We start from the raw sequence: 53974 nt of genomic DNA, 5'->3' as shown, positions 1-53974 counted from the left end.
CGCGCCAGACGGTCAGAATCAGCGCCAGGCCGAGGATGACGAGTGCGGTCGAGGATGCGACCGCGACGATGGCGGCAGGTGTGATCACCGGAAGGCCTCCATGATCTTGCGTTCGAAACCGTTGGCGATATCACGCTTGGTCGTCTCGGGATCGGAACAATCGAGCGCGTGCACAAAGAGCGTGCGGCGATCGGGCGAGACGTCGACCGAAAGCGTGCCGGGTGTCAGCGTGATGAGGTTTGCGAGCAAAGTGATCTCGAAATCGCTTGTCACCGTCAGCGGGAAGGCGAAGATGCCGGGCTTCAGCTTCATATCGGGCGAGAGGACGGTGACCGTGACCTTCCAGGCCGACAGCGACAATTCCTTCAGGAACAGAGCGGCGAGCGAGAGCACCGGGAGGACGCGGGGGATATGTCCCTTGCCGCCGAAGGATTCACGGATGATGACCAGCGCCAAGGCCCCAAGCAGCAAGCCGAGGACGAGATTGTGCAGCGAGCCGCTGCCGGTAACGGCGATCCAGGCAATGGCAAGCAACAGGTTGAAGAGGAAGAAGATCACGGCGCGCGCCCTTCCGGGAAGACCGAATGAAGATAGGCCTGGGGATCGGCCAGGCCGGCAGCGGCCGATTGCGACAGCGCCAGCAACTGTTCCGGCAGGATGCCAAAACCGACGACCAGCGCTGTCAGTGCCGCGAGCGGCAGACCCGTGTGCCACCTGGCACGGGGAGACCTCAGGGTTGTCGACGACAATGCTATCGGCGTCGGGGCTATCGGCGCCGGGCGCCAATAGGCGAGCAGGAAGAGACGGCCGAAGGCAATCGTCGTCAGAAAACCGCCAACGAGGATCGAGGCCGCCAGCCACCAGGCACCGAGATCGAGCGAGGCCTTGACGAGAATGACTTTCGGCCAGAAGCCGGAAAAGGGCGGCAGGCCGCAGGCGGCAAGGAAGAGCGCGAGGGAGAGCGCGGTGAAGCCGCCGCTTTGCCTGTAGAGCCCGCCGAGGGCCGACAGTGAAAAGCCGCCGCCGCGCCGGGCAATCTCGCCGGCGGCAAGATAAAGCGCCGTCATCAGCACCATGGAATGGAGCGCATAGAAGACCGCGCCGCTGATGCCGCCAAGACCGCCGAGGGCGACGCCCGCCAGCATATTGCCGATGCCCGATATGACGACATAGCCGAACAGCCTGCGGATATCGTTTTCGGCGAGCGCGCCGAGAGCGCCGACGAGAATGGTCGCGGCGGCGGCGAGCGCGATCACCAGGCTCAATTCCTGGCGCTCCATCGGCAACAGCATGACCATCACCCGGATCAGCGCGTAGATGCCGACCTTGGTGAGCAGGCCTGCAAACAGCGCCGAGACCACGATGCGCGGCGTATGGTAGGCGGCGGGCAGCCAGAAGTTGACCGGGAAGGCTGCCGCCTTCATGCCGAAGGCGAGCAGGAAGAGGCTTGCCAGCGTCATCAGCGGCGCCGTGCCGCGTAAATCCCCAGCTTTTGCGGCGATATCGGCCATATTGAGCGTGCCGAAGGCGGCATAGAGGATGCCGACGCCGACCAGGAACAGGGTCGTGGCAATCAGATTGAGCACCGCATATCTCAGCGCACCGTCGATCTGCTCACGTTCGGAACCAAGAATGATCAGCCCGAAGGAGGAGATCAGCAGCACCTCGAACCAGACATAGAGATTGAAAATATCGCCGGTGAGAAAGGCGCCGGTGACGCCGGCCATCAGCAGCATGAGCAGCGGGAAGAAGCCGTATCGCCGGCCGCTTTCGCCGATATCGGCCAGCGCATAGATGCCGCCGGCGAGCGCGGCAAGGGCCGCGGTGAAGGCCATCAGCGCACCGAAGAGATCGACGGTGAAGGCGATGCCGAAGGGCGGCAGCCAACGGCCCATGACCATGGTCAGCGGCCCGTCGGCCGCGACCTTGGCGAGCAGGGCCGCATCGATCAGCGCCAGCGCCGCTAGGCCCGGAATGGCCAGCCAGGCCTGCAGACGGGGATAGCCGCGCAGCATCAGCAGGACGGCACCGAACGTGATGCAATGGGCGACCGGCAGGATGGCAAGCCAATGACCGATCGGCACCGGAGCAGTGATCAGGGCGGCGGAGACATCGACGGTGGCGGTGGGGGCGGCCATCAGATGGCGCCTCCGCTAGCGCGAGAGAGGGCTTGGGTCAGCATCCGCACCAACATCCTCAATACTCCAATGGCGGCAGCGGCCGGTCGTCGGGCTCGGCGGCGCGCATGTCGCTGGTGTTGTCGGTGCCGAGGTCCTGATAGGCGCGGTAGGTCAGCACCAGCAGGAAGGCGAGGAAGGAGAAGGAGATGACGATCGCGGTCAGGATGAGGGCCTGCGGCAGCGGGTTGGCCGTGCCTGCGGGCAAGCTGTCGAGACCCACCGGGATGATCGGCGGCACCTCGCGCGTCAGCCGGCCGCCGGTAAAGAGCAGCAGATTGACGGCGTTGCCGAGGATGGCGATGCCGAGCATGATCCGGATGGAGAATTTCGACAGCATCAGATAGATGGCGGCGGCGAAGAACAGGCCAACGAGGATCGCCAGAAGCGGCTCCATCATTCCACCTCCTTTTCTTCCAATGCCAACGCGATCGAGGTGATGGCGCCGAGCACGACAAGATAGACGCCGATATCGAAGAGCATGACGCTCGACAGCGGAACCTCGGCGCCGAAAAGCGTCGGATAGATCCAGAGGCCGGTCATGAAGGGAACGGCAAACAAGATGGAGAGGAGACCGGCCGCGGTGGACAGGAGCAGGCCGAAGCCGGCTATCGACAGCGGATGGAAAAACAGTGCCCGGCGAACGGCGCCAACGCCGCGGGCAATGCCGTAGATCGCCAGTCCCGAGGCGGCGATCAGCCCGCCGATGAAGCCGCCGCCCGGCTCGTTATGGCCGCGCAGCAGCACGAAGACGGAAAAAAGCAGCATCAGCGCGGTGAGAAACGGGGCGACGGTGCGGAAAATGAGGGTGTTCACGCGATCAGCCCTCCGCCGTGGGATCATTGGCGGCAAGCTTGCGCTCGCTGCCGGCGCGAATGCGGATCAGCGCCAGGATGGCAAGGCCGGTGACCGCAACGACGGCGATTTCGCCGAGCGTGTCGGTGCCGCGGAAATCGACGATGATGACGTTGACGACATTGGCGCCGTGGGCGATCGATTTGGAATAGGCGTTGAAGAAGGCCGTCAGCGCGTCGTTGAACGGCGCCTGCGTCGCCCGCATCAGCAGAAGCGTGAAGCCAAGGCCGCAGACAAGCGCCAGCGCACCGTCGAACAGCCGGCCGCCGAGCGGCCGATGATCAGCGGGAGAAAGGCGAAGCCTGGTCATGACCAGGGCAAGGATCACCACCGAAAGGGTTTCGACCATGAACTGGGTGAAGGACAGATCCGGCGCGCCGAACAGCAGGAAGATGATGGCGACGGCGAAACCCTGGATGCCGAGCGAGACGATCGCCGTCAGCCGATCGCGGGCGACGAGCACGGCGGCAAGGCCGAAGGCGGCGATCAGGAAAACCGCCCATTCATAGAGTCTCACATCGGTCGGCCAAGCGGGAAAGCGCGGCAGTTCGCCATAGACGACTAGGGGAATGAGGAGGATGGCGGCGACGCAGAGGAAGGTGCAGGTGACATAGATTTCGAGCCGTCCCGGCTGCAGGACACGTATGACGCGGCTAGAGAAGCGTACAAGGCCCGAAATGGCGACATCAAAGCCATGGTCCGGGCCATGGCCGATCGAACGCAGGAAGACGGCCATCAGGAAACGGGCGCGATCGAGCTGCCAGTAGACGCCGATGCCCAGCAGCACGGTCAGGGCGGATAGCGCCAAGGGCAGGCCGAGATGCGGCGTCAGCGAAATGTCGATGTCGGCAGGTGTCTGGCGGATGGCCGACGCGATCGGCGAGGACAGGACGGTATGCGTGAAGGTTGAAAAGATCGCAGCGAGCAGGCCGAGGACAGCAAGAACGGCCGGACCGAGCCAGAGCAGAACCGGTGCTTCGTGCGGCGGTTTCGGTGTCTCCACCGGCCGGCCGAGAAAGGGTTTCAGCGCCACCGCGAAAGCGACTGCGAACATCAGCGCATTGCCGAAGACAGCGATAGACGTAAAGGTTACCGCGCGGACATTGCCGCCGATCAGCGCCGTGTAGATCTCTTCCTTGGCGAGGAAGCCGAAGAAGGGCGGCAGGCCGGCCATGGAGAAGGCCGCCGCAAGCGCGATGATCCATGTCAGCGGCATCGCCCGCATCAGGCCGCTGAGCCTGGTGATATCGCGCGTGCCGGCCTCATGATCGATGATGCCGGCGACCATGAAGAGCGCGCCTTTGAAGAGGGAATGCGCCACCAGATAAAGTGCTGCCGCCTCGACTGCATGGTCCGAGCCGAAGCCGATCAGCATGACAAGCAGGCCGAGCGAGGAGACGGTGGTATAGGCGAGCTTGAGCTTCAGGTCGGTCTGGCGGATGGCGAGCGCGGTGCCGACCACCAACGTCAGCCCGCCAAAGAAGGGCAGAAGGATTTCCCAGGCAGGCGTTGCCCCCATGACGGGGTTGAGCCGCATCAGCAGATAGACGCCTGCCTTCACCATCGTCGCCGAATGCAGGTAGGCCGAAACCGGCGTCGGCGCTTCCATGGCGTTCGGCAGCCAGAAATGAAAGGGAAACTGCGCCGACTTGGTGAAGGCGCCGCCCAGGACCAGGATGAGGGCAGCCAGATAGAACGGGCTTTCGCGCACGATATCGCCGGCGCCGATGAGCCGCGACATCTCGGTGACCCCAGAGATGTTCCAGAGCAGCAGCAGGCCGGCCAACAGGCAGAGCCCTCCCCCGCCGGTCACAACAAGCGCCTGCAGGGCGGCGCGGCGAGCCGCCGCACGCTCGTGATCGAAACCGATCAGCAGGAAGGACGTGATCGATGTCAGTTCCCAGAAGACGAAGAGCATCAGGAAACTATCGGAAACGACGACCCCGAGCATCGCGCCCATGAACAGGAAGATGAAGGAGAAAAAGCGGCCCTGATCCTTGTGTCCTTTGAGATAGCCGCCGGCATAAAGCACGATCAGGGTGCCGATGCCGGTGATCAGCAGCGCGAAAGCCAGCGACAGGCCGTCGAGGAACCAGGAGAAGGAGAGATGATAGCTCGGCACCCAGGAATAGCCGCCGGTGACGACCTCGCCTCGCGCGATCTGAGGAATGAACCGCAGGAAATGCAGGAAGGCGAGCAAGGGAGCGATCGCCAGGAGCCAAGCACCACTGGCGCCGAAGATGCGGATGACAAAAGGAGCGACAAGAGCGCCGGCGAGTGGCAGACACAGGGCCAGAAATGTCAAAGCCGTGACATCGGCCATGTCTCCTCCTCTACCGAGATATTTCCTTGGATCGGGATCAATCCAACGATGAAATCATGCAGCAATTCAAAGTGCTACAGCATCTTTTGCGCATCTGACAAGACGCGCGGCGCTGTAAAGGCAACGGACGAAAAGCCGGCGAAAACCGGCCTGTCTTCTGACTTAGGCGAAACGAGGGAGTGTCTCAAGCGATTTCGGCCCGTCCTGCGAAGCACGCGATGTTCGAAGCCGATCAGGCCGTCGATCTGGAAAGGCGCGTCAGCAGCCGGGCGATGCAACCGTGCAGGATGAACACCAGAAGCGTCAACGGCCAGAGCAGGCAAGCAAGGAGCCCGGCGAGACGATGAAGCGTCAAGCCGTCATGGTTGGCCCAGCCTTCCAACAGGGTGACCGCCATGGCTGCCACGGCCACAAGGCCGTAGAGCAGGACGATTGCTGCCTCAAACACCAGTGATTCTCCAATGCACGCAACATTAACCCTAACAGAAAACCCCTAACGGATGTAAAAGCAAGCCTCTTCCCCCAATTGGGTATGCGGCCAATCTCATGGCGCGCCGCGGGAGACTTGATGAAGTGAATGCGGCGCACCACATTTTCTCGCGAAACGGAACCCGCCCCTCGGCGAAAGGAGCACCTCATGTCCGAAACTGCGACCACCGCCAAGATCCACAAGACCGACGCCGAATGGAAAGAGCAGCTCACCCCCGAGCAATACCGCATCACGCGCCAGCACGGCACCGAACGCGCCTTCACCGGCCCCTACTGGGATTCGTTCGAGACAGGGCTTTACCGCTGCGTCGGCTGCAACGCGCCACTTTTCCGCTCCGACACGAAATTCGATGCCGGCTGCGGCTGGCCGAGCTATTTCGAAGCGGTGTCGCCCGAAGCGGTGATCGAGCATCGCGACACGACCCACGGAATGGTGCGCACCGAAATCCGCTGCGGCAGCTGCGACGCCCATCTCGGCCACGTCTTTCCGGACGGCCCACCGCCGACCGGCCTGCGCTACTGCATCAACGGCCACTCCATGGTGTTCGAGCCTGGGAAATAGGCCTGAACCTGCGATCGGCATCTGCCGATCCCGCGGCCATGAGGAGACTAAGCGCGACAGAAATTTCCGTGCCATCATGGACGACATGGTAGCGGCGGCGGCCAAGTGGTCGGCCGCCGCCCTCGTTTCGATCAGCTTCTGATGGCGATGCGCCTGACCTGTGACTGCGCCTTTTCGGTCTTGGGCAAGGTGACGGTCAGGACGCCGTTCTTGAAGGTGGCGTCGACCTGATCTTCCTTGACCTCGGTCCCGAGGGGGATGCGTCGCTCGAAGCGGCCATAGTAGCGCTCCGAGAACTGCTTCTCCTTGTCTTCCGTCTCCGAACGCTTTTCACCCTTCAGCGTCAGAACGCCATCATCGAGAATGACCTCGATGTCCTTTTCCTCAAGGCCGGGGACTTCGGCCGTCACCTTGATATCCTTATCGGTGTCGGAGATCTCGACACTCGGCCAGCCGGCACCGAAACCGCTGGCGCCCCGCAGTGACGGCAGGCCAGAGCCGAAGCTGCGGAAAGCATCGTCGAACAGCCTGTTGACCTCGCGATGGAGCGACAGGACGGGATCATGGTCGTCCTCGCGGAGGAGACTCGGAACTTGGTGGCCGTTGCTGCGGCCCCATGGAATCAAATCACGAACACTCATGGCTTACTCCTTTCTGGTGGTTCTTGGGCATTCCTGACGGTTCAGGCTGCCTGCGTCTCGGCCTTGATCTGCTTGGTCTCGGCCTTCGGCATTGCATTCCCAGTTCCGATCTCGATCTGGCGCGGCTTCATCTCTTCAGGAATTTCACGCTTGAGATCGATAGTCAGCAGACCGTTGACGAGGCCGGCATCCACGACCTTGACGTGGTCGGCCAATTCGAACCGACGCTGGAAGCTTCGACCAGCAATGCCGCGATGCAGGTATTGAACATCTTCGCCGTTCGCCTTCTGCCCTGAGACGACGAGCATGTTCTGCTCTTGGATGATCGCCAGTTCGTCCTGCGAGAAGCCCGCCACTGCCATGGCGATGCGGTATTCGTCCTCGCCGGTTTTGACGATATCGTAAGGCGGCCAGTTGTCGATTGTCTCGGCGCGGCTTGCAGCCTCGAGTGCGTTCAACATCCGCTCGAAGCCGACGCTCGACCGGATCAGGGGGGAGAAATCGAGGTTTGTCCTCATAGCCATATCCTCCTTACAAGCAACATGGATACAAGAGACGCCAAGAGCGACAGGCGTCTCCTGGACCTGTCGATCCCTGCTCGGCGATCGACAATACTGATATAATTCAGCAGTTTACCGTTTCAAGAGGAGAGAATTTCTCAGCGAAAAATTGCTTTCTTCGAAGGCACCACCATATCTGAGCTGAGCTTGAGAGAGGAGAAATGGTTATGACAATGACTTCAAAGGACGTCATCGCCGTCCTCGGGCCCGCCGATGAAACGCTCGTGGCCGAGGTCATCGCGACAGGCGCCACCCAGGCTGAACTCGCCGAGGCATTTGCGTGGGCCAGCAACGACGAAGCCTTGATGGGTGAAGGCCGGCCTCTGCCAACAGGCAGGGTTGCTGCGCTTGTTGATCTGCTGAGTTCGGATGAAGAGGAACCGGAATAGGAAAGGCGGATGACCCGCCTCCCCACTGATCCGTCATGCTGTCGTGAACACCTGAACATTGCCGTGGCGATCCATCACATCGACCCCGACCGGCGAATGGCGACGCCAGCCGAGCCATTACCGATCAACAGGCCGCTGCATTCCGTTCGCTATAGCCACCAGCGGCTAATCGGACCGAACGAATGGCGAGTTGCGATTGCACTAAATCGAATCCGACAGTCCCAGCAGATCGTTGCGTGCCCGCCAGCCATTGTTGCCCATAGGGTCTTACCAACCGCTCGGCATCGCGCGAAACCCGCAATCAATCGTGATCGGCGGGGCATGGCCAAGTGGTGGGTGCCGAAAGGCCTGCCGGCAGCTTGGTCGAGGCATCGCCGCAGGCAAGGTCGATCTGCGCCTGTTCGAGCCCGGCGGCGCCCGAGAGGTCGAGGCCTTCGATGCGGGTCAGGAACATGAAGGCGCGCTCGAAGGTCGCCGGGCCTTCGAAGGTGGCCTTGGAGAGATCCGCGCGGGAGAGGTTGGCGAAAGAGAATTTCACCCCCGTCAGCACCGCCTTGTCGAAATCGGCGCGGCCGAGTTCAGCCTTTTCGAAGCTCGCGCCGGAGAGCTGGGCGCCGGCGAAATTGGCGCGCTGCAGCTCGGCGCCAGCAAAGGACGCGCCCTCGGCGGCGACATTGGCGAAGCTGGATCGGTAGGCCTCGATCTTGGCGAAATTGGCGCCCTCGGCGTGTGCGCCCTCGAGAGAGGCGCGCACCAGCGTCGCTTTCTCCAGATTGGCGGATTTGACGTTGGCGCCGGCGAGATCGGTCAGCGAAAAATCGGTGCCGACGAGATTGGCGCCTTCGAGATCACTGCCCTGCAACATCAGGTTTTTCTTGGTGCATTCCTGCCAGTCGAGCTTCGGCTCGGCCAGACTGCTGCAATCGGCGGCCCGTGCGGCAATTGGCGAAAATGCCAGAAGCACGAGGGCAAGGAGACCGAGCGACGATCCGTGCATTGCCATTGAACAGTTCACCCCCATCACGCTTACATGACGCTTTCAGGCCGCCTTTCGCGAAGCAGCCTTCCATTTTCTTACACAGCTCAGACTACAATAAAAAGATGGCCCGCGCCGTTCACAATGGATTGCGGTCCGGCTTTTCCTGGCAGGTGGATCAATCCGCCTTGCCGGGCAGGCGAAGTTCCATGCAGGTGAGGTCCAGCCAGCGGCCGAACTTGGTGCCGACTTCGGAAAATCTGCCGACGATGCGGAAGCCGAGCTTTTCGTGCAGCCTGATCGAGGCAACGTTCTCAGCCTCGATACCGGCAATCATCACATGGATATTGCCGGCCGCAGCACGCGCGATCAGTTCCCGCATCAGGCGCCGGCCGATGCCCGCACCGCGGCAATCCTTGTCGACATAGACGGAATGCTCGACCGTGTGGCGGTAGCCGTCGAAAGGCCGCCAGTCGCCATAGGAGGCATAGCCTGCGACCTTGCCCGATAGTTCGGCGACGATGATGGGAAAGCCGCGCGCCTTGCGCGCCCTCATCCATTCCTGCCGATTTTCGAGATCGACCAGGGTGTCGTTCCAGATTGCCGTGGTGTGCTCGACCGCATGATTGTAGATATCGCGGATGGCGGAAAGATCGGCTTCGGTGGCGTCGCGGAGGAGGACAGCGTCTGTCATGATGCTCGGGTTCATATTGTTTGCGAAGGTGGGCATACGCCGCGCCTGCACACATGTAAACGGCGGATGCGAAAGACCGACGACCTCCGGCACATCAGTCGTTCAGAGGCCCGGCGCCGACAGGCTGAAACAGGTGAAGACGGCCGAATAATGCACCGCCGCGGCGGTGACGACGAAGCCGTGCCAGATGGCGTTCTGGAAGCGCAGCTTCTCCCAGACATGGAAGATGACGCCGAGCGAATAGATGACGCCGCCGATGACGATCAGCAGCATGGACGCGGCGGGAATGCGCGAGGCAACCGGCTCGGCCACCAGCACGCCGCTCCAGCCCATAGCGAGATAAAGCAGGATGGCAAGACGGTCGAAACGCCCGGGAAAGGCGCATTTCAGGAGAATGCCGACAGCGGCAAACAGCCAGATCGCGACCAGCATGAACAAGAGCAGCGGGTCGTCGGCGCCGCGTTCGAGAAACGGCGTATAGGTGGCGGCGATCAGCAGGAAGATCGCCGAATGATCGAAGCGGCGCAGATACCACTTCGTGCGCGAGACCGGCCAGGCGTTGTAGGAAAAGGAAATGGCAAGTGTCAGCACCAGCCCGACGCCATAGATCCAGGCGGCGGCGAGCGCGCCGTAGGAGCTCCAGACTGTGGCGTAGAAGATCAGCACGGTAGCCCCGATCAGCGCCAGCACGAGACCGACGCCATGAACGATACCGTCGGCGATCAGTTCGTATCTATCATAAGCCCAGCGAATGCCGTTGAACTCGCCCATGCACGCCAATCCATTTCATACCCGATTGCAATCGTCGCATCGAACGGACGGGCGCGCAACTGCGGCAAAGCGCACAGGCGGTAAATCTTCGTGACAGGCAGCAGGGCGCAAAGTCAAACCTTCTGACGGTCAACCAGCACCGAGCATTTGGCATGGCGCACGACCCGATCAGCGGTGGCGCCGATGAAGTAGTTGGAAAAGTCGGGAACGTGCGAGGCGACGATAATCAGGTCGGCGCCGTGGCTTTCGGCGGCCGAGATGATCGCTTTGGCAGGCGGGCCGTTGCGGATCTCGACAGTTGCTGCAACACCGGCTGCGGCGAGCAGCGCTTCCAGCTGCCCGCGGCTGTCCTTCATGACGTCCTCGACCATATTGGCCGGCAGTTCGATCGCGACATAACTCGGCACATCCTCGACGACATTGAGCGCGATGATCTCGCCGCCTGCGTCGAGCAGAGACGCGGCCTTGCGAAGGATTTTTTCTCCCTTGTCGATGCCGCCGAGCGCGATCGCTACGATGATCTTCCTGTACATGGCTTCCCTCCATGACTGAGATATAAGTTTTCCTCTAATGGAGATATGGGCGCATTGATCGCAATCAAGTGGGCGCAAGTCATCGTCAACATCTGCTCAACGCTTCATCCTCAAAAACAGGTCTTCTGTGAACAATTGGAATGCGCCATATAGGGATCAAGTACGGCAGCCGACGGGAGATCAGAGGCGAATGAACCGGCGAAACTTCCTCGGGCTTGCCACGGGCGGCATGTTTGCCGCCACCGCCGGTACGCCTTCTATCCTACGGGCCAATTCAGAGGCAGGAGAACAAGCCATGACGACCGAAACTTGCTATGCGCTGACACGGCCCGCCTATATCGACCAGTCGCATCTGGTCGTGACCGACCTCGGTCTAGTTTCCGGCTTCTACCAATCGATGCTCGGCCTGAAGGTGATCGAGAAGACGGCGAGCGGCGAAGTGCTGGGTGTCGGCGACCTGCCTTTGCTGACGCTGACGACCGCAAAGAATGCGACCATCGCGCCGCGCAATGCCGCCGGCCTTTTCCACACCGCCTTCCTGATGCCGGACCGGACGGAGCTCGCACGCTGGCTGCGCCATGCGGCACAGAATAACGTCGCGCTGGACGGCGCCTCGGACCATCTCGTCAGCGAGGCGATCTATCTTTCCGATCCCGAAGGCAACGGCATCGAGATCTATGCCGACCGGCCGCACGAACAATGGAAATTCCATGAGGACGGCATGGTGGAGATGGCGACGCTACGCCTCGACCTGCAGGCGCTCTACAACAGCGCGCCTGATGAGCGCTGGGACGGCATGGCTGCGGGGACGGCGATCGGCCACCTGCATCTGCAGGTCGGCGACATCCCGCAGGCCGACGCCTTCTACCGCGACGTCCTCGGCCTCAAGCTGATGGCGCGCTATCCGGGCGCGAGTTTCTTTGCGAGCGGCGGCTACCACCACCATCTCGGCGCCAATATCTGGAACAGCCGCGGCGCCATGGCACGCGCCGGCAACATGACCGGGCTGTCCGACTACAAGATTCGTTTCAACGACAAGGGCACGCTGGATGCGGCCGTCTCCAAACTGGATAATCTCGAGATCAAAAGCGAGAAGCGCGACGGCGGCATCTTCCTGAAAGATCCGTGGGGCATTGGCCTAACGCTGTCGGCTTGATCCAAAGAGTCTATCGGACCTTCTCGGCGCCCGATGGTGTCGTCACCTGCGTCGGCCCACCACCATTTCCGCTCGGCGATGGTGAACGGTCCACTGCTTCCGGAGGCCTTGCCGGGGCGGAGACGGGATCGTCGTTGAAGGTGCCGGGGCCGGATGGTTGCGCATTGATCGGGTCCGGCTTGGTCGAGGCTGTCGCCGTTGGATCATTGCTGCTGGGGTCGGGCCAGATCGCGACACTGACGCCAGCGATGATGAAGACCGCCAAGCCCGCCCCAAGTATCCCCCAGACCCACCATCGCCGTTGGTCGGAGGCGTCAAGCGCCGCCTTGTCCGCATAAGGCGGCTCGGTGCCGTAGGTCTCGGTCGTATTGATCTGATCTCGATCTGCAGTCATAGCTGTAACTCCTTCCGAGGCCGAACTCCCGTGACCGAAAACTTGTTCCAGCGCTAAGGCCCAATATGCACATGTCCGGTACGGACACAGGCGCTGGAGTGCCGGGGGAACCGGAACCGCATCGGCGCGTTTCCGTCACGAAGCAATGGGCTTCGGGGGGACCTCACCGCAATGGGCATCGCAAATGGCATCCGCAAACAAGCAAAGAAGATCGCCATCGGCGAACGCCACACCAGCGCTTGGGCACAGTCGCTAAAGGAGGCTGCGGAAGAACTGCCGCCGCCGCCGCTGCACCGGCTGGAAAAAGACGGGCTCGATGTCAGCATGGCCTGGGCGATCATCGGCATCTTCGGCATTCTCTTCCTTGCCGCCGTCTATCTGATGTCGCTGATCCTCATTCCAATCACGCTTGCCGTCGTCGTCGGCATGATCCTTGGCATGGCGGCGGAAAAGCTCAGCAAGATGGGCGTGCCGCGGCTTGCCAACGCCTTCATCCTTTCAAGCAGCGTGGCGCTGGTGATCTTCCTGTTGATCAACTCACTCGCCGACCCGCTGATGACGCTTGCCAATGAAGGCCCCGCCTTCGCCGAGCGAACCATCAACCGCATCATGCCTTATCTGGAGCGCATCACATGGCTGCATATCACGCCGGCGACATTCGAAAGCGGGTCGATGTCGATCGGTGCGCTGCTCGAAAACACTGGCAACGTGCTGCACGTGGTGACAAGTAGCCTGACGCCGGCGCTGGTGCAGGGACTGATCTTCTTTGCGGCGCTGCTGTTTTTCCTCGCTGGTCGGGTCAACCTGCGCAAGACGATCATCATGACCTTCCGCACCCGCACGCAGCGCCTGGCGGCCATCCGCGTCATCAATGCCGTCGAGCAGGTACTCGGATTTTATTTCGCAACGGCCTCGCTGATCTATGTCGGGCTCGGCGTCGTCATGACCGTCATCGCCTATGCCGGCGGGCTGTCGGCCCCGGTGCTCTGGGGCTTCTTTGCCTTCCTGTCGAGCTTCATCCCCTATCTCGGCATCACTCTAATGACGCTTGCTGTCGCCATCGCCGGCATCCTGACTCATGATGGCATCCTCATCGGCCTAATGCCGGCCGCAGCCTTCTTCACAGTGCATCTCCTCATGGAGAACCTGATCTTCCCCGCAGTGATGGGACGGCGGCTGGAAATCAATCCCTTCGTCGTCTTCATCGCCATCCTGTTCTGGACATGGATGTGGGGCGCCGTCGGCGCCATGCTGGCGCTGCCGCTCTCGCTGATCGTCATGACTGTCATCGACGAACTGCTGATCGAGGAAAAGCCGCAGCCGCAATTGCCGAAATGATCAACCGGGGGAACGTCCGTGGCATCTGATCTCGATCTTACCGAATCCGATCACGACCAGATGGTGAGCGGCCGTTCTCTCTGGGGGAAGAGCGGCATACGGCCGGAATGGCGGCCGATCGAGCAGAGCTTTTCCACCGACGTCGCGGTAGTCGGCGGCGGCATCACCGGTGCCCTGGTTGCCGAACATTTGACGGCGCGCGGTTTTTCCGTTGCGGTCATCGACCGGGAGGAGCCCGGCTTTGGCAGCACCGCGGCGAGTACGGCGATGCTGCAATGGGAAATCGACAGCACGCTCAGCGAACTCGAGGATTATTACGGCTTCGAGCGCGCGGCCGGCATTTACCGCCGCAGTGGTGCTGCGGTCGCCGGCCTTTCCAAGCTCATCGCCGCAAACGGCATCGCCTGCGGCTTCCGGCCGCGCAACACACTCTATCTCGCCGCCAACTGCGAAGGCGCGCGCAACCTCAGGGAGGAGCGCCAGCTTCGCCGCCGGGCCGGCCTGCCCGGCGTCTATCTCGAACATCCCGATCTCTTCACACAGTTCGAGCTCGACCGGGATGGCGCGATCTATTCGCCGGGTTCGGCGGAGGCCGATCCGCTGCTTCTGACCTGGGCCTTGATCGAGATGGCGGTGCGGCGCGGCGCGCTGCTGGTCAACGCTTCCGTGACCACGCTTCACAGCGAAGGCGATCATGTCACGGCAGTGACCGATGGAGGCCACGTCATCGAGGCGCGGCATGTCGTGCTGGCGACCGGCTATTCGATGCCGGGTCTCGAGATGCCGAAGCTGCACCGCTCGAGTTCTAGCTGGGCGTTCGCCACCGTGCCGCAAGACCCGGCAAATTTCTGGCGCGACAGGGCGCTGATCTGGGAGGACAGCCATCCCTATCTCTACATGCGAACGACGGCGGACAATCGCATCGTCGCCGGCGGCGAGGATGACGAGACCATCGATGCCGAGGTACGGGATCGGAAGCTGCCGGCCAAGATCAAGGCAATCCAAGAGAAGATGAAGCGGCTGTGGCCGAAGGCGGATACGCGGGTGGAACACGCCTGGTGCGGCACTTTCGGCGAGACGGCCGACGGTCTGCCGCTGATCGGCCCGGTGCCGGAGATACCGCATGTGTTCGCAGCCTATGGCTACGGCGGCAACGGCATCACCTTTTCCTATCTCGCCGCGCAGATGATCGGCGCCATGCTCGCCGGCATGCATCGCGACTGGTTCGAGGATTTCGCGCTCGACCGCGACGGACCGGGTTCCAGAACGCTGCATGAGCGCTTTCGACCGCCGGAGATAGCGCTGCGTTAAACGAAAAAGCGCTTCTGGCCGTTACTGCGTCGTCTTGTCGTCACCAGTGTCCTCGACATCCTCGAGGCGAACGAATTGCGTACCCTTCGTCTTGAGATCGACCAGTGCCTTGGCCACCCCCTCGCCGGCCGCATGGGTCGGCTGGTTGATGTGGGAGATGACGACGTCGCCGTCCCTGGCCGAGGCGATACGCTTTTCGGTGATCACAGCCCCGAGCAGCGAGCCGCCGTCGCCATTCACGGAGTAACCGGCGATGCGATAGCCCATGGCGCGAATCTCGCCGATGGCGGAAAGATCATATTTGGCGGTCGAGCCCCGAAACCAGTGCGGCGCCGGGATGCCGGCCGCGACCATGGCGGCGGCACCGCCTTCGACTTCCTGCCGCACCGCCTGCGGTGAGCCGGCGGACGCGATCCCATAGATCAGCGTCGGCCTGTCGACGGCGGGAATATGGTTCTGACCGTGGTTTTCGAGTTCGAAGAGATCGGGGTTTTGCAGGAACACGGCAAGCGCTGCGGGATTGCGCTTCAGCCAGCGGGCGGTGACGAAGATCGTTGCCGGGATGCGTTCCCGCACCAACGTGGAAAGGATGCGCTCGTCCGCCTGGCCCATGCAGGCATCGAAGGTCAGCGCAATGCGGGCATGGCCGGCGATATTGGAACGGGTGATATGCAGATGCGGCTCGACGAGTTTTAGCGCCGGCGCCTTCGGGGCCGGACTGACTGCAGCCGGGACCGGACTGACTGCAGCCGGGACCGGACTGACCACGGCCGAAGCAGGCTGCGCTGACGGAGTTTCGTCGGCGAATACAGCCGAGATGCTGACGAGAAGGAACGCCGAAGCGAGCAGGATGCGGTTCATATAGTGGATTTCTATGATTCGAGCTGCCAAATTTTCGCGGTGGCTCTCCCCCGGCGCCATGCGGCCGGATGTCACCGCAGCCGCTTGGGCGGACAGGCCGTATCAATCATAGAGATAATACTTGTTCCACTTCTCGCGCGGCACCTTCTCGCCGATCTCGTAATTGAGCTCGCGCACGTTGATATGCTGCGGACCGGTGATGCAATTGTAGGAGAGATGGTACCAGTCGCCCTTGCTGCGGAAGACGGCACCCGGCGCCTCTAGCGAATTGTCGCCAGGGATCGGGTCCTTGAAGGTGTAAGCGATCACCTTGTCGGGCTTGAAGCCGGTGCTGTCTTGGTTGATGCGGCTCATCGCCTCGGTGTCGCAGCTCTGTTCCAGGCGGGTCGCGGGATCGAGTTTTTCCAGCTGCTTCTTGATAGCGGGATCGACGGCAAAGGCGGGGGCAGCAAGACTTGCGAGGGATAGAAACAGGACCAGACGTTTCGGCATTACGGAAAAAATCCCTTACTGTTCTGCAATTTTTGCCCTACCCCCGACAGCTTGCGGGGGGCTTGGCACCTGCAAATTCACTGAGATAGCGGACTTTCTTAAATATTGTGGTGACATCAAGGCAATGCGGGCAGAGCGTCCTCCTTGTCTGTGGAAGGGCAGCTGTACTCTTGCCACACCCTTTGCCGCTTGATCCGGCGGCGGCGCGCCTCTATCTCTTGCCAACCCGTCATTCCGACCCCGGAGCCACGCCTTGTCCGTTTTCAAGAGCCTGCCGACCCCGCCTGCCGCACCGAAGAAGCCGATCTCCGATACGCGCCACGGCATTACCCGCACGGACGACTATGCCTGGCTGCGTGCCGACAACTGGCAGGCGATGTTCAAGGATCCGTCGATCCTCGACCCTGAGATCCGCCGCCATCTCGAAGCCGAAAACGCCTATATGAACGCGGCGATGGAGGACACCAAGCCGCTTCAGAAGGTGCTATTTGCCGAAATGCGCGGCCGCATCAAGGAAGACGACAGCTCCGTGCCGATGAAGGACGGCGCCTTTGCCTACGGCACTTTCTATGTCACCGGCGGCGAACAGCCGCGCTATTTCCGCATCGCCCGCGACGGCAATGTCGCCGACGAAACGATCCGCACGGTGCTGCTCGACGGCGACAAGGAGGCATCAGGCAAGGCCTATTTCCGCCTCGCCGGCCTCGACCATACGAGCGACCACAGCCGCGGCATCTGGGGCTATGACGACAAGGGTTCGGAATTCTTTACGCTGCAGGTGCGCGACCTCCAGACCGGGCAAGACCTTGCCGACCGGATCGAAAATACCGGCGGCGGCGGCGTCTGGGCGCCCGACGGCAAGAGCTTCTTCTATTCGGCGCTGGACGAGAACCACCGGCCGTCGAAGGTGTTCCACCATATTCTCGGCCAGCCGCAGTCGGAAGACCGGCTAGTCTATGAGGAGCCGGATGCCGGCTTCTTCATGGGCGTCGGCGGCTCGCTGCTCGACGATTTCATCTATATCGACATTCACGACCACGAGACCAGCGAATACCGGCTGCTGTCGACCAAGGACCTGACAGCCGAGCCGAAGCTGGTGGCGGCGCGCGAAGAGGGCATCGAATATTCGTTGACCGAGGGCGGCGACGTCTTCTACATCCTGACGAATGACGACGGCGCCAAGGATTTCAAGATCATGGAAGCGCCGGTCGACAATCCGGTGAAAGAGAACTGGCGCGAGGTCGTGCCGCATAAGCCCGGTACACTCATCATCAGCCACATGGCCTATGCCCGCCATCTTCTGTGGCTGGAGCGAAAGGACGGCCTGCCGCAGATCATGATCCGCGATCGGGCGACCGGCGAGGAACACGCGATCGCCTTTGCCGAGGAAGCCTATTCGCTGGGGCTGCAGGGTGCGGCGGAATATGACACGGATACCATCCGCTTCTCCTATTCCTCGATGACGACGCCGTCGCAGCTCTACGACTACAACATGGTGACGCGAGAGCGCACGCTGTTGAAGACGCAGGAAGTGCCGTCCGGCCACAATCCCGACGACTACATCACCCGCCGCGTCTTTGCGCCGGCGTGGGATGGCGAGAAGGTGCCGGTCACCCTACTCTACCGCAAGGATGCCCCCCTCGACGGCAGCGCGCCCTGCCTGCTCTACGGCTACGGCGCCTACGGCATCACCATTCCGGCCGGCTTCAACACCAACTGCCTGTCGCTCGCCGATCGCGGCTTCGTCTATGCGATTGCCCATATCCGCGGCGGCAAGGACAAGGGATTTTCCTGGTATGAAGACGGCAAGATGGACAAGAAGACCAACACCTTCAAGGACTTCGTCGCGGCGGCCGATTATCTGAATCAACAGAGGTTCACGTCTTACGCGAAGATCATCGCCGAGGGCGGATCGGCCGGCGGCATGCTGATGGGTGCGGTTGCCAACATGGCGCCGGAGAAGTTCGCCGGCCTCATCGCCGCCGTACCCTTCGTCGACGTGCTCAACACAATGCTCGACGACACTTTGCCGCTCACTCCGCCGGAATGGCCGGAATGGGGCAACCCGATCGACAGCAAGGAAGAATACGAGCAGATCGCCTCCTACTCCCCCTATGACAATGTCGACACGAAAGCTTACCCGCCAATCCTGGCGCTCGGTGGCCTGACGGACCCGCGCGTCACCTATTGGGAGCCGGCAAAGTGGGTGGCGAAGCTGCGCGACAAGACGACGGGCAACGCGCCGATCCTGCTCAAGACCAACATGGACGCCGGCCACGGCGGCGCCTCGGGCCGCTTCCAGCGGCTGGAAGAGATCGCGTTTGAATATGCGTTTGCGATCAAGGTTGCTGGGAAGATGTGAAGGGCTGGGTTGGGGGTGCCACACGGTACCAAGGGAGAAAAAATGGCCGTCTATATCGCCCTCCTCCGCGCCGTGAACGTCGGCGGTACCGGCGCGCTGCCGATGGCCGAACTGAAGGCGATCTGCGAAGACCTGGGCTTTTCCGACGTCAAGACCTACATCCAGAGCGGCAACGTGCTTTTCCGCGCGGATGAAGCGGAAAAGGCGGTGGAGGAGCGGCTCGACGAGGCAATCGGCAAGAAGCTCGGAAAGCGGCCAGGCGTGATGGTGCGCAGCCGCAAGGAACTCGACGGCGTAGTCGACGACGCACCCTTTCCCGATGCCAAGCCGAACTTCCTGCTCGTGTACTTCCTGCCCGAAAAGCCGCCCGGCGATGCGCTGGAAAAGATGGTGGCGCCCGACGGCGAGGAGGCCAAGCTCGCCGGCAGGGAAATCTATGTACACTATCCCAATGGTTCCGGCCGCTCGAAGCTGAAGCTGCCGGCGCTGAAACCCGGAACGTCGCGCAATCTCAACACCGTACGCAAGCTCGCGGAGATGGCGGCGGCGTTGGAGGACGGGGACTGAGGATGTCAGCGCAATTCCAGCAAAGCCGTTTCGCACTTTTGCTGGAGTTGCTTTAGGCCCTCGGCATTTCCACTACCGGCAGGAAGAGCATTTTCACGAAGGTGCGGAGCATCAGCACCTGCTCGGCCAGCGTGTTCGGCTCCTTCAGCGTCTTCGACAAAACGATGCCGCCTTCCAGGACGGAGGACACCATGTCGGCGAGCTGGTCGACGTCGACGGGTTCGCGCGGCGGATAGACTTCCATGATCTCGCGGAGCATGCGGCCGAAGCGCCGCCGCCAGGCAAGCACCGCATTCCGGTTGGTCTCTTGGATCTCCCGGTCGAACAGCCGCTCGTAATAGCAGACGGTCGCCACCAGGCAGCCGGGATGTCCGTTCGGCAGGTCGGAGAGCAATTCGGAAAGCAGCTTCAGGCCGAGCAGGAAGGATTGCAGCGGATCGCCGGTCAGATCGCGCGCGCGGCCGAAGATCTCATCATAGATGCGCTCGTCATTATCGATGTAGCGGTTGAGCAGCGCCTTGGCGAGCTCGTTCTTGTCCCTGAAGTGATAGAAGAAGCCGCTCTTGGTGATGCCGGTCTCGGCGATCAGCTCCTCGATGGAAGTGCCGCCGAAACCCTTCTGCAAGACTGCCGCTTCCGCCACATCGAGGATGCGCGTCCGCGTTTCCTCGCCCTTTCGCATGTCCCCTCCTGTACCGGCGGTACAGTTTTCAGTGTTGCATGATCAGATCTGCCTCCGCCCCCGGCAAGATCGGTTGAAGCAAGCGATTGAAATCAATCGGCAAAACCCAAAACCGCCTGGAGTATACCGCAAGTCGCCTAGTTTGGCAGCCAATTAAACGCCAGAACATCATTCATCGACGGCAGCCAATCGGGTGTCGCGAGGAGAGGCTTCAACAATGGCAAAGTACAGAAACGGGTTGCCGCAGCTCAAAGGCGGCACCTTCATTACCGATGGCGGCATGGAAACGACGATGATCTTCCAGGAAGGGATCGAACTTCCGCATTTCGCTGCCTTCATATTGCTGGCTTCCGAAGACGGGCGGCAGCGGATGCGGAATTACTATCGCCGTTATCTCGATGTCGCCCGGCGGCACGGCACGGGCTTCGTGCTCGATACTGCCACATGGCGGGCCAATCCGGACTGGGGGCAGAAGCTCGGCTATAGCACCGATGCGCTGAAAGCAGTCAACGAGGAAGCCGTCGACCTGCTCGTCGGCTTGCGCAGCGCCTATGAGCGGCCGGAGCAGCCGATCGTCATCAGCGGCGCCATCGGCCCGCGCGGCGACGGCTACAAGGCGGGCGTCATGGATGCCGCCGAGGCGGAAGACTACCACGCCTTCCAGATCGGGGCTTTCGCCGGCACCGAGGCGGATATGGTGAGTGCCTTCACTCTGACCAATATCGACGAGGCGATCGGCGTGGCGCGGGCGGCACAGGCGCTCGGCATGCCCTCGGCCATTTCCTTCACGCTGGAGACGGATGGCCGGCTGGTGACGGGCCGCAGCCTTCAGGAGGCCATCGAGACGACCGATGCGATGACCGGCGGGGCGCCGGCCTATTACATGATCAACTGCGCCCACCCGACACATTTCGAAACGGCGCTCGATCCTGGAAGCGCCTGGGTGAAACGCATTTCCGGCATCCGCGCCAATGCCTCGACCATGAGCCATGAGCAGCTCGACAATAGCGAAACGCTGGATGCGGGCGATCCCGAAGATCTGGGCCGCCACTATCGCAAGCTCATCGACCGCATGCCAGCGCTCAGCGTGCTCGGCGGCTGCTGCGGCACCGACCACCGCCATGTCGCGGCGATCTGCGAGGCATGCCTGCCGCAGGCGGCGTGACGACCTGAGAGGGAGGAGAGAATGACGATTGGGGGGACGATGATGCGAGAGCGCCGCTGGCACGATCTGTGGCTTGTGATCACGGGACGGCAGAGGCGCGCCGAGCCGGAGGCGGCCGTGGAGGTGGCTCTACGGGATAATGATCTCGCCTTCGGGGGCTTGCCCGGCCCGATAACCTACGGGCTCGAGGCGGACCGGCGCGAGGGCCGGCCCTTGCGACGCAGGCGGCTGCGGGAGCCGGTCGGCTTCTGACGAAGGGAAAGGCGGCGTCAGCCTTCGGCGACGGCGCCTTTCCTCTGTTTGGCCTTGTAGCCGGTGATCTCCTCGCCGGCGGTCGGCGAGAAGCGCAGGTTCCAGAAGGTGGCAGTGATCGAGATGATGGTGACGACGATGAAAGCGGCGGAGAAATCGCCGAGGGCCGGCGTCTCAGTGCCCGACAAGGCCATGGAGCCGTGCAGCGCCAAGGCGCCGATGCAGATGCCGAGCGACAGCATGAGCTGCTGGAAGGTGGTGTAGAAGCTGGTGGCCGAGCTCATCCGCTCCTTGCTGATCTCGTCATAGGCGATGGTGTTATAGGCGGTGAACTGGAACGAGAGGAAGAAGGCGCTGAGCACCAGGACTACGAAGATGAGTGGCATCGGCCAATCCGGCCGGAAGGCGGCACAGAGGCCATAGCCGATCGTACCGAGGATGCCGTTGAGGATGAGGCTCCTGCGGAAGCCCAGCCGGCGGAAGACAAACTTCGCCATCGGCTTCATGGCGAGAGCGCCAAGCGCGGTCGCGATGATGATCTGGCCGGCCGCCGCCGCAGACAGGCCGAAGCCGATCTGGAAGAGCAGCGGAAGCAGGAAGGGCTGCGCCCCTTGCGTGATGCGGGTCAGCGAACCGGCAATAACAGACGTGCCGAAGCTCGGCACCTTCATCAGCGAGAAATCCATGATCGGCGACGGATGCTTGCGAGCATGTCTGAGATAGCCGATGCCGAAAAGCAGGCCGATGGCGATCAGGAAGATCGAAAACGCGCCCTCGCCTTCATGGCTCGACATTTCGAAGCCGAAGAGCAGCGAGCCGAGCGAGATGCCCGAGAGAATGAAGCCGATCGTATCGAATGGACCACTTGCCTTGCCCTTCACCTCTTCGATGTAGATCGACACGAAGATCATGCCGATGATGCCGATCGGCACGTTGATATAAAAGATCCAGCGCCAGTCGAGATAGGTGACGATGAAGCCGCCGAGCGGCGGGCCGACGATCGGGCCGATCAGCGCCGGCACGAGCAGCCAGGACATGGCGCTGACCATATCCTTGCGGTCGACGCTGCGCATCAGCACCAGGCGCCCGACCGGCATCATCATCGCGCCGCCGATACCCTGCAGCAGCCGCGCCAGCACCAGGAAGGACAGCGTCGGCGCCAGGGCGCAGAGGATGGAGCCGACGACGAAAACGGCGATGGCCGAGCGGAAAACGGTGCGGGAGCCGAAACTGTCGGCCATCCGGCCGCTTGCCGGAATGAAGATCGCAAGGCTCAGGAGATAGGAGGTCAGGGCGATCGACATGGCCGGAGCGCCGACGCCGAAATCGCGTGCCATAGTGGGCAGCGCGGTCGCAAGCACGGTCGCATCGATGTTTTCCATCAGCATCGCACTCGCGACAATCATTGCGATCACCCGGAAATTGGGCGCGGCGCGCCGAACCATCGGCGCTTGGTAAATCTGATCCGACATCGTCCGGGATCACTCGCGGTGGCGCGGCGGAGCACACAAGGCAGCAAGGCCGCGGGGGATGACATGGCGCAAAGCCAAGGGGAGACGATTTGCTATACGCCCGCGATCATCGCGGCGCTATGTCGTTTATGGCAAAGCTGCTTTGACGAGAGGTAAAGGCAGATCACAATTCCTTGCATGGGTCTGTTCTTCGTGAAGGTCTTCATACCCCGGCTTGTGCGGCAGGCATCCTAGCCCTACCTATGAACCATGACCTCCGCCCTGCAGAAAAACCGGCCCGGTGCGGCCTTTCCGTTCGACAACAGCTATGTCGGCTTGCCCCCACGCTTCTTTGCGGCGCAAGCGCCGACCGCGGTGGCGGAGCCCTGGCTGATCAAGCTCAACGAGCCGCTCGCTGCCGAACTCGGGCTCGACGTCGAGGCCTTGCGCCGCGATGGCGCGGCGATCTTCTCCGGCAATCTCGTTCCCGAAGGGGCCGAACCGCTGGCGATGGCCTATGCCGGGCATCAGTTCGGCGGCTTCTCGCCGCAGCTCGGCGACGGGCGGGCGATCCTGCTCGGCGAGGTCGTTGACCGCAGCGGCAAGCGCTACGACATCCAGCTGAAGGGCGCAGGACCGACACCGTTTTCGCGCCGCGGCGACGGGCGGGCGGCAGTCGGGCCGGTTTTGCGGGAATATATCATCAGCGAGGCGATGTTTGCGCTCGGCATTCCGGCCACACGGGCGCTGGCGGCGGTGACGACAGGCGAGCCGGTCTATCGCGAAGAGGTGCTGCCTGGCGCGGTCTTCACCCGCGTCGCGGCCAGCCATATCCGCGTCGGCACCTTCCAGTACTTCGCGGCCAGGGGCGACACCGACGGCGTGCGGGCTCTGGCCGATTATGTGATCGACCGGCACTATCCGGCATTGAAAGAGGCCGAGAACCCCTATCTCGCGCTGTTCGAAGCGGTTTCAGACCGCCAGGCGGCGCTGATTGCCCGCTGGCTGCATGTCGGCTTCATCCATGGCGTGATGAACACGGATAATATGACCGTCTCCGGCGAGACGATCGATTTCGGCCCCTGCGCCTTTATGGACGCTTACGATCCGGCGACCGTCTTTTCGTCGATCGACCAGCACGGGCGTTACGCCTATGCCAACCAGCCCGCCATCGGCCAATGGAACCTCGCAAGGCTCGGCGAAACGCTGCTGCCGCTGATCGACGCCGAGCCTGACAGCGCGGTCGACAAGGCGAATGTCGTGATAAAGAGTTACGGCGAACGGTTCCAGGCGCATTGGCTGGCCGGCATGCGCGAAAAGATCGGCCTTGCCGGCGAAGAGGACGGCGATCTCGACCTGGTGCAGGCGCTGCTGACGCTGATGCAGGCGCAGGGTGCCGATTTCACCCTGACCTTCCGGCGGCTGTCGGATCTTGCCGGCGATGACGCCGCAGAGCCTGAATTTGCGGCGAGTTTCCGCGAGCCGGATGCCTGCGGCGCGTGGCTCATGCAGTGGCGCGAGCGGCTGTCACGCGATCCACAGACGGCCACCGAGCGCGCCGTCGCCATGCGCGACGTCAATCCGGCCTTCATTCCGCGCAATCACCGCGTCGAACAGGCGATCGAGGCCGCGGTCGAGAACGGCGATTTTTCGCTGTTCGAAGCAATGCTTAGCGTGCTTTCGAAACCCTATGAGGACCAGCCGGGCTTTGCCGCCTATAGGGAACCGCCGAAGCCCAGCGAACGGGTGCTTGCGACCTTCTGCGGAACGTGACGGGCGCTTCGATCGATTTCGGTGTGGCAGCTGCGCCACAGCGATCCCGTTCCATTCGGCCCAGCGCCCCGTTCGACGCATCGGCACCCTGCGGCAATTATGGCCGTTGAAAGGCATCTCCTTCGCGCTATCTGGCTGATCGGCGGGACTTTTCCGCCGATCCCTCAGCCCGGCTAACCTCAGCGGGAGACTGCCTTATGGCGATCATCGTCACCTCCATCTTCTTCATCATCATCGGACTCACACTCGGCGGCGGCGGCCTCTGGCTCGTCACGCTCGGCGGCAGCGTCTTCTATCTATTCGCCGGGCTGATGTTCCTGATCACCGCCGGGCTGCTGTTGATGCGCAAGGCGGTGGCGCTCTGGGTCTATGCGGTGCTCGTCGTCGCAGCACTTGCCTGGGCGATTTGGGAGGTCGGCTTCGACTGGTGGCAGCTGGGGCCGCGCGGCGGCATGATTATCCTGCTCGGGCTCTGGCTGCTGACGCCATGGATCCGCCGGCCGCTCGGCCTGCGCAGTCCGACGGGCATCACCTATGCCGCGAACCCCTGGCCGCTCGCCGTGCCTGTCATTCTCGCCATCCTGGTCGCCCTTTATTCGATGACGACAGACCCGCATGATCTTGCCGGCGACCTGCCGAAGGATCAGGTCACCGCCAACCCCGCCGTCGGCGGCAGCGTGCCTGATGGCGAATGGCATCAATACGGCCGCACGTCCTTCGGCCAGCGCTACTCGCCACTCGACCAGATCACCGCCGAAAACGTCTCCACCCTCAAGGAAGCGTGGCGATACCAGACCGGCGACGTCAAGCGGCCGGACGATGTCGGCGAGACGACCTATCAGGTGACGCCGCTCAAGGTGAAGGACACGCTCTATCTCTGCACCCCGCATAACTGGGCGATCGCGCTCGACGCCAAGACCGGCAAGGAGAAATGGAAATACGACTCCAACTCGGGCATGAATTCTAATCGGCAGCATCAGACCTGCCGCGGCGTCACCTATTATGCCGATCCTGCCGTTGCCGCCGGCCAGCCCTGCGCCGAGCGTGTCTACCTGCCGACCTCCGACGCCCGGCTGATCGCGCTCGATGCGGCGGACGGAAAGGTCTGCACCAGCTTTGCCGACCAGGGCGTGCTGCATCTGGAAACCGGCATGCGCTTCAATCCGGCCGGCTATTATTATTCCACCTCGCCACCGGTCGCGGTGGCGGGCAAGATCATCGTCGGCGGGGCGGTGAACGACAATTATTCGACCGAGGAACAATCCGGCGTCATCCGCGCCTTTGACATCAATACCGGCGCGCTGGTCTGGAACTGGGATTCCGGCAATCCCGACGTGACGACGCCGATCGCCGAGGGCCAGACCTATACGACCAACTCGCCGAACAGCTGGTCGGTCTTCAGCGTCGACGAGGCGCTCGGCATGGTCTACATACCGCTCGGCAACCAGGTGCCCGACCAGATCGGTATCAACCGCAGCGAGAATGTCGAGAAATTCTCCTCCTCGATCGTCGCGCTCGATATCGCCACCGGCCAGCTGCGCTGGGTGCGCCAGACGGTGCATCACGATCTCTGGGACATGGACGTCCCCGCCCAGCCGGCGCTGATCGACCTGACCAAGCAGGACGGCACCGTGGTTCCTGCCCTGGTCGGCCCCACCAAACAGGGTGATATCTATGTGCTCGACCGGCGCAGCGGCGAGCCGATCATCCCGGTCAAGGAAATCCCGGCGCCTGGTGGCGCAGTCACCGGCGATCATACCTCGCCGACGCAGCCGATCTCGGACCTCACCTTCTCGCCCGAGCCGCTCCAAGAAAAGGACATGTGGGGCGTGTCGCTGTTCGATCAGCTCGCCTGCCGCATCGACTTTCACCGCTACCAGTACGAGGGCCGCTATACGCCGCCTTCACTCAAGGGGACGATCGTCTATCCCGGCAATTTCGGCACCTTCAACTGGGGCTCGGTGGCGGTGGATCCGGAGCGGCAGATCATGTTCGGCATGCCGACCTATCTCGCCTTCACCTCGCGGCTTATACCGGCCGCCGACATTCCGCCGCGAGGCCAGGACGAGAAGGGCAGCGAACAGGGGCTGAACCGCAATGACGGCGCGCCCTACGGCGTCTTCATGGGTCCCTTCCTCGGTCTGCTGCAGATCCCCTGCCAGGCGCCGCCATGGGGTTATGTCGCCGGCGTCGACCTGCGCACCGGCAAGATCGCCTATATGCACAAGAACGGCACCGTCCGCGACATGACGCCATTACCCCTGCCCTTCAAGGTCGGCGTGCCGGGGATCGGCGGGCCGATGTTGACCAAGGGCGGCGTCGCTTTTCTCGGTGCTGCGGTCGATAACTACCTGCGCGCCTATGACGTGACCAACGGACGAGAGATCTGGAAGGCGCGGCTTCCGGCCGGCGGCCAGGCGACGCCGATGACCTATACGACTGATGACAACAAACAATATGTCGTCATGGTCGCCGGCGGCCACGGCTCGGTCGGCACCCAGCCCGGCGATTACGTGATCGCCTATACGTTGCCGTGACGTGAAGCTTCCCGCAAGCTCTGCGCAGGTTTGCCGCGCCATTCTCTCCCCGTTTTTCGGGGAGAGTTTTTATGGAAATTTCCAGTAATATTCGCAACAATTACGGCATCGGCGGCCTTTTCGATCAGCCGGCCAAATCCAAGAATCAGCAGACGGCGGATTTCACGAAAACGGCGCCCAATGCCGCGCCCGGTCTCGAACCGAGCAGCACGCCGCCGTCGATCGCCAACACCATGTGGGCTCTTCAAAGCGCTGAAGGTCCTTATATCAACCCGCCTTCCGAGGAAGAAGTGGCGGCAAGGGCGGCGCATGATTCCGTGGTCGACGAATTCTCCAAATGGGGAAACATGACGCCAGCGGAATATATCCGGGCCCGCTATCTCGAGCAGCACGATCTGTCCGAAGCCGATCTGGCCGCCATGCCGGCCGACCAGCGCGCCGCGATCGAGAAGGAAATCGCTGACCAAATCAAGCGCGAGATGGCCGGCATCGAGGATGACGGCACCGAGAAGGTGGACGACGTACCGGCTGCTTGAGCTGGAGCATTTCGAATTGCCCGCATTTTGAGAAAGACCCCTCCCCAACCCCTCCCCACAAGGGGGAGGGGCTGCCGTGTGGCGCCCGTTGCATTTCATTCCTGAGGATGCAGCCTGTGGCAGCGTATTTTGGTGGCAGAATCTCGCCTCAGGTTAGTCCCTCCCCCTTGTGGGGAGGGGTTGGGGAGGGGTTTTCCGACGCGAACCGGACAGCTGTCGATGATGCCCTTCGCTTTTCCCGATTCACACCATCTCGACGATCATCCGGCCGACTTCGGCAAAGATCGGGTTGAGCTCCTTTACCGGCACGGTCGTCTCGCTGATATAGACGGCGGCGACGATGGGGCCGCGATCCGGCGGCCAGATCACCGCGATATCGCCGAGTGATCCGTTCGGGCCGGTGCCGGTCTTGTCGCCGACCTTCCAATCCGCGGGCAGGCCGGCGCGCAGCCGCACCTTGCCTGTCGTGCTCGCCACCAGCCAGGCGATCAGCCTGTCTGAGGAGGTTTCGGTGAGGACAGAGCCGAGCGTCAGGTTGCCGAGTGTGTCGAGCATCGCATCCGGTGTCGTCGTGTCGCGCGGATCACCCTTCCTGCCCTCGTTCAGCGTCGGCTCGGTACGGTCGAGACGCGTCGTGCCGTCACCGATCGAGCGCAGCCAATCGGTCAACCCCGCCGGACCGCCGAAACTTTCGAGCAGCAGATTGCCGGCAGTGTTGTCGCTGACGGTCACCGCCGCCTCGCAGAGTTCGGCAAGGGTCATGCCATCGGTTCCGGCGTGTTTTTCGCTGATCGGCGAATAATCGACGAGCTTGTCCCTGCCGTAGCTCACCCGCCGGCCGAGGTTCTCCTCGCCCTTGTCGGTCCGGGCAAGCACGAAAGCGGCGGCCAGCGCCTTGAAGGTGCTGCACATCGGAAATGCCTCGCTGCCGCGATAGCCGAAGGAGATGCTCGTCTCGGTATCGAGCACGGAGACGCCGAGACGGCCGCCGGTGCGTTTTTCCAAAGCGGCAAGGCGATGTTCAATATTGTCCTCGCCCTCGCCTGCACTCCCCTTGGCCCCCTCCTCGGCATTGGCTCGAAGCGTCAGCACGGGTAGGCACAATGCCGAGCCTATCAGCATGCGGCGGGTCAGACTGAGATCCATGAAATCCTCCGGCGAATCAGGAGGACAGAGCTAAGCAGCGATTGCGGCGGCATCTCGTCCCCGCGGCGACCTTTGTCGTCCGCCGAGCGATCTTGTCGTCCGCCGAGCGTCTCCGCCCGCCCGATCATGCGGCGCGCGTGACCTCGACCGTCACATGCGACAGTTCTCCCAGCGTCGAGAGCCTGCCCTTGTAGAAAGCCGGGTCGCGCGGCTGCGACGTGAGGACGGCGACGATCGCGGCATGATGGCCGGGGCCGACCTGCCAGACATGCAGATCGGTGATCCGGTCGCCCTCCGTCTCGATGGCCCCGCGGATTTCGGCCGGCAGCGTCTCGCCTTCGGGAACCACGTCGAGAAGGACGCCGCCCGAGGATTTCATCAGGCTCCAGGACCAATTGGCGATCACCAACCCGCCGACGATGCCCATCAAGGGATCGAGCCAGAGCCAGCCGTAGAGACTGCCGAGCGTCAGCGCCGCAATGGCGAGCACGGAGGTCAGGGCATCGGCGATGACATGCAGATAAGCGGCGCGGATATTGTTGTCGCCGGACTTTGCATGATGGGCATGGTCGCCATGTCCATGATGATGATGGCCATGGGCATGGGCATGATTGCCATGCCCGTGATGCGCATGATCGCCATGCGCGACATGACCGCCGCCGGCAAGCAGCCAGGCGCTCACCAGATTGACGGCAAGGCCGATCACCGCCACGGCGATCGCCTGGGTAAAGCCGATCGGCACGGGATTGGAAAGGCGCAGCAGGCTTTCCCAGCCCATCAGCAGGGCGATCAGCGCGAGGACGATGGCGCTGGCGAAGCCGGCGAGATCGCCGAGCTTGCCTGTGCCGAAGGTGAAACGCGGATTGCGCGCCTGCCGGCGGGCGAAGAGATAGGCGAGCGCGGAAATCAGCAGTGCGCTGGCATGTGTCGACATGTGCCAGCCATCGGCGACGAGCGCCATCGAGCCGTAGATGGTGCCCGCGGCGATTTCCGACACCATCATCACCGCCGTCAGCGCGATCACCAGCCAGATGCGCCGCTCGTTGCGCGCATGATCGGTGCCGAGGAAGACGTGATCATGTTCCAGGGCATCAATTCCAGCTTTGTCGATTCCGGCACTCATGACAGGCTCCTTCGTCGCTCTAAGTTTTTGTTTTTACGTACTTCTCGGCAAAACCACTTCGCGCTCTACCTGGGAAGACCGCTTCACACGTTTCCTGGAATCGCTCTAGCGCAGATAGGTTCTCAACACTTCCGATATTTCCTCGACCGCCTCTGCCCTGGCCGCATCGCCAGCGGCATTCAGCACATGCTCGCGCAGGTGATCGTCCAGCACCTCGCCGGTCAGCCCGGTCAGGGCGCCACGGATCGAGGCGAGCAGTTGCAGGATCTCGCCGCAGGGGCGCTCGGCCTCGAGCGCGCGCTCGACCGCCTCCATCTGCCCCTTCAGGCGGCTGATGCGGGCGACGAGCTTCTTTTTCTGCAGGGTGGTGTGGGACATGATAGGTTCTCATATAGCATAGGGGGCTAGCCTATCAAGACTGAAGCCGGAGCTCAATGCCGTGATGGTCACCGATCCCCATTGACAAAGGCTGCGTTTCCGACGATCTATGACCCATGATCAAAAATGCGCACCAGAGCCGCTCGTATTTTTGGCTGTACCTGTAAAGGGCGGCCGGACAAGATCATATTGTCAACAAGCCGCCGTCAGGCGGCTTTGTTGTATCAGCAGCGTCCTGACGGCAGACTATCAAAGGACGCGAAGACCATGACCGAAATCGAAGACAGCGAAATTTCACTGATGCGCCCATCGGTGGTGACGATCCGTGCCGCCAAGCCGCGCGACCTGCCCGAACTCGGCGAAATGATCGCCCTGCTTGCCGCCCATCACGGCGATGCGGCTGCTACAACGGCCGAGCAGCTGGAGCGCGACCTGTTCGGGCCCCTGCCCTGGATCAATGCGCTCGTCGCCGAGACCAGCGAAGGGCTGATCGGCTACGCCATTCTCGTACCGCTCTACAGGGCGCAGGAAGGCAAGCGCGGCATGGACCTGCACCATCTCTTCGTGCGCGACGGCCATCGCGGTCACGGCACCGGCCAGCTGCTCGTCGACCGGGCGCGCGAAACCGCCCGCAATGCCGGCTGCGGCTACCTTTCCGTCAGTGCTGCGACCGGAAACGTGCTGGCGCACCGCTTCTACGAACAGCTGGATTTCATCCCGCGTCCGGTGACCGGCATGCGCTACCTGCAGTCGATTACTTAAAGCGCATCGCGATCTTCCAGATTCGCGTGATCAATCCTTTTGAGTTTTATTTTTGTAAGGAGCTTTTCATGCCTGACTTCAAACTCCATTGCTTCGCTCTCTCGGGGAATTGTTACAAGGTCGCACTCTTCTTTGCTCTTGCCGGCATCAAGTGGGAAAGCATTTTCGTTGATTATCTGGGCGGCGAAACGCGAACTGAAGAATGGCGAAAAACCATCAACGAACAGGGCGAAGCGCCTGTGCTCGAACATGGGCAAATGAAGATCAGCCAATCGGGTATTATCCTGGACTACTTGTCAGAGGTGACAGGCCAGTTTGGCGCGCAGACGGCCGAAGAACGACGCGACGTCATGCGCTGGATCCTTTTCGACAACCATAAATTCACGAGCTATTACGCGACGCTGAGGTTCATGTATGGCCTGCAGAAGAGCGGCGAGACACCCGTCGTCGAGTTTTTAAGACTGAGGGCTAAAGCTGCCTATGCAATTGTTGACGAACATCTGGCGCACCGGGCCTTCATGGTCGGCGACCGGGTGACGATCGCCGACCTCTCTCTGGCGGGCTACGTCTTCATGCCGGAGGAAACCGGAATCGATCACAGCGCCTATCCGGCAATCGCAGCCTGGAAAGATCGTATCAGCAACATGCCCGGCTGGCGCCATCCCTATGATCTCATGCCTGGTCCTACATCCCTGTAAGCAGGATCGAGATCGGCTTTCGGAAAATGCAGCGCCCTTTTATCCCGCAAAACCACTGCTATCCCGCAAAACCACTGCACATTTTTGCCCGACATGCTTTAACGCCCCGGCACCGCCTTCAGATAGGCGGCGATCGCCTCGCGATCGGAGGCCGCCAGGCGGGCGATGTTCTGCTGCACATCGACCATCTGGCCGCCGACGGAATCGAAATCGGGCGTGAAGCCGGTTTCGAGGTAGCTCACGATATCGGCTTCGCTCCAGCTGCCGATGCTCTCGGAGGCCGGGGTGATATCGGGTATGCGGCCCTTGCCTTCCGGATTGGGCGCGCCGGCAAGCCACTGATCCGCCTTGAAGCCGCCGAGCGCATCACGCGGCGTATGGCATTCGCCGCAATGGCCGGGGCCTTCGACGAGATATTGCCCGCGCTTGATCTTGTCGTCGCTCTTTGCCAGGGCGACGCGCGGCTGGTCGTTGAGATAGAGGAATTTCCAGCCGCCGAGCGCCAGCCGGATGTTGTAAGGGAATGGCAGGTCATGCGGCGGCGCGACGTTTGCGCTCTTCGGCAGGGTTTTCAGGAAGGCGAAAAGATCGTTGACGTCCTTGTCGCTCATGCGGGAATAGGAGCCATAGGGGAAGGACGGATAGAGATGCTGCCCGCCCGGGCCGACGCCCCGCTTCATCGCGTTGCCGAACTCAGCAAGTGTCCAGCCGCCGATACCGGCCGTTTCATCGGGTGAGATGTTCGGCACATGGAAGGTCCCGAAGGGGCTCTTCAGCGCCAGGCCGCCTGCAAGTGTCAGCTTGGCATCGCCTTCGGAACCGGGTGCAGCATGACAGCTGACGCAGCCGCCCGCCCAGAAAACCATCTGGCCATTTGCCAGGTCGGGCGCGCCGAGACCCGCCCAATGGCTCTCCGGCAGCGGATCGGGTGCGGTGACGAGATAGAAGGCGCCCCCGCCGAGGACGCCGACGCCGATCAGACAGAGCAGTACCCGGATGAACCTGCGGACCATGCGCCGCCTCCCCTGTTGTCAACATTTCCCTGCAGTCGATCCCGCGACCGGTCCGGCGCAGGCGGAGAATAAGGCGATCCGCGCCGGCGGCAAGGCTGGCGCGGATCGAGTATCCAGATGAAAACGGCCTATCGCTCACTTGCCGAGGCGATAGGCCTTGTGACAGCCGGCGCAATTGGCGCCGAGCGTGTTCATCGTCGCACCAATGGCTGCGGGATCGGCCGGAAGCTGAGCCAGCGCGGTTTCGGCATCAGCAGAGAGTTTGGCGGCGCGCGCCTTGAAGTCGTCCATGTTTTCCCAAATCTTCGGGCTCGCTGCCTCGTCGCCGGTCTCCGTGCCCGGCTTGAACTGGTCGGGGAAGACCTTGGCCGTTGTGGCGATCGTCGTGAGCGCCGCCTTCACCGCTTCGGCGTCATACGGCTTGGTGCCTTTGGCGATGGCTGCTAGGGCCCCGGCCGAACCGCCGATCTGCTTCATCAACGCAACCCGCGAATCATGGGTGCCGTCGGCGGCGGTCACCGAACCGAAGGCCATGCCGGCCATGGCTACGGCCGCCGCTGCTGCTTTCCAATTCATATTGCTCTCCCTTTTTCCTCGGCCAAGCTGGCCGAATGGCCAATCTGCACCGGCAGCATGACAAAATCCATGCTTCCGGGCAGTCACGTTTTGCCGGATCATCATAAAAACAATGTGATAGGCAGTTCTCTGCTTTATGCACGTCGTTATCCCGGAACCGCTGCACACTTCCGGGCGACATGCAGTGGCGCTCAAGCGCTTTTCCACCCCTGCCAGAGGCTGAAGGCGGAGACCGCAACCAGCAGCAGTCCGGCGAAGCGGCCGACAAAGGCCGTGACATCAGGGTTGGCGACGAGCAAGTCGCGGCTGCGGCCGGCCGTCATCGCCAGCGTGCCGTAGATGGCAAACTGGGTGACGACGGTCATGGCGCCCATGATCAGCCCCTGCATCCAGATGGGGCCATATTCCGGCCTGAGGAACTGCGGATAGACGGCAAACATGAAAATATAGGCCTTCGGATTGACCAGACAGGTGACGGCGCCCTGGCGGAAGGCGCGCCAGCCGGAGCGCGCGGTTCCCGGCCCGACCGCCTCGACGGTGATCGAACTGCGGATCAGCGAGATGCCGATCCAGATCATGTAGGCGACGCCGGCAAAGAGCAGCACGTTGAAAAACTGCGGCAGCATGGTGACGAGCACGCCGACGCCGGCCGCGCCATAGGCCGAATGCACCGCGCCGCCGGCCATGATGCCGCCGGTCGCCGCCAGCCCGCGTTTGACGCCGCCGGTCAGCGAATTGGCGAGCACGAAGAGCATGTCCATGCCCGGCACAATGATGATGCCGAAGAGAAGGGTGAAGAAGAGCCAGAGGTTTTCATGGTAGTTCATGTCAGTTACCGCCTTGGGTTCTGCGGGCCTTTTTGAAAGACCCTGATTGATTTCAATCCGATAGGCGGCTCTATACGCAAACCCAACTGACAGTGTATTGTCAGGAGCGTGGCGGATGGAGAGGTAAAATGCGCAAGGCCTCGCGGCTTTTCGAGATCATTCAGATCCTCAGGCTGGCAAGAAAGCCGATGACGGCGGCGACGATGGCGGAGACGCTCGAGGTGACCGTGCGCTCGATCTACCGCGACATCGCCGCACTTCAGGCGATGCGGGTGCCGATCGAGGGTGGGCGCGGCATCGGCTACATCATGCGGCCGGGCTTCGACCTGCCGCCGCTGATGTTCTCGATCGAGGAGATGGAGGCGATCGTGCTGTCGCTGGCGCTGCTCGAACGGACGGCCGACGAGGAGCTGAAACAGGCCGCGCGCCGGGTCAACCGGAAGATATCAGGCGCCGTGCCGGCGCCGCTGCGCCAGGCGATGGACAACAAGGCGCTTTATGCCTGGGGCTCGATTGCGCAGCCGGCAGGCTTCGACCTTGCGATCGTGCGCCGCGCGATCCGTGACGAACGCAAGCTGATGCTCGGTTACCGCGACGAACTCGGCCGCGCGAGCGAGAGGACGATCCGGCCGGTCGCGCTGATCTATTATTCGCAGACCGCCAATATCGTCGCCTGGTGCGAACTGCGCCAGGCGATCCGCAATTTTCGCAGCGACCGGGTGGAGCGCTGCGCAACAGCTGAGGATTTCTTCAAGGGCGACGGCGACCGGTTGCGGGAACTTTGGACCAGCGGTTGGACGGAGAAACCGATCGCCGTCTAGCTGTTCACCCAATCGCGATTATTCAGAGCGACATGCCGCCCGAAACCTCGATGCGCTGGGCATTGACCCAACGGTTGGCATCGCTCAACAGGGAGGCGATCATCGGCCCTATATCGTCGGGCACACCGGCGCGGCCGAGTGCGGTCATAGAAGCGACTGCACGGTTGATCTCCGGATTGTCCCTCACCATGCCGCCGCTGAAATCGGTCTCGATGGCGCCCGGGGCGACGGTGTTGACGGCAATGCCGCGGGGGCCAAGCTCCTTGGCCATGTAGCGCGTCAGCACCTCGACTGCACCCTTCATCGAGCCATAGGCCGATGCGCCAACCATGGCCATGCGGGCAAGACCGCTGGAGAGGTTGACGATGCGGCCGCCGTCCTCGATCACCGGCAGGAGCTTCTGCGTGAGGAAAAAGACGCCCTTGAAATGCAGGTTGTAAAGCTTGTCCATTTCCGCCTCGGTTGTCTCCGAAATCGGGGCGTGGTAGCTGGTGCCGGCATTATTGACGAGAAAGTCGAAATGCTCACGCCCCCAGCCCTTGATGATTTCGCGTACACTTTCGACAAAGGCATCGAACGCTGCCACGTTGCCGGCATCGAGTTGAAGTGCGGCGGCCTTGCGGCCCAGCGCCTCGATCTCAGCGACGACCTTGTCTGCCTCGTCGCGGTTCGAGTTGTAGGTCAAGATCACATCGACGCCGCTCCTTGCCAGATTGACGACCGTATTGCGGCCCAGGCCGCGGCTTCCGCCGGTAACGATTGCGACTTTAGAGGTTGAATTCTGGTTAGGCATTTCAGGTACTCCTGATGTTTTGATGGCCTATCTATGCGCCGCATGCCCCGAATGCTGAATGCCGAAACTCTGCAATTTCTTGCCTATTCCTCCAAACACCTTGCCCAGACGGGCTGAGGGATTAAGATCACCCTCACCGGCGCGGCAGACCGACCCCGCGTTCATTGGAGACCAGGATGTCTGCACATCTGAAGAAGGCGCTCAACGGGTACATGGATGCCCATGGCGGAGGCGACGGGCTTTTTGCCACCGCTATTGACGGTTTTTTCCTGATGCGTTCCAGCACTCTCTCCATGCCGAAACCGGCGATCTACCGACCGGCGCTCTGCATCATCGTCGATGGCGCGAAGCAGCTCATGTTCGGAGATCGGCTCTTCGATTACGAAGCCATGCAGGCGCTGATCATCAGCGTCGAGATGCCGGCCTTCGGACAGGTGACGAAAGCCAGTGCCGAACGGCCGATGATCGCCATCAACCTGGAACTCGACGTCACTATCCTGCGCGAGGTGCTGGAGGAGATGGGTGCACCGCCGAAGCCGGCAGGCGACGGCGGGCCGGGTGTTTTCGTACAAGAATTCGGCCCCGAGCTGCAGGACTGCATACTGAGGCTGATCCGGACGCTCGCGACGCCCAAAGCGATCCCAATCCTTCATCCGGCAATCATGCGAGAGATCAGTTTCTGGTTGCTTTCCGGAAAAAATGGCAATGAGATCTGCAAGCTTGCATTACCCGACAGCCATACGCGCCGCGTGGCCGAGGCCATTTACTTGTTGCGCGGTAATTTTGCGGACGCCGTCCGGGTGGAAAAGCTCGCGGCGGCAGCCAAGATGAGCCCTTCCTCCTTCCACCAGCATTTCAAAATGTTGACCTCGATGACGCCGCTGCAGTATCAGAAGCAGTTGCGGCTACTCGAGGCCCGGCGGCTGATGGTGACCGATGGGTTCAACGCCGCAAACGCGGCCTATCAGGTGGGTTACGAGAGCGCCTCCCAGTTCAGCCGCGAATATGCCCGCATGTTCGGGACACCACCGAAGCGCGACATCAGTGAAATGAAGGCGATGCCGGTTGAGCCGGCAATCAGCTAGATGGACAGCGTGCGGCTCACCTCGCGGCCGAAGCCGCGGATTTCGATGCTGGAGGCATGGACCTCGACGATCGCGAAGGCGTTTTCCGTCTCAGTATCGACCACGCCCTTGAAATTGACGAAGTGGCAGGCGCCGGCCATGCCGTAATTGCCGACGTGGTCGTGACCGTTGAGATAGGCGACGACATTGCGCTCAGAGGCGAGCAGCGCGACGATGCGCTCGCTGTCCCACATGCCGTGCTCACTGGGCGGATGCACCGGATAGTGATTCATGACGATCACCTTCTCGCCGGCCCCGGCCGCTTTTGCGATTTCATCGCCGAGCCAGGCGAACTGCTCGTCGCTCAGCGCAGCATTCCAGCGATGCGCATTCTTCGCACCCTTGGCCTGCAGCTCCGCCAGCATCTCAGCGGCCAGCTCACGATGATGATGGCCTTCGGGCGGCGCGAAGATGCTGACCTCGTTGCCGTCGAGCACGATAAAGCGCCAGCCGTGGCGCAAGAAGCTGTAATAGGGCGACGGCATGCCGAGACGCGCCGCGACTTCGGAGAGATGGCCCGCAGAAACCGAGAAATCATGATTGCCGAGCAGGAAGAGCGCCTCGTGCCTCAGCTTGCCGTAGACCGGCAGGATATCGTCGAAGCTTGAAAAGCTGCGGTCGATGACATCGCCGAGCGTCATGACGAAGCTCAGCTCCTCACCGTTGAATATCTCGATCGCCTCGGCGACCTTGGAAAGGCTGTTGGCATAATAACGATCCAAGGCCACATGCGGCGCGATCGCCGCATATTGCGGGTCGGCGATAATGCCGAAGCGGAACAGGGGAGAAGCAGAGGAAGACATGGGGCGTGATTAGGAGCGGCCGATGACAGGCATGTGACGGCTTCGCGTGAAAACAGAACACCCGGCGCTTTGGACGCGCCGGGTGTCAAATTCAAAAAGGCGGACGACATCGCCGCCATGGCGGCGAGCCTGGTACCGCTTACTTCGTGGCTTCTTCGTAGCGTTCCAGGACGTAGTCCCAGTTGATCAGGCTATCGACGAAGGCCTCGAGATATTTCGGGCGGGCGTTGCGATAGTCGATGTAGTAGGAGTGTTCCCAGACGTCGACGCCGAGGATCGGGGTGGCGCCGTGAACCAGCGGGTTTTCGCCATTCGGGGTCTTGGAGATTTCGAGCTTGCCGTTCTTGACGGAAACCCAGGCCCAGCCGGAGCCGAACTGGGTGGCGCCGGCATTGGCGAAATCGGCCTTGAACTTGTCGTAGCCGCCGAGATCAGACGTAAAGGCCGCTTCGAGCTTGCCCGGCAGCTTGTTGCCGCCGCCGCCCTTCTTCATCCACTTCCAGAAATGGATGTGGTTGTAGTGCTGGGCCGCGTTGTTGAAGAGGCCGGCATTGGTGCCGAAGGACTTCTTGACGACGTCTTCGAGCGACAGGTCCGAAAGACCGGCTTCGGCGGCGAGCTTGTTGCCGTTGTCGACATAGGCCTTGTGGTGCTTGTCGTGGTGGAACTCCAGCGTTTCCTTCGACATGAAGGGAGCAAGCGCTTCGTAGTCATAGGGAAGTTCAGGCAATTCGAAAGCCATGTCAGATCTCCTCTTGGCAATAGATTGCGTCTCGGCAGGTGAGGCGGAACATAGGAGGGGAAAGGGGGAGAGGCAACCGGCGAATTATCAAAAAACGACCGACCGGAGGAAAATTTGCCTCAGTTGCAAGGCTGGAATCGCGCATGCAAATCGCCTGGACAAATCCCTGGGGATGCCCGCCCCGAAAACCGCTTCGCTGGGGATAAAGATCAACGGAGACCGATATGAACAGGAATATAATCCAGCTTCTCGCCACAGCCGCGCTGCTTTCGCTGGCAGGTGCGGCGCATGCCTCCTCCGATGAGGCCTGGAAGCAGCTCGCCGCCGACGTCGAGGCCAAATGCAAGAAGGCAGCGGTCACGATCGAGAAGCCCAGCGCCACCGTCGATCCCTTCGGCAGCTCGCATTACGGGCTTGCCCTGGTGACCGGCAAGCCGAAGGGCGCCAAGGGGCTGATCGCCCAGATCTGCGTCTACGACAAGCAAAAGAAGACCGTCGAGATCGGCAGCGAACTGGACGCCAAACAGCTTGGGCTGATGCCGGCAAAATAGGCGGCAGCGGACTGCCACCCAGGCGCCCCTAAAGTGGTCGCAGGTGAGAATCTGTGCCTTGCGTCACATTTCGTGGGGAACCGGAGCCTACCCTTACGAGTTGAAAGGCTGGGCTTTACGGCGGATCGCGCTATTTCATGGAAGCGCAGAACCGCTGAAATCTTTTGTTTTATGCAATTCCTGGAAAACCGCTTTTCACTTTTCCTGGAATTTTCTGGGGAGGTGCCGGCATGTCAGAGCTTCGCAGCAGGGCGGAAGATCAGCAAAAAATCTATCAGCGCTGGGCACCGGTCTATGACCGGGTCTATCGCGGCATCCTGCGCGATGGCCACCGCAAGCTTGCAGCCCTGGCCGCTGCGGCCGGCACCGACATCCTGGAGATCGGCGTCGGCACCGGCCTGACACTCGGGCATTACCCGCGCCACTGCCGGGTGACCGGCATCGACATTTCCGAACACATGATCGCGCGGGCGCGTGAAAAGGCGAAACGCGAAAACCTTGAGCATGTGCAGGCGCTGGAGGTAATGGATGCGCATGCGCTCACCTTTGCCGACCGGTCTTTCGATGCCGTCTGCCTGCCCTTCGTCATCACGCTCATCCCCGAACCCGAACGGGCGCTGGACGAATGCGCGAGAGTGCTGAGGCCAGGCGGCGAAATCATCCTTGCCAGCAAGCTTGGCGACGGCGCCGGTCTGCAGGGTGCGATCGAGACGGCAGTGGCGCCGCTGGTGCGTCACATCGGCTGGTCCTCCGCCTTCCGCATTCACCGCATCGTCGCCTGGGCCGAGCGCCGCGGTGACTTTGCCGCTGCCGATATCCTGCCGGTCTTTCCGAACGGCTTCTTCAAGATCATCCGGCTGAAGCAGCGCGGACTTGCCGGCTGAGACCGGAAATTTTTTCCCCGCGTCGCTTATTCTGATGCTACCGTTCGTCTGAGGGGACTGCATGACATCGGATTTCTTCTTTTTCATCGTCGTGGGTTTCTGCGCGCAGATCGTCGACGGCGCACTCGGCATGGCCTTCGGCGTGCTATCGACGACGAGCCTTCTCGCCTTCGGGGTGCCGGCGGCCAATGCCAGCGCCATGACGCATGTGGCGGAAATGTTCACCACCGCCGCCTCAGGCATCTCGCATGCCTATCACCGCAACGTCGACTGGCGCCTGGTGGCGCGCCTTGCACCGGCCGGTATGATCGGCGGCGCGATCGGGGCCTATCTGCTTGCCAATATCGACGGCAAGGCGATCGAGCCCTTCGTGTCGGCCTATCTGATCGCGATCGGGCTGGTGATTCTCTACAAGGCCTTTCGGCCGCCGCCGAAGCGGGATGTTCGCGACTGGATGGTGCCGCCGGTCGGGCTTTTCGGCGGCGTGCTCGATGCGATCGGCGGCGGCGGCTGGGGGCCGATCGTCACCAGTTCGCTCGTCAGCCGCGGTCACGACCTGAAGCGGGTGATCGGCTCGACCAATTTCACCGAATTCGCGGTGACGCTGACGATTTCCCTGACCTTCATCCTGACGCTCGGCTGGTCGGAACTCGATTCGGCGATCGGCCTGATCATCGGCGGCGTCATCGCCGCCCCCTTCGGCGCGATCCTCGTCAAACGGCTGCCGGTGCGGCCGCTGATGGTGGCGGTGTCGATGATCATCATCGGCACTTCGGCGATACGCCTCCTGTAAAGCCAGGGCGATCACAGCCTCGGCCGGAGCTACAGATTTCGGCCGAAATAGACATCCACGGAGGCGATCTTGTCGCCGCGGAAGCGAAAGCTCTCTATGTTGCGGAAGCTGCCGCCATCCCGTTTTTCGGCACGGTAGCGGACGACCGCCTCGTCGCCGTCGATCGCCAGGAATTCGATGTCAAAGCCGCGGAAGACCGGCTCCTTCGGCCAGCAGCGCTCGAAATAAGTCGCCCGGTCGATGTGGTCGTCGCGCGGACTGGAGAAGGTGAAATCCTCCGTCAACATGGCGCCGACGATATCCTTGCGGTCGTCGAGATAGGCGGCGTAGAGATGACGGACGGTCTGTTCTCGGGATGTGCGCATGTCGTTCATGGCAATGTCCTTGGATTAACCGTTTGCATCATGCAATCGGTCCTGTTCTAGCACTTTTGCCGGAGAGGGTCCAGATTGCAGCTCTCATTTCCAAAGACAGGTCAGCGATCTCGAAAGCGTTGTCTTGAGGATGGGCCATAGCGCGGTTATATCAGCGCGTGCCCGCCCTGGAACGGCGAGCGCATGCACCGCTACGGCCTATGCGCTCGACCTCGAAAAGCTCGATCTTCAGGACAGTTTCACCCGCGCCGATCCCCTCGCCGCGGCAAAGGGCACATCGTTCCATCAGGCGTGCGAACTTCGCCGCCGCATATTTCCTCAAATCGGAACCGATTTAAGGAAATATGCAGATTTCAAAGTGCTACAGCGGCGCTGTAGATCAATGCCGAGGCCGAGAAAATGACCGATACGCAGTGGGACGCCAGCGCCAGGCCGGGCTCGATCTACTGGAAGCGCAATCTCACCATCTCGCTGATCGGCTCCTTCACCACGATCGTGGCGATGACGCTGCTGCTTCCCTTCCTGCCGCTTTATGTCGAGGAACTCGGCGTCAGCGACCATGCTGACATCGTGCAATGGTCGGGCATCGCCTATGGCGCCACCTTCTTCGCCGCGGCTGTGGTCGCGCCGCTCTGGGGCCGGCTCGGCGACATCTACGGCCGCAAGCTGATGCTGGTGCGCGCCAGCCTCGGCATGACGCTGGCGATCTCGCTGATGGGCATGGCCGGCAATGTCTGGCAGCTGGTGGCGCTGCGCCTCTTCGTCGGGCTTGCCGGTGGCTATGCCTCCGGCTCGATGGTGCTGGTGGCGACGCAGACGCCGAAGGATCGTTCGGCCTGGGCGCTCGGCGTTCTGTCTTCCGGCATCATGGCCGGCAATCTCGTCGGGCCGCTCATCGGCGGCGCACTGCCGCCGATCATCGGCATCCGCGGCACGTTCCTCGCCGCCGGCGGCATGATCTTCCTCGCCTTCCTCGCCACGGCCTTCCTGATCAAGGAGGAAAAATCGCCGGCCCGCAAAAAGGCGGCCAAGGCCAGCGGCGGCTGGAAATCCATTGCCGACAAGCGGCCCGTCATCGCCATGCTGGCGACTGGCATGCTCTTGATGTTTGCCAATATGTCGATCGAGCCGATCATCACCGTCTATGTCGCGCAGCTGGTGCCCGTCGAATCCCAAGTGACGATGGTATCAGGCGTTGTCATGTCGGCCGCCGCCCTTGGCAGCATCCTGTCAGCCTCATGGCTCGGCAAGCTCGCCGACAGGATCGGCCACTGGCCGGTGATTTCAGGCGCGCTCGCCGTCGCCGGCCTGCTGCTGATCCCGCAAGCCTTCGTCACCAGCGCCTGGCAGCTGATTATCCTGCGTTTCCTGATGGGTGTGGCACTCGGCGGGCTGCTGCCCTGTATCGCCGCGGTCATCCGCCACAGCGTGCCGGATAGTGCGGCCGGCAGCATTCTCGGGCTTTCGATTTCCTCGCAATATGTCGGCCAGGTGGCCGGCCCCATCCTTGGCGGTTTTGTCGGCGGCCATATCGGCATGCGGGCGGTGTTCCTCGGCACCTCCGTGCTGCTTCTCGCCGGTGCGGCCTATGCCTGGGTAGTCCGGCCGAGGGATACGGAGACCCGGGACTCGACCTAAGGATTATTGGCGCTTCCGCAGATCAGCTCGACGCCTGACCGGGCAATCGCTTCCAATACCTCGCGGCTGTCGCCGGCGCGGGCGCGGACGGCGAGCGAATGCATGACGGCGGAGGCGAGCCTGGCAAGCATCTGCGGATCGGCGCTTTCCGGAAGCTCGCCTCTTTCCACGCCAAGCCGCATGCGCTTCTCGATCTTGTCGTCGAAATCGTTGAGGCTGCGGCCGAGCACCTCGCGGACCCGCTCATGCTGGACCGCCTCGGCCGACGCCGTGCCGATCAGCAAACAGCCGCGGGCGGCGGTTTCACCATGCAGATAGATCGCCAGCGCACCGGCATAAACGCGGGCGATGTTGTCGCGCAGCGGCAGTGACGGGTCGAGCGCCTCGGCGAGCGTATTCATGCCGTCCTGCCGATACCCCTCCAGCGTATCGAGATAGAGATCCTCCTTGTCGCCGAAGGCGCCGTAGAGGCTCGGGCGGTTGAGGTTGGTCGCAGCGCTCAGATTGTCGAGCGAGGCGGCGGCAAACCCCCTGTCCCAGAAGACATCGCGCGCCTTGCCGAGCGCCGCCTTGGCGTCGAAGGCCCTCGGGCGGCCGCGCCTCTTCTCGTCCTTCATATTTGTACCGTTTCGCATTAAATTCTTGACGAGAGACATTTTATGCGAAACAGTACAGATGTTCAACACTGTCGGCCGGCGGCATCGACCGCCTCCGCAAGGAGAGGAAACCGCAATGAAACTTTACATGCACGCCGCGGCCTGCTCGCTTTCGCCGCACATCATCTGCCGAGAGCTCGGGTTCGATATCGAGCTCGTCCAGGTCGACCGACGGACCCACAGGACGAGCAACGGCGAGGATTATCTCGCGATCAACGGCAACGGCTATGTGCCGGCGCTGATGCTCGACGATGGCAAGGTGCTGACCGAGGGGCCGGCGATCGTGCAGTTCCTCGCCGACAGCGTGCCCGAAGGGGCAGCCCTATTGCCGCCGATCGGCGATCTCCGCCGCAACGAAGTGCAGTCCTATCTCAACTTCATCACCGCCGAGCTGCACAAGCCGATGGTGCTGCTCTTCGAACCGACTTATTCCGGTGTTCATGGGGAGGTCCGCGCGCTGATATCGAAGCGGCTGACATGGCTGAACGGCCGTCTTGCCGGACCCTATCTCACCGGCGATGCCTTCACGGTGGCGGATGCCTATCTCTTCGTCTGCCTGAACTGGTCGCCCTGGACCGATATCGATCTCAAGCAATGGCCGGCGCTGCACGGCTTCATGGCCCGCGTGGCGGCACGACCGAAGGTGCGCGAGGCGCTGCAGGCCGAAGATCTCGAAGCCTTCGATGCCGGCGGCGTCTATTTCGCGCCGCATGCCTATCTCGCTTCGTCAGGACGGACGGGCGAGCCGGTAAGGCCGTAAACCCCGGGTCGCGCCCGCACGCATCCCGCGCCTGGACGACCTTCAGAGGGCGTTGACGGCCACCGGCAAGGCGCGCTTGTGGGCGGTCGCCCGATAGGCGGCGAAGATGCGGCGGCGGGCGATCTCGCCGACCGGCTTGCCTTCGAGGAAATCGTCGATCTCGTCATAGCTGACGCCATAGGCCTCCTCGTCGGGGCGCAGCGGCCGCTGGTCCTCGAGATCGGCTGTGGGCACTTTGAACACCAGTTCGTCCGGGGCGCCGAGCCGCTTTGCCAGCAGGCGGACGCGGCGCTTGTTGAGGCCGGCGAGCGGCAGGATATCGGCGGCGCCATCGCCGAACTTGGTAAAGAAGCCCATGACCGCCTCGGCCGCATGATCGGTGCCGATGACGAGGCTGCCAAGCGCCCCGGCAAGGGCGAACTGGGCGATCATGCGCTGGCGCGCCTTGATATTGCCGAGGATGAAATCCTGACGGCCGGCATCGGCAAAGGCGAGACCGCCATCCTGCGCGGCGGCAAGCATCGCATCCGCCGACGCTTTGATGTTGACCACCATCGAGCGGTCGGCGCCGATCGTTTCCAGCGCCTTCACCGCATCGGCCTCGTCCGCCTGGACACCATAGGGAAGGCGCACGGCGATGAATTCGGCCGCATGGCCGCTTTCCCGCAGCTCGCGCACCGCCTTTTGAGCCAGCAGCGCCGCCGTCAGCGAATCGACGCCGCCGCTGATGCCGAGGACGTAGCCGCGCATACCCGAGGCGACGAGATAATCCTTGAGGAAAGCAGTTCGCCGTTCGATCTCCCGCTCAGGGTCGATATCGGCGGCAACACCCAGTTCGCGGATGATCTCGCCTTGTTCGTCGAACAGCATAGTCATAAGCCTCTTCCTCCCCGCTTACGGAATTTCGGCGCCACTATGGCGAAAAGATGGGGGAGGACGAAGCCGTTTTGGGCAAACCTGCCATGCATTTTATGCAAGTGGGCGGCTTGGTATCTCTCGGTAGGGTGTGCGGCACCCCCCTCTGCCCTGCGCTTGCGCTCCGGGCGTTCGTCGCGGCAATCGATTCACTGGATCGATTGCTTCGGCTTCGCCGAACCGCTGCTCACTCTTCGCTTTCGCTGCGGCCGTGGGCCCAGTCCATGTAGAGATCCAGCGCCTTGCGAGTGACCGGGCCTTCCTGGAGATCGCGGTCGTCGAGACGGATGACGCCGACGACTTTGGAATAGTTGCCGGTGGTGAAGATCTCGTCGGCTTGCATGAAATCCTCGACGGAGAGTGTTGCTTCGTGCACGTCGAAACCGGCCTTGCGCAGCAGGCCAATGACGCGGGCGCGGGTGATGCCGGCGAGGAAGGTTCGGTTGGCGGCCGGCGTCATCACTACGCCGTCCTTGACCATAAAGACGTTCGAAGAAGCGGTTTCGACGACGTTGCCGTTCAAGTCGCGCACCAGCGCGTTGTCGAAGCCGCGGCTGCGCGCTTCGGCGATCATGCGGCCGCTGTTTGGATAGAGCGAGCCGGTCTTCGCCTCGGTCATCGCCGTTTCCGGCGACGGGCGGCGGTAGGGCGAGACGGTGAGGCTGGTGCCGCCATGGCCACCCATCGGCGCCTCGAACAGGCAGAGCGCGAAGCGGGTTGAGTCCCCATCGACCGAGACGACGCTGCCCGGCGAACCGTGCTCGCCCCAATACATCGGCTTGATATAGATCGGTGTGGCGCCATCGAATTTCGCGACGCCTTCCCAGGCAAGTGCCACAATCTCCTCGGCTGATTTCACCGGCTTCAAGCCCATGGTGAGCGCCGAGCGGTTGATGCGCTGGCAGTGCAGGTCGAGATCCGGCGCGATGCCATCGAACCAGCGGGCGCCGTCGAAGACCGTGGAGCCGAGCCACATGGCATGCGAGGTTGGCCCGATCAGCGGCGGATTGCCGGGAAGCCACTCCCCGTCGACATGAGTCCACGTGGTTGAACGGGGTGATGTATCAACGGCCATGATGGTTTCCTCCTGAAGCCGGAGAAGGAAAAACCGCCGCGGCAAGCCGGGTCAAGGACAAATCCCGAGTGGAAACACGGAAGCAAGAAAAAGCCAGGGAATGGCGCCAGGCCGCAATATTCGTGCGCAGCGATGGCAGCTTCATCGATGGATGCATCAGCAAAAATGATGGAATGGAATGTTGGAATGGCTAGCTGCCGCATGCGATGATGGCGTAACAGCGGATAAGCAGCAAGGGAAGACGCCGATGAAAGCCATGTTCTACGAAGCCTTCGAACAGGCGCCCGAAATCCGCACCGTTGCCGATCCGACACCGACAGAGGACGGCGTCGTCATAGCGGTCGGGGCCAGCGGGCTCTGCCGCAGCGACTGGCACGGCTGGATGGGGCACGACCCGGATATCCGCTTGCCGCATGTGCCGGGACACGAGCTTGCCGGGCGGATCGTCGCCACCGGCCGCGGCGTGATGCGTTTCAAGGTGGGCGACCGGGTGACCGTGCCCTTCGTTTCCGGCTGCGGCCATTGCAGCGAATGCCATTCCGGCAACCAGCAGGTCTGCCCGAACCAGTTCCAGCCGGGCTTCACCCATTGGGGATCGTTTGCCGAATATGTGGCGATCGATTATGCCGATACCAATCTGGTGCACCTGCCCGATACGATCGACGATGCGACGGCGGCAAGCCTCGGCTGCCGCTTTGCCACCTCGTTTCGCGCCGTCGCCGACCAGGCGCGCACGGGGCCTGGCGAATGGATCGCCGTGCATGGCTGCGGCGGTGTCGGCCTGTCGGCAATCATGATCGCCACAGCGCTCGGGGCGAATGCGATCGGCATCGATATATCCGAGGAGAAGCTTGCCTTCGCGCGGGATTGCGGGGCGGTGGCGACGGTCAATGCATCCGGCGTCGCCGACGTGGCGGAGGCGGTGCGCGAGATCACCAAGGGCGGCGCGCATGTCTCGATCGACGCGCTCGGCCATCCCGTCACCTGCTTCAACTCGATCAAGAACCTGCGCCGGCGCGGCCGGCATGTGCAGGTGGGACTGATGCTGGGCGAGCATGCGACACCACAAATTCCGATGGCGCAGGTGATCGGCCACGAACTGGAAATCTACGGCAGCCACGGCATGCAGGCCTGGCGCTACGATGCCATGCTGGCGATGCTTTCGGCCGGAAAGATCGCGCCGCAGAAGCTGATCGGACGGCGGATCAGTCTCGAGGAGGCCGTGCCGGCGCTGATGGCGCTGGATAAGGCTGAGGCCACGGGGATCAGCGTGATTACCCGGTTTTCATGAGGGAACTCACCCTCCCCTCCTGTGCCGAGCACAGGTGAGGGAGAGCGGGACGAGCAACAGACGTTATTCAGCCACGCCGATCGAGGTGAGATAGGCAGCAGAGGCCGGTATCTTCGACTTGTCCTTGATCTCGATGATGAGGCGCGGATTGCTTTCAAGCTTGGCAAGGGCTGCGAAGACGGCATGCCAGCGGATCGTGCCTTCGCCGAGGCTCCAGTGGCGGTCGGCATATCCGTCGGCATCCTGCAGGTGGACATGCTGGAGGCGATTGCCGGCGGCCTTGACATAATAATCGACCGGCGGCGCACCAGTATAGCCGTGGGCATAATGGGCGTGGCCGGTATCAATCGAGACGGCGACGGCGGGCGAGTTGAAGCTTTCGGCAAGCGCCACGCGAATATGCGGATCCTTGTCCTCGATGTTCTCGATGACCATGGTGCAGCCGATATCCTCGGCGCGCCTGACGGCGTCGCGCAGGGTCATGTGCGTGCGCTCGGCCAAGGCTTCGCGGGCGCCGGCATTGTCGTCGAGATTGTTGTAGGACCAGGACGTATAAGGGCTGTGGATGACCATGTGGGTCGCGCCGATGGCGGCGCAGACATCAAGACCCTGCAGCAGGCGCCGCGTGACGATGGCGCGGATATCGGGATCTTCCGAGGCGACGGTGAAGCCCCAGAACGGGCCGTGAATGCCGAGGCGGCCGCCATGACCGTCGAGAAGCCTTCTGGCGCGGGCGGCAAGCGGCGCCCAGTCGCCGTTCAGAATCTCGGCATCGATGAAGCTCTGCAATTCGAGATCGCGGGACTTTTCGAAGAGCCAATCACGGTGAAGTTCGACTTCATCGAGCGTCATGGCGGCGCCGACGACGGGAAGAGAGGACATGGTTGCGCTCCATCAATGTGGATGATCAATGTGAATGCCGGGACGGCGTGGAAGGACGGCCGCCGCGTTCTATGCGCCCCTTCTGTGTCGGCGGTATTACAGGCGCCGAGCCTTTCGAACCCGTCCGGCCTCAGTCATTTCCGCATAGCTGATGCGGCATTGGCGGACCTTGCGGAAACGCCCCGAAGTACCGATATCGGCCTCGACAGTCTCGTGACGCAGTGGCGCGCGAGCGGCGCTGAACCCCTGGCAACGGAGCCGTTTGTTCATCGCTTCGGCTGGCGCAGCGTGCTTCTTTGAAGCGCCTTCGGCGATGTTACCCCCAACAACAGGGGGTGGGTTGTCAAAGGCGGCGCAAAGGTCTAACGGCTGCGCCCGCAAGAAAAAGCCCATAAGAAGAAGCCCTGTAAGAAAAAGAAAGAGACATGATGTCCAACTCATTTGTGAAAATGCCTGCGAGCGACGAGGCAAAGCGGTTTTTTGTCCTCGGCGACAGGGTCGAGCGGCGGCTTAGAATCAGCGGAACCTGGCTCAATATCTTCGACGTCACCGTGCCATCAGGCAGCCGGACGCCGAAACATGCGCATGCGAGCCCCGAAGTGTTCCGCATCATCGAGGGACGCCTGACGATCTGGCGCCTAGGCGACAGCGGCCCCGAAGAGATCGAAGCCAGCGCCGGCGACATCGTCACCATCCCGCCCTTCATGGTGCACGGCTATTCCAACCGCGGAACCGTCCCCGTGGTCTTTTCTGCGGTCGTCGATCGGGGCATGGCCGAGTTCATCGAAGCGGAAGGCACGACGGAGCCCCCAAAGGCCAGCCCTTCGACGGAGACCATCGCCCGCATGACGGCGGCGGCCAATGCCTATGGGATCACCATCCTCGCGGCGTGATGGCGTGAGTGCATGATGCCTTTTTCAGACGACATCATGCATTCCTTCGTCGATCATGCTACGCATTTAACGGGAGCGATTTCAATCGGCTCACCAGTTCATCCAAAGCTTCGTCGACCGTTTTCGAGGCGGTGTCGATGACGATCGCATCGTGCCATTCGTCATAGGCTCTTTCGGAAGTCTCTTGCCATGTCGGCTTCACCAGATCTTCGACGTCGGTGAGGCGCGTTTCAGCACGCTTGCGGTGCTCGGCTTTATCCGAGCAAACGACCTCGACCTCCGCCGCCGGCACCCCGGCCGCTTGGGCGACTGAAAGCCACGCTGACCTAGTTATCCGGAGCGGGTTGACTGAGTCGGCGATAACAATCCTGCCGAGGGTCAGATTGTCTCCGGCGACACCGTAAGCTGCGATATAGCCTGCAGGCCCTGCATCATCAGCTATTCCGGAAGCGCGGATTGCCTGTTCAATGGTATCGACGCGCACATGGACTGCATTCAACCGCTCAGCCAAAGCACGGGCAATCGTCGTCTTTCCACTGCCGGGCAGACCGCCCAAGATAATGAGCATCGTGACCTCGTCGTTTTTGGAGAAGCTCCACGAGAAACCAGAGCAGCTCGCGGTCACAACAATCATTCACCATTAAGGCCCGGTTCGCAATTCCTTCGTCAGCACCAGATTTGTCATAGGCTCGAGCGCCGCGCGTCCTTTCAGACGTTTAAACAACGCTAACTTTGACTTTGTAGGTAACTTTGTCCTTGGCTCCACCTCTTTACCAGATCGCTATTCCAGCTCGTGGGACGCGCCGCAGTCCCCACGCTCCATCCCGTCAAATTCCCTCTGCCGACAGCTCGGTCATTACCAGGCGCTTTTGCAGAAAAGCGGAAAACCAGCCGAAATCCTCAACCAAAACGAGGTGCTGCTCTCCTTTTCAAAACTGTCACATCAAGACGCTATAAGGATTTTCGCCCGGCGCCTCTTGCGTCGGCACTGTTTCACCGTCAAAATTGCGATATGCCTGACAGCGACCCATCCAGTACAAGCTCCGCTCCTTCCAACCGGGATCTCCCGGCCGAGGAAGCAGGCGACCATTGTAGACGGTGCGATGACCTCCGCCTCGCCTCAGGCCTATCAAGGCTCCCGCAGAGAGGGCCGCTTCCCATTGTCAATGACGGGTGGCCGCAGCCTGCCGGTTTTACCGATGGCCCTGACTTTCACTTCAGAGGAGCGGCCTTATGGAACCTGAACTGATGTCAACACGATAATGGAAAGACGACAGGCGATGCGTATATGCGTATAAGAGCGTCCCTTCGAATGCCTCGCCGCTTCGCCTGACGAACGCGGCATTACAACCTCAACGAATAGGGTCCCTGTGTTTCTGGAAATTGGAATTGTGGCGTTTCTCACCATCCTGAATGGTGTGCTCGCCATGTCTGAGCTGGCCGTCGTGTCTTCTCGAACAGCCCGCCTGAAGGTTCTCTCCGACAATGGAAGCAAGGGTGCAGCTCAAGCGATCAAACTTGCCGAAAACCCCGGTCGTTTTCTCTCTACGGTGCAGATCGGCATCACGCTGGTCGGCGTTCTATCCGGCGCTTTCTCAGGGGCCACGCTCGGCGGCCGCCTGAGCGGATGGCTGGAAGTCCAAGGAATGTCATCGACAGCCGCTGATGCCCTTGGCGTGGGTTCAGTCGTGGTGGCAATCACCTATCTTTCGCTGATCATAGGCGAACTTGTTCCAAAGCAGATCGCGTTACGGGAACCCGAAGCGGTTGCGGCCAAGGTCGCACCCGCTATGGCGGTCCTTTCAAAAATTGCGCTGCCACTCGTGTGGCTTCTGAACGCCTCCGGAAACCTTGTGCTCAAGCTCCTGGGCCAGGCAGGAAAAGGTGGCGACAATGTCTCTGACGCAGAGATCAAGACCGTTCTGGCCGAGGCGCAGTCGGCTGGTGTTATCGAAAGCGAAGAGTCCGCGATGATATCAGGTGTCATGCGGCTTGCGGACCGCACTGCCCGAGCGCTTATGACGCCCCGACGGGACGTCGAAATTATTGATATCGACGACAGCCTTAATGAAATTCGGACCCAGTTGCACAGGACGAAGCGGTCGCGGTTGCCGGTTCGAAAAGGCAGTTCGGACGAGGTGATCGGCATCCTTCCGGTCAAGGACTTCTACGACTCGATGTCCGAACACGGCACTGTCGACATCAAGGCTCTGACGCAAGACGTCCCGGTGGTTTCAGACCTTGCAACTGCCATCAATGTGATCGAAGCCATCAGGAAATCGCCCATTCACATGGTGCTGGTTTTCGACGAGTACGGCCACTTCGAGGGGATTGTCTCCTCAGGTGACATTTTGGAAGCAATCATGGGGGCTCTCCAGGAAGGACCTGTCGATGAACAGGCCATCGCTCGTCGAGATGACGGTTCTTACCTCGTGTCGGGTTGGACGCCGATTGACGAATTCGCTGAATTCTTAAACCTCAGGCTCGATGACGATCTGGAATATCAGACTGTGGCCGGCCTGGTGTTGGAGGAGCTGAAACATCTGCCCGAATTGGGGGAGAGCTTCACGAGAGGTGGATGGCGCTTCGAGGTCATCGATCTCGACGGGAGGCGCGTCGACAAAATACTTGTGTCTGAAGATCGAGGGTGACGGCTTGGCCCGTGTCGTCGAGCTCGACGGCCGCAACATCGGCACGATCCGCATGGAAGACGTGGTCCGACACCAGGAGGTACCGCCATGGCATGGTCCGCCAGCCAATATGTGAAGTTCGAGGACGAGCGCACGCGGCCGGCGCGCGATCTTCTGGCGCAGGTGCCGCTGCAGAGTCTTCGTCGCGCCATCGACCTCGGCTGCGGGCCGGGCAATTCCACCGAACTCATCATCGAGCGTTATGGGGCTGCCGGCGTCTCCGGCCTCGACAGCGACATCAACATGCTGGAGGCGGCCCGCAAGCGGCTTCCCGGCACTGCCTTCGTCGAGGCCGATCTCGGCATCTGGCAGCCGACTGAGCCCGCCGACCTGCTCTTTGCCAATGCCGTCTTCCAATGGCTGCCCGATCATCTCGATATCTTCGACCGGCTGATGGACGGGCTTTCCGAAGGCGGCGTGCTGGCCGTGCAGATGCCCGACAATCTCGGCGAACCCTCGCATCTGGCGATGGAGGAGACTGCCCATGCCGGCCCGTGGAAATCCGCCTTCGAGGCCAAGAGCGTGCGCCGCAAGCCGCTGCCGCCGCCGTCCAGCTATTACTCCAGGCTGATCGCCAAAGCTTCGCGCGTCGATATCTGGCACACCGTCTACAATCACCCGATGGCGGATGCGGCGGCGATCGTCGAATGGGTGAAGGGAACCGGGCTGATGCCCTATCTCACCCATGCCGGCGAAGAGCATCGCGAGGCCTTCCTGGCGGATTATCGGGAGCGGTTGGAAAAGGCCTATCCCAAGATGTCGGACGGGCGGGTGCTGCTCAGGTTTCCGAGGATCTTCATGGTGGCTGTGAAAGGGTAATCGGCCGCCTACCACCAAGGTGACGTGGGCTCAGCCAGTCCGGATGGTGTCAAATGCTTGTTATCCCTCGCCTGCATATGTTGCGGCAAAGCCGGCGCGCAGTATAGTCGGCCGCAAATTCCAAGGAGATGGCACATGGACGCTGCCCCTACCCCGCCGGTCACCCTCGTCATCTTCGGCGCCACGGGAGACCTGACGCGCCGCCTGCTGGTGCCGGCGATCATCAATCTGACGCGCAGCCGCCTGGTGGGCGAGGATCTCCACATTCTCGGCATCGGCATCGAACCTGGTGACGACGAATTCCTGCGCGGGCGGCTCGACCAATTCCTCAATCATCTGAGCGGCGAAGCGCCGACAGTGAAGGACGAAGCCTGGGAGAGCCTGCGCCGGCGCATTTCCTATACGTCCGGGGATTTCACCAAGGACGATATTTTCGTCGAGATCGGCAAGCGCCTAGGCCCGAATGCCAATGCCGCCTTCTATCTCGCGGTGCCGCCATCCTTTTTCGGCACGATCGTCGAGAAGCTCGCCGCCCATGGGCTGACCGATGAAAGCGACGGCGTCTTCCGCCGCATCGCCATCGAAAAGCCGTTCGGCACCGATCTCGCCTCGGCGCGGGCGCTCAATGCACAGATCCTCGCGCAGGTCGGGGAAAGCCAAGTTTACCGGCTCGACCATTTCCTCGGCAAGGAAACCGTGCAGAACCTGATGACGGCGCGTTTCGCCAACATGATGATCGAGTCCTTGTGGAACAGCCGCTACATCGACCATGTGCAGATCACCGCCGCCGAAATCGTCGATGTCGGCAGCCGCGGCAAATTCTACGATGCAACCGGCGCGTTGCGCGACATGGTGCCGAACCATCTCTTCCAGCTGCTGGCGATGATCGCCATGGAACCGCCGAACAGCTTCGATGCCGAGGCGATCCGCAACGAGAAGAGCAAGGTGCTGAAGGCGCTGCGCATCTATACGCCTGAGGAGGCCAAGATGCATGGCGTACGCGGCGCCTATGGCGCGGGGCCGCTCAATGGTGCTGAGCTTCCGGCCTATCGCGATACCAAGGACGTCTCGCCCGACAGCAGGACCGAGACCTTCGTGGC

General features: G+C 62.0%; 59 protein-coding genes (2 of these 59 cut by a window edge). 26 read left to right on the top strand and 33 right to left on the bottom strand.

What is annotated here, in order from left to right:
- From BS630_RS01595 to BS630_RS01565, 7 genes are all read right to left on the bottom strand, one after another.
- Positions 1-88: the start of a cation:proton antiporter gene (locus BS630_RS01595; RefSeq protein ID WP_077976022.1), read on the bottom strand. It extends 266 nt beyond the left edge of the window; only the first 88 of its 354 coding nucleotides appear in the window; its start codon is at positions 86-88; its stop codon lies off the left edge, out of view.
- Positions 85-558, bottom strand: coding sequence for a Na+/H+ antiporter subunit E (locus tag BS630_RS01590; RefSeq protein WP_077976021.1), 474 nt, complete (start codon positions 556-558; stop codon positions 85-87). The genes BS630_RS01595 and BS630_RS01590 overlap by 4 nt, the downstream gene beginning before the upstream one ends.
- Positions 555-2138, bottom strand: coding sequence for a Na+/H+ antiporter subunit D (locus tag BS630_RS01585; RefSeq protein WP_077976020.1), 1584 nt, complete (start codon positions 2136-2138; stop codon positions 555-557). The genes BS630_RS01590 and BS630_RS01585 overlap by 4 nt, the downstream gene beginning before the upstream one ends.
- A gap of 58 nt (positions 2139-2196) precedes the next feature.
- Entirely contained in the window at positions 2197-2574 is a 378-nt protein-coding gene (locus tag BS630_RS01580; RefSeq protein WP_077976019.1) for a Na+/H+ antiporter subunit C, read from the bottom strand.
- Entirely contained in the window at positions 2574-2993 is a 420-nt protein-coding gene (locus tag BS630_RS01575; RefSeq protein ID WP_003557795.1) for a Na(+)/H(+) antiporter subunit B, read from the bottom strand. Before BS630_RS01575 ends, BS630_RS01580 begins: the two co-directional genes overlap by 1 nt.
- Positions 2994-2997: 4 nt before the next feature.
- Positions 2998-5355, bottom strand: coding sequence for a putative monovalent cation/H+ antiporter subunit A (locus tag BS630_RS01570; RefSeq protein ID WP_077976018.1), 2358 nt, complete (start codon positions 5353-5355; stop codon positions 2998-3000).
- Positions 5356-5587: 232 nt separating this feature from the next.
- On the bottom strand, positions 5588-5803 hold the full coding sequence (locus BS630_RS01565; RefSeq protein WP_017959623.1) for a hypothetical protein: 216 nt from the start codon (positions 5801-5803) through the stop codon (positions 5588-5590).
- Between the two features lie 189 nt (positions 5804-5992).
- Between BS630_RS01565 and msrB the strand changes: the two genes are divergently transcribed.
- The gene (msrB, locus tag BS630_RS01560; RefSeq protein WP_017959622.1) at positions 5993-6406 is read left to right on the top strand and encodes a peptide-methionine (R)-S-oxide reductase MsrB; all 414 of its coding nucleotides are present in this window, start codon (positions 5993-5995) and stop codon (positions 6404-6406) included.
- Between the two features lie 131 nt (positions 6407-6537).
- Here msrB and BS630_RS01555 read toward each other — a convergent pair whose 3' ends face one another.
- Complete coding sequence (locus BS630_RS01555) at positions 6538-7047, bottom strand: Hsp20/alpha crystallin family protein (protein WP_077976017.1); 510 nt, start codon at positions 7045-7047, stop codon at positions 6538-6540.
- Positions 7048-7088: 41 nt separating this feature from the next.
- Positions 7089-7565: an Hsp20 family protein gene (locus tag BS630_RS01550; RefSeq protein ID WP_077976016.1), complete on the bottom strand. Its 477-nt coding sequence runs from the start codon at positions 7563-7565 to the stop codon at positions 7089-7091.
- Between the two features lie 209 nt (positions 7566-7774).
- Between BS630_RS01550 and BS630_RS01545 the strand changes: the two genes are divergently transcribed.
- Positions 7775-7996, top strand: coding sequence for a hypothetical protein (locus BS630_RS01545; protein ID WP_017959619.1), 222 nt, complete (start codon positions 7775-7777; stop codon positions 7994-7996).
- 301 nt (positions 7997-8297) lie between these two features.
- Here BS630_RS01545 and BS630_RS01540 read toward each other — a convergent pair whose 3' ends face one another.
- From BS630_RS01540 to BS630_RS01525, 4 genes are all read right to left on the bottom strand, one after another.
- On the bottom strand, positions 8298-8999 hold the full coding sequence (locus tag BS630_RS01540) for a pentapeptide repeat-containing protein (protein WP_077976015.1): 702 nt from the start codon (positions 8997-8999) through the stop codon (positions 8298-8300).
- Positions 9000-9150: 151 nt separating this feature from the next.
- Entirely contained in the window at positions 9151-9702 is a 552-nt protein-coding gene (locus tag BS630_RS01535; RefSeq protein ID WP_077976014.1) for a GNAT family N-acetyltransferase, read from the bottom strand.
- A gap of 66 nt (positions 9703-9768) precedes the next feature.
- Positions 9769-10437, bottom strand: a complete 669-nt coding sequence (gene trhA / locus BS630_RS01530; RefSeq protein ID WP_077976013.1) for a PAQR family membrane homeostasis protein TrhA — start codon at positions 10435-10437, stop codon at positions 9769-9771.
- A 113-nt stretch (positions 10438-10550) separates the two neighbouring features.
- Positions 10551-10970 (bottom strand): universal stress protein, encoded by a 420-nt coding sequence (locus tag BS630_RS01525; RefSeq protein ID WP_020049175.1) that lies wholly within the window; start codon positions 10968-10970, stop codon positions 10551-10553.
- Positions 10971-11160: 190 nt separating this feature from the next.
- Between BS630_RS01525 and BS630_RS01520 the strand changes: the two genes are divergently transcribed.
- Positions 11161-12126 (top strand): VOC family protein, encoded by a 966-nt coding sequence (locus BS630_RS01520; RefSeq protein WP_170268349.1) that lies wholly within the window; start codon positions 11161-11163, stop codon positions 12124-12126.
- A 10-nt stretch (positions 12127-12136) separates the two neighbouring features.
- On the opposite strand, the gene BS630_RS01515 is transcribed toward BS630_RS01520, so the two are convergent.
- A complete protein-coding gene (locus BS630_RS01515) occupies positions 12137-12520 on the bottom strand; it encodes a hypothetical protein (RefSeq protein WP_077976011.1) in 384 nt (127 codons plus the stop codon).
- Between the two features lie 171 nt (positions 12521-12691).
- Here BS630_RS01515 and BS630_RS01510 point away from each other — a divergent pair, with 171 nt between their 5' ends.
- Together BS630_RS01510 and BS630_RS01505 are read left to right on the top strand one after the other, a co-directional pair.
- Complete coding sequence (locus BS630_RS01510; protein WP_077976010.1) at positions 12692-13858, top strand: AI-2E family transporter; 1167 nt, start codon at positions 12692-12694, stop codon at positions 13856-13858.
- Between the two features lie 18 nt (positions 13859-13876).
- Positions 13877-15169 (top strand): NAD(P)/FAD-dependent oxidoreductase, encoded by a 1293-nt coding sequence (locus tag BS630_RS01505; protein WP_077976009.1) that lies wholly within the window; start codon positions 13877-13879, stop codon positions 15167-15169.
- A 21-nt stretch (positions 15170-15190) separates the two neighbouring features.
- On the opposite strand, the gene BS630_RS01500 is transcribed toward BS630_RS01505, so the two are convergent.
- Together BS630_RS01500 and BS630_RS01495 are read right to left on the bottom strand one after the other, a co-directional pair.
- A complete protein-coding gene (locus BS630_RS01500; RefSeq protein WP_077976008.1) occupies positions 15191-16030 on the bottom strand; it encodes a polysaccharide deacetylase family protein in 840 nt (279 codons plus the stop codon).
- A 102-nt stretch (positions 16031-16132) separates the two neighbouring features.
- Complete coding sequence (locus BS630_RS01495; protein ID WP_077976007.1) at positions 16133-16522, bottom strand: DUF930 domain-containing protein; 390 nt, start codon at positions 16520-16522, stop codon at positions 16133-16135.
- A 253-nt stretch (positions 16523-16775) separates the two neighbouring features.
- Between BS630_RS01495 and BS630_RS01490 the strand changes: the two genes are divergently transcribed.
- A complete protein-coding gene (locus BS630_RS01490; protein ID WP_077976006.1) occupies positions 16776-18884 on the top strand; it encodes a S9 family peptidase in 2109 nt (702 codons plus the stop codon).
- 42 nt (positions 18885-18926) lie between these two features.
- Positions 18927-19451 carry a DUF1697 domain-containing protein gene (locus BS630_RS01485; protein WP_077976005.1) on the top strand — a complete coding sequence of 175 codons (525 nt, stop codon included), beginning with the start codon at positions 18927-18929 and terminating at the stop codon, positions 19449-19451.
- A gap of 52 nt (positions 19452-19503) precedes the next feature.
- On the opposite strand, the gene BS630_RS01480 is transcribed toward BS630_RS01485, so the two are convergent.
- Positions 19504-20133: a TetR/AcrR family transcriptional regulator gene (locus BS630_RS01480; RefSeq protein WP_077976004.1), complete on the bottom strand. Its 630-nt coding sequence runs from the start codon at positions 20131-20133 to the stop codon at positions 19504-19506.
- 217 nt (positions 20134-20350) lie between these two features.
- On the opposite strand from BS630_RS01480, the gene BS630_RS01475 reads away from it, so the two are divergent.
- Positions 20351-21298: a homocysteine S-methyltransferase family protein gene (locus BS630_RS01475; RefSeq protein ID WP_077976003.1), complete on the top strand. Its 948-nt coding sequence runs from the start codon at positions 20351-20353 to the stop codon at positions 21296-21298.
- A 269-nt stretch (positions 21299-21567) separates the two neighbouring features.
- Here the strand turns inward: BS630_RS01475 and BS630_RS01465 are convergent, their stop codons facing one another.
- Positions 21568-23022: an MFS transporter gene (locus BS630_RS01465; RefSeq protein ID WP_077976001.1), complete on the bottom strand. Its 1455-nt coding sequence runs from the start codon at positions 23020-23022 to the stop codon at positions 21568-21570.
- A 249-nt stretch (positions 23023-23271) separates the two neighbouring features.
- On the opposite strand from BS630_RS01465, the gene BS630_RS01460 reads away from it, so the two are divergent.
- The 3 genes from BS630_RS01460 (at position 23272) to BS630_RS01450 (ending at position 27847) form a co-directional block, all read left to right on the top strand.
- Positions 23272-24774 carry a protein adenylyltransferase SelO gene (locus BS630_RS01460; protein WP_077976000.1) on the top strand — a complete coding sequence of 501 codons (1503 nt, stop codon included), beginning with the start codon at positions 23272-23274 and terminating at the stop codon, positions 24772-24774.
- 197 nt (positions 24775-24971) lie between these two features.
- Positions 24972-27311, top strand: coding sequence for a glucose/quinate/shikimate family membrane-bound PQQ-dependent dehydrogenase (locus BS630_RS01455; RefSeq protein ID WP_077975999.1), 2340 nt, complete (start codon positions 24972-24974; stop codon positions 27309-27311).
- Between the two features lie 71 nt (positions 27312-27382).
- Complete coding sequence (locus BS630_RS01450) at positions 27383-27847, top strand: hypothetical protein (RefSeq protein ID WP_077975997.1); 465 nt, start codon at positions 27383-27385, stop codon at positions 27845-27847.
- Between the two features lie 243 nt (positions 27848-28090).
- On the opposite strand, the gene bla is transcribed toward BS630_RS01450, so the two are convergent.
- The 3 genes from bla to dmeR all read right to left on the bottom strand — a co-directional run bounded on the left by bla (position 28091) and on the right by dmeR (position 30494).
- Positions 28091-28993, bottom strand: a complete 903-nt coding sequence (gene bla / locus BS630_RS01445; RefSeq protein ID WP_077975995.1) for a class A beta-lactamase — start codon at positions 28991-28993, stop codon at positions 28091-28093.
- Positions 28994-29117: 124 nt separating this feature from the next.
- The gene (gene dmeF, locus BS630_RS01440; protein ID WP_077975993.1) at positions 29118-30116 is read right to left on the bottom strand and encodes a CDF family Co(II)/Ni(II) efflux transporter DmeF; all 999 of its coding nucleotides are present in this window, start codon (positions 30114-30116) and stop codon (positions 29118-29120) included.
- A 105-nt stretch (positions 30117-30221) separates the two neighbouring features.
- The gene (dmeR, locus tag BS630_RS01435) at positions 30222-30494 is read right to left on the bottom strand and encodes a Ni(II)/Co(II)-sensing transcriptional repressor DmeR (protein WP_077975988.1); all 273 of its coding nucleotides are present in this window, start codon (positions 30492-30494) and stop codon (positions 30222-30224) included.
- Positions 30495-30761: 267 nt separating this feature from the next.
- Here dmeR and BS630_RS01430 point away from each other — a divergent pair, with 267 nt between their 5' ends.
- Entirely contained in the window at positions 30762-31256 is a 495-nt protein-coding gene (locus BS630_RS01430; RefSeq protein WP_077975987.1) for a GNAT family N-acetyltransferase, read from the top strand.
- Positions 31257-31324: 68 nt separating this feature from the next.
- A complete protein-coding gene (locus tag BS630_RS01425) occupies positions 31325-31954 on the top strand; it encodes a glutathione S-transferase family protein (protein ID WP_077975986.1) in 630 nt (209 codons plus the stop codon).
- Between the two features lie 98 nt (positions 31955-32052).
- Here the strand turns inward: BS630_RS01425 and BS630_RS01420 are convergent, their stop codons facing one another.
- The 3 genes from BS630_RS01420 to BS630_RS01410 form a co-directional block, all read right to left on the bottom strand.
- Complete coding sequence (locus BS630_RS01420) at positions 32053-32967, bottom strand: cytochrome c (protein WP_077975985.1); 915 nt, start codon at positions 32965-32967, stop codon at positions 32053-32055.
- 135 nt (positions 32968-33102) lie between these two features.
- Positions 33103-33543: a c-type cytochrome gene (locus BS630_RS01415; protein WP_017959595.1), complete on the bottom strand. Its 441-nt coding sequence runs from the start codon at positions 33541-33543 to the stop codon at positions 33103-33105.
- A 191-nt stretch (positions 33544-33734) separates the two neighbouring features.
- Complete coding sequence (locus BS630_RS01410) at positions 33735-34370, bottom strand: LysE family translocator (protein ID WP_017959594.1); 636 nt, start codon at positions 34368-34370, stop codon at positions 33735-33737.
- A gap of 128 nt (positions 34371-34498) precedes the next feature.
- Here BS630_RS01410 and BS630_RS01405 point away from each other — a divergent pair, with 128 nt between their 5' ends.
- Positions 34499-35191 carry a helix-turn-helix transcriptional regulator gene (locus BS630_RS01405; protein ID WP_012756619.1) on the top strand — a complete coding sequence of 231 codons (693 nt, stop codon included), beginning with the start codon at positions 34499-34501 and terminating at the stop codon, positions 35189-35191.
- 22 nt (positions 35192-35213) lie between these two features.
- On the opposite strand, the gene BS630_RS01400 is transcribed toward BS630_RS01405, so the two are convergent.
- The gene (locus tag BS630_RS01400) at positions 35214-35984 is read right to left on the bottom strand and encodes an SDR family NAD(P)-dependent oxidoreductase (RefSeq protein ID WP_077975984.1); all 771 of its coding nucleotides are present in this window, start codon (positions 35982-35984) and stop codon (positions 35214-35216) included.
- Between the two features lie 176 nt (positions 35985-36160).
- Between BS630_RS01400 and BS630_RS01395 the strand changes: the two genes are divergently transcribed.
- Positions 36161-37069, top strand: coding sequence for an AraC family transcriptional regulator (locus tag BS630_RS01395; protein WP_077975983.1), 909 nt, complete (start codon positions 36161-36163; stop codon positions 37067-37069).
- On the opposite strand, the gene BS630_RS01390 is transcribed toward BS630_RS01395, so the two are convergent.
- Together BS630_RS01390 and BS630_RS01385 are read right to left on the bottom strand one after the other, a co-directional pair.
- Entirely contained in the window at positions 37066-37911 is an 846-nt protein-coding gene (locus BS630_RS01390; RefSeq protein WP_077975982.1) for a metallophosphoesterase, read from the bottom strand. The genes BS630_RS01395 and BS630_RS01390 overlap by 4 nt on opposite strands.
- Before the next feature lie 139 nt (positions 37912-38050).
- Positions 38051-38653, bottom strand: coding sequence for a superoxide dismutase (locus BS630_RS01385; protein ID WP_008528928.1), 603 nt, complete (start codon positions 38651-38653; stop codon positions 38051-38053).
- A gap of 224 nt (positions 38654-38877) precedes the next feature.
- Here BS630_RS01385 and BS630_RS01380 point away from each other — a divergent pair, with 224 nt between their 5' ends.
- The 3 genes from BS630_RS01380 (at position 38878) to BS630_RS01370 (ending at position 40881) form a co-directional block, all read left to right on the top strand.
- Positions 38878-39204, top strand: a complete 327-nt coding sequence (locus BS630_RS01380; protein WP_077975981.1) for a hypothetical protein — start codon at positions 38878-38880, stop codon at positions 39202-39204.
- 230 nt (positions 39205-39434) lie between these two features.
- Positions 39435-40088: a class I SAM-dependent methyltransferase gene (locus tag BS630_RS01375; RefSeq protein WP_077975980.1), complete on the top strand. Its 654-nt coding sequence runs from the start codon at positions 39435-39437 to the stop codon at positions 40086-40088.
- Positions 40089-40149: 61 nt separating this feature from the next.
- Positions 40150-40881, top strand: a complete 732-nt coding sequence (locus BS630_RS01370; protein WP_077975979.1) for a sulfite exporter TauE/SafE family protein — start codon at positions 40150-40152, stop codon at positions 40879-40881.
- A 29-nt stretch (positions 40882-40910) separates the two neighbouring features.
- Here BS630_RS01370 and BS630_RS01365 read toward each other — a convergent pair whose 3' ends face one another.
- Positions 40911-41255, bottom strand: a complete 345-nt coding sequence (locus BS630_RS01365) for a nuclear transport factor 2 family protein (protein WP_077975978.1) — start codon at positions 41253-41255, stop codon at positions 40911-40913.
- A 399-nt stretch (positions 41256-41654) separates the two neighbouring features.
- Here BS630_RS01365 and BS630_RS01360 point away from each other — a divergent pair, with 399 nt between their 5' ends.
- Positions 41655-42893, top strand: coding sequence for an MFS transporter (locus BS630_RS01360; RefSeq protein WP_077975977.1), 1239 nt, complete (start codon positions 41655-41657; stop codon positions 42891-42893).
- On the opposite strand, the gene BS630_RS01355 is transcribed toward BS630_RS01360, so the two are convergent.
- Complete coding sequence (locus BS630_RS01355) at positions 42890-43510, bottom strand: TetR/AcrR family transcriptional regulator (RefSeq protein ID WP_077975976.1); 621 nt, start codon at positions 43508-43510, stop codon at positions 42890-42892. The two genes, BS630_RS01360 and BS630_RS01355, sit on opposite strands and share 4 nt — an antisense overlap.
- A 115-nt stretch (positions 43511-43625) precedes the next feature.
- Between BS630_RS01355 and gstA the strand changes: the two genes are divergently transcribed.
- On the top strand, positions 43626-44309 hold the full coding sequence (gene gstA, locus BS630_RS01350) for a glutathione transferase GstA (protein ID WP_077975974.1): 684 nt from the start codon (positions 43626-43628) through the stop codon (positions 44307-44309).
- A 42-nt stretch (positions 44310-44351) separates the two neighbouring features.
- Here gstA and nadE read toward each other — a convergent pair whose 3' ends face one another.
- Together nadE and BS630_RS01340 are read right to left on the bottom strand one after the other, a co-directional pair.
- Entirely contained in the window at positions 44352-45185 is an 834-nt protein-coding gene (nadE, locus tag BS630_RS01345) for an ammonia-dependent NAD(+) synthetase (protein ID WP_077975972.1), read from the bottom strand.
- A gap of 226 nt (positions 45186-45411) precedes the next feature.
- The gene (locus BS630_RS01340; RefSeq protein ID WP_077975970.1) at positions 45412-46299 is read right to left on the bottom strand and encodes a branched-chain amino acid aminotransferase; all 888 of its coding nucleotides are present in this window, start codon (positions 46297-46299) and stop codon (positions 45412-45414) included.
- A 247-nt stretch (positions 46300-46546) separates the two neighbouring features.
- On the opposite strand from BS630_RS01340, the gene BS630_RS01335 reads away from it, so the two are divergent.
- Complete coding sequence (locus BS630_RS01335; RefSeq protein ID WP_077975969.1) at positions 46547-47590, top strand: zinc-dependent alcohol dehydrogenase family protein; 1044 nt, start codon at positions 46547-46549, stop codon at positions 47588-47590.
- A gap of 63 nt (positions 47591-47653) precedes the next feature.
- On the opposite strand, the gene BS630_RS01330 is transcribed toward BS630_RS01335, so the two are convergent.
- On the bottom strand, positions 47654-48472 hold the full coding sequence (locus BS630_RS01330; RefSeq protein ID WP_077975968.1) for a sugar phosphate isomerase/epimerase family protein: 819 nt from the start codon (positions 48470-48472) through the stop codon (positions 47654-47656).
- Between the two features lie 15 nt (positions 48473-48487).
- On the opposite strand from BS630_RS01330, the gene BS630_RS37200 reads away from it, so the two are divergent.
- Both BS630_RS37200 and BS630_RS01325 read left to right on the top strand, forming a co-directional pair.
- Positions 48488-48772 (top strand): hypothetical protein, encoded by a 285-nt coding sequence (locus BS630_RS37200; RefSeq protein ID WP_165503808.1) that lies wholly within the window; start codon positions 48488-48490, stop codon positions 48770-48772.
- 125 nt (positions 48773-48897) lie between these two features.
- Positions 48898-49365 carry a cupin domain-containing protein gene (locus BS630_RS01325; RefSeq protein WP_077975966.1) on the top strand — a complete coding sequence of 156 codons (468 nt, stop codon included), beginning with the start codon at positions 48898-48900 and terminating at the stop codon, positions 49363-49365.
- Between the two features lie 58 nt (positions 49366-49423).
- Here BS630_RS01325 and BS630_RS01320 read toward each other — a convergent pair whose 3' ends face one another.
- A complete protein-coding gene (locus BS630_RS01320; RefSeq protein ID WP_077976278.1) occupies positions 49424-49933 on the bottom strand; it encodes a P-loop nucleotide/nucleoside kinase family protein in 510 nt (169 codons plus the stop codon).
- Between the two features lie 802 nt (positions 49934-50735).
- Between BS630_RS01320 and BS630_RS01315 the strand changes: the two genes are divergently transcribed.
- From BS630_RS01315 to zwf, 3 genes are all read left to right on the top strand, one after another.
- On the top strand, positions 50736-52016 hold the full coding sequence (locus BS630_RS01315; RefSeq protein WP_077975964.1) for a hemolysin family protein: 1281 nt from the start codon (positions 50736-50738) through the stop codon (positions 52014-52016).
- Positions 52017-52103: 87 nt separating this feature from the next.
- Complete coding sequence (gene tam, locus BS630_RS01310; RefSeq protein ID WP_077975962.1) at positions 52104-52874, top strand: trans-aconitate 2-methyltransferase; 771 nt, start codon at positions 52104-52106, stop codon at positions 52872-52874.
- 135 nt (positions 52875-53009) lie between these two features.
- Positions 53010-53974: the 5' portion of a glucose-6-phosphate dehydrogenase gene (zwf, locus tag BS630_RS01305; protein ID WP_077975961.1), read on the top strand. It continues 544 nt past the right edge of the window; the window shows 965 of its 1509 coding nt (coding positions 1-965); it begins with the start codon at positions 53010-53012; its stop codon lies beyond the right edge, outside the window.

It is taken from the genome of Rhizobium laguerreae (assembly GCF_002008165.1).
Classification (GTDB): Bacteria; Pseudomonadota; Alphaproteobacteria; order Rhizobiales; family Rhizobiaceae; genus Rhizobium; species Rhizobium laguerreae.
This window is presented reverse-complemented; position numbering and strand designations above follow the sequence as displayed.

What these genes read in the sequence shown, in the direction of transcription:
- BS630_RS01585 (WP_077976020.1), bottom strand. Translation starts at nt 2,138, where the DNA reads ATGGCCGCCCCCACCGCCACCGTCGATGTCTCCGCCGCCCTGATCACT.
- BS630_RS01580 (WP_077976019.1), bottom strand. Translation starts at nt 2,574, where the DNA reads ATGGAGCCGCTTCTGGCGATCCTCGTTGGCCTGTTCTTCGCCGCCGCC.
- BS630_RS01570 (WP_077976018.1), bottom strand. Translation starts at nt 5,355, where the DNA reads ATGGCCGATGTCACGGCTTTGACATTTCTGGCCCTGTGTCTGCCACTC.
- msrB (WP_017959622.1), top strand. Translation starts at nt 5,993, where the DNA reads ATGTCCGAAACTGCGACCACCGCCAAGATCCACAAGACCGACGCCGAA.
- BS630_RS01555 (WP_077976017.1), bottom strand. Translation starts at nt 7,047, where the DNA reads ATGAGTGTTCGTGATTTGATTCCATGGGGCCGCAGCAACGGCCACCAA.
- BS630_RS01550 (WP_077976016.1), bottom strand. Translation starts at nt 7,565, where the DNA reads ATGAGGACAAACCTCGATTTCTCCCCCCTGATCCGGTCGAGCGTCGGC.
- BS630_RS01545 (WP_017959619.1), top strand. Translation starts at nt 7,775, where the DNA reads ATGACAATGACTTCAAAGGACGTCATCGCCGTCCTCGGGCCCGCCGAT.
- BS630_RS01540 (WP_077976015.1), bottom strand. Translation starts at nt 8,999, where the DNA reads ATGGCAATGCACGGATCGTCGCTCGGTCTCCTTGCCCTCGTGCTTCTG.
- BS630_RS01535 (WP_077976014.1), bottom strand. Translation starts at nt 9,702, where the DNA reads ATGCCCACCTTCGCAAACAATATGAACCCGAGCATCATGACAGACGCT.
- trhA (WP_077976013.1), bottom strand. Translation starts at nt 10,437, where the DNA reads ATGGGCGAGTTCAACGGCATTCGCTGGGCTTATGATAGATACGAACTG.
- BS630_RS01525 (WP_020049175.1), bottom strand. Translation starts at nt 10,970, where the DNA reads ATGTACAGGAAGATCATCGTAGCGATCGCGCTCGGCGGCATCGACAAG.
- BS630_RS01520 (WP_170268349.1), top strand. Translation starts at nt 11,161, where the DNA reads ATGAACCGGCGAAACTTCCTCGGGCTTGCCACGGGCGGCATGTTTGCC.
- BS630_RS01515 (WP_077976011.1), bottom strand. Translation starts at nt 12,520, where the DNA reads ATGACTGCAGATCGAGATCAGATCAATACGACCGAGACCTACGGCACC.
- BS630_RS01510 (WP_077976010.1), top strand. Translation starts at nt 12,692, where the DNA reads ATGGGCATCGCAAATGGCATCCGCAAACAAGCAAAGAAGATCGCCATC.
- BS630_RS01500 (WP_077976008.1), bottom strand. Translation starts at nt 16,030, where the DNA reads ATGAACCGCATCCTGCTCGCTTCGGCGTTCCTTCTCGTCAGCATCTCG.
- BS630_RS01495 (WP_077976007.1), bottom strand. Translation starts at nt 16,522, where the DNA reads ATGCCGAAACGTCTGGTCCTGTTTCTATCCCTCGCAAGTCTTGCTGCC.
- BS630_RS01485 (WP_077976005.1), top strand. Translation starts at nt 18,927, where the DNA reads ATGGCCGTCTATATCGCCCTCCTCCGCGCCGTGAACGTCGGCGGTACC.
- BS630_RS01480 (WP_077976004.1), bottom strand. Translation starts at nt 20,133, where the DNA reads ATGCGAAAGGGCGAGGAAACGCGGACGCGCATCCTCGATGTGGCGGAA.
- BS630_RS01475 (WP_077976003.1), top strand. Translation starts at nt 20,351, where the DNA reads ATGGCAAAGTACAGAAACGGGTTGCCGCAGCTCAAAGGCGGCACCTTC.
- BS630_RS01465 (WP_077976001.1), bottom strand. Translation starts at nt 23,022, where the DNA reads ATGTCGGATCAGATTTACCAAGCGCCGATGGTTCGGCGCGCCGCGCCC.
- BS630_RS01460 (WP_077976000.1), top strand. Translation starts at nt 23,272, where the DNA reads ATGACCTCCGCCCTGCAGAAAAACCGGCCCGGTGCGGCCTTTCCGTTC.
- BS630_RS01455 (WP_077975999.1), top strand. Translation starts at nt 24,972, where the DNA reads ATGGCGATCATCGTCACCTCCATCTTCTTCATCATCATCGGACTCACA.
- BS630_RS01450 (WP_077975997.1), top strand. Translation starts at nt 27,383, where the DNA reads ATGGAAATTTCCAGTAATATTCGCAACAATTACGGCATCGGCGGCCTT.
- bla (WP_077975995.1), bottom strand. Translation starts at nt 28,993, where the DNA reads ATGGATCTCAGTCTGACCCGCCGCATGCTGATAGGCTCGGCATTGTGC.
- dmeF (WP_077975993.1), bottom strand. Translation starts at nt 30,116, where the DNA reads ATGAGTGCCGGAATCGACAAAGCTGGAATTGATGCCCTGGAACATGAT.
- dmeR (WP_077975988.1), bottom strand. Translation starts at nt 30,494, where the DNA reads ATGTCCCACACCACCCTGCAGAAAAAGAAGCTCGTCGCCCGCATCAGC.
- BS630_RS01430 (WP_077975987.1), top strand. Translation starts at nt 30,762, where the DNA reads ATGACCGAAATCGAAGACAGCGAAATTTCACTGATGCGCCCATCGGTG.
- BS630_RS01425 (WP_077975986.1), top strand. Translation starts at nt 31,325, where the DNA reads ATGCCTGACTTCAAACTCCATTGCTTCGCTCTCTCGGGGAATTGTTAC.
- BS630_RS01420 (WP_077975985.1), bottom strand. Translation starts at nt 32,967, where the DNA reads ATGGTCCGCAGGTTCATCCGGGTACTGCTCTGTCTGATCGGCGTCGGC.
- BS630_RS01415 (WP_017959595.1), bottom strand. Translation starts at nt 33,543, where the DNA reads ATGAATTGGAAAGCAGCAGCGGCGGCCGTAGCCATGGCCGGCATGGCC.
- BS630_RS01410 (WP_017959594.1), bottom strand. Translation starts at nt 34,370, where the DNA reads ATGAACTACCATGAAAACCTCTGGCTCTTCTTCACCCTTCTCTTCGGC.
- BS630_RS01405 (WP_012756619.1), top strand. Translation starts at nt 34,499, where the DNA reads ATGCGCAAGGCCTCGCGGCTTTTCGAGATCATTCAGATCCTCAGGCTG.
- BS630_RS01400 (WP_077975984.1), bottom strand. Translation starts at nt 35,984, where the DNA reads ATGCCTAACCAGAATTCAACCTCTAAAGTCGCAATCGTTACCGGCGGA.
- BS630_RS01395 (WP_077975983.1), top strand. Translation starts at nt 36,161, where the DNA reads ATGTCTGCACATCTGAAGAAGGCGCTCAACGGGTACATGGATGCCCAT.
- BS630_RS01390 (WP_077975982.1), bottom strand. Translation starts at nt 37,911, where the DNA reads ATGTCTTCCTCTGCTTCTCCCCTGTTCCGCTTCGGCATTATCGCCGAC.
- BS630_RS01385 (WP_008528928.1), bottom strand. Translation starts at nt 38,653, where the DNA reads ATGGCTTTCGAATTGCCTGAACTTCCCTATGACTACGAAGCGCTTGCT.
- BS630_RS01380 (WP_077975981.1), top strand. Translation starts at nt 38,878, where the DNA reads ATGAACAGGAATATAATCCAGCTTCTCGCCACAGCCGCGCTGCTTTCG.
- BS630_RS01375 (WP_077975980.1), top strand. Translation starts at nt 39,435, where the DNA reads ATGTCAGAGCTTCGCAGCAGGGCGGAAGATCAGCAAAAAATCTATCAG.
- BS630_RS01370 (WP_077975979.1), top strand. Translation starts at nt 40,150, where the DNA reads ATGACATCGGATTTCTTCTTTTTCATCGTCGTGGGTTTCTGCGCGCAG.
- BS630_RS01365 (WP_077975978.1), bottom strand. Translation starts at nt 41,255, where the DNA reads ATGAACGACATGCGCACATCCCGAGAACAGACCGTCCGTCATCTCTAC.
- BS630_RS01360 (WP_077975977.1), top strand. Translation starts at nt 41,655, where the DNA reads ATGACCGATACGCAGTGGGACGCCAGCGCCAGGCCGGGCTCGATCTAC.
- BS630_RS01355 (WP_077975976.1), bottom strand. Translation starts at nt 43,510, where the DNA reads ATGAAGGACGAGAAGAGGCGCGGCCGCCCGAGGGCCTTCGACGCCAAG.
- gstA (WP_077975974.1), top strand. Translation starts at nt 43,626, where the DNA reads ATGAAACTTTACATGCACGCCGCGGCCTGCTCGCTTTCGCCGCACATC.
- nadE (WP_077975972.1), bottom strand. Translation starts at nt 45,185, where the DNA reads ATGACTATGCTGTTCGACGAACAAGGCGAGATCATCCGCGAACTGGGT.
- BS630_RS01340 (WP_077975970.1), bottom strand. Translation starts at nt 46,299, where the DNA reads ATGGCCGTTGATACATCACCCCGTTCAACCACGTGGACTCATGTCGAC.
- BS630_RS01335 (WP_077975969.1), top strand. Translation starts at nt 46,547, where the DNA reads ATGAAAGCCATGTTCTACGAAGCCTTCGAACAGGCGCCCGAAATCCGC.
- BS630_RS01330 (WP_077975968.1), bottom strand. Translation starts at nt 48,472, where the DNA reads ATGTCCTCTCTTCCCGTCGTCGGCGCCGCCATGACGCTCGATGAAGTC.
- BS630_RS37200 (WP_165503808.1), top strand. Translation starts at nt 48,488, where the DNA reads ATGTGGATGATCAATGTGAATGCCGGGACGGCGTGGAAGGACGGCCGC.
- BS630_RS01325 (WP_077975966.1), top strand. Translation starts at nt 48,898, where the DNA reads ATGATGTCCAACTCATTTGTGAAAATGCCTGCGAGCGACGAGGCAAAG.
- BS630_RS01320 (WP_077976278.1), bottom strand. Translation starts at nt 49,933, where the DNA reads ATGCTCATTATCTTGGGCGGTCTGCCCGGCAGTGGAAAGACGACGATT.
- tam (WP_077975962.1), top strand. Translation starts at nt 52,104, where the DNA reads ATGGCATGGTCCGCCAGCCAATATGTGAAGTTCGAGGACGAGCGCACG.